The 55526-nt window shown below is 44.7% G+C and carries 65 protein-coding genes, 4 tRNA genes and 2 pseudogenes (1 of these 71 running past the window's edge); 21 read left to right on the top strand and 50 right to left on the bottom strand.

Annotated features, from left to right (window positions below; all coding sequences use genetic code 11):
- The first annotated feature begins 104 nt into the window (after positions 1–104).
- Together FTU44_RS15225 and FTU44_RS11535 are read left to right on the top strand one after the other, a co-directional pair.
- Positions 105–236, top strand: a complete 132-nt coding sequence (locus FTU44_RS15225) for a hypothetical protein (protein WP_257226493.1) — start codon at positions 105–107, stop codon at positions 234–236.
- Positions 237–522: 286 nt separating this feature from the next.
- Entirely contained in the window at positions 523–954 is a 432-nt protein-coding gene (locus tag FTU44_RS11535) for a hypothetical protein (RefSeq protein ID WP_074383567.1), read from the top strand.
- Between the two features lie 53 nt (positions 955–1007).
- On the opposite strand, the gene wrbA is transcribed toward FTU44_RS11535, so the two are convergent.
- Positions 1008–1604 carry an NAD(P)H:quinone oxidoreductase gene (gene wrbA / locus FTU44_RS11540; RefSeq protein WP_005094094.1) on the bottom strand — a complete coding sequence of 199 codons (597 nt, stop codon included), beginning with the start codon at positions 1602–1604 and terminating at the stop codon, positions 1008–1010.
- 114 nt (positions 1605–1718) lie between these two features.
- On the opposite strand from wrbA, the gene FTU44_RS11545 reads away from it, so the two are divergent.
- Positions 1719–2966 carry a YihY family inner membrane protein gene (locus FTU44_RS11545; RefSeq protein WP_005168686.1) on the top strand — a complete coding sequence of 416 codons (1248 nt, stop codon included), beginning with the start codon at positions 1719–1721 and terminating at the stop codon, positions 2964–2966.
- A 30-nt stretch (positions 2967–2996) separates the two neighbouring features.
- Here the strand turns inward: FTU44_RS11545 and yddG are convergent, their stop codons facing one another.
- From yddG to FTU44_RS11565, 4 genes are all read right to left on the bottom strand, one after another.
- Entirely contained in the window at positions 2997–3884 is an 888-nt protein-coding gene (gene yddG / locus FTU44_RS11550) for an aromatic amino acid DMT transporter YddG (RefSeq protein ID WP_180050791.1), read from the bottom strand.
- Positions 3881–4819 carry a DMT family transporter gene (locus tag FTU44_RS11555; protein WP_180050794.1) on the bottom strand — a complete coding sequence of 313 codons (939 nt, stop codon included), beginning with the start codon at positions 4817–4819 and terminating at the stop codon, positions 3881–3883. The genes yddG and FTU44_RS11555 overlap by 4 nt, the downstream gene beginning before the upstream one ends.
- Positions 4820–4973: 154 nt before the next feature.
- The gene (locus FTU44_RS11560) at positions 4974–5615 is read right to left on the bottom strand and encodes a fumarylacetoacetate hydrolase family protein (protein ID WP_180050797.1); all 642 of its coding nucleotides are present in this window, start codon (positions 5613–5615) and stop codon (positions 4974–4976) included.
- 42 nt (positions 5616–5657) lie between these two features.
- A complete protein-coding gene (locus tag FTU44_RS11565; RefSeq protein ID WP_005168696.1) occupies positions 5658–6155 on the bottom strand; it encodes a YcxB family protein in 498 nt (165 codons plus the stop codon).
- Positions 6156–6315: 160 nt separating this feature from the next.
- On the opposite strand from FTU44_RS11565, the gene FTU44_RS11570 reads away from it, so the two are divergent.
- Positions 6316–7614, top strand: coding sequence for an SRPBCC family protein (locus FTU44_RS11570; protein WP_180050800.1), 1299 nt, complete (start codon positions 6316–6318; stop codon positions 7612–7614).
- Between the two features lie 105 nt (positions 7615–7719).
- Here the strand turns inward: FTU44_RS11570 and FTU44_RS11575 are convergent.
- From FTU44_RS11575 to FTU44_RS11590, 4 genes are all read right to left on the bottom strand, one after another.
- A tRNA-Arg gene (locus FTU44_RS11575) sits at positions 7720–7796 on the bottom strand.
- Between the two features lie 295 nt (positions 7797–8091).
- Positions 8092–8168, bottom strand: a tRNA-Arg gene (locus tag FTU44_RS11580).
- Positions 8169–8216: 48 nt separating this feature from the next.
- A tRNA-Arg gene (locus FTU44_RS11585) sits at positions 8217–8293 on the bottom strand.
- Positions 8294–8309: 16 nt separating this feature from the next.
- Positions 8310–8399: transfer RNA gene (locus FTU44_RS11590), tRNA-Ser, on the bottom strand.
- A 263-nt stretch (positions 8400–8662) separates the two neighbouring features.
- Here FTU44_RS11590 and rnr point away from each other — a divergent pair.
- From rnr to FTU44_RS11620, 6 genes and pseudogenes are all read left to right on the top strand, one after another.
- Positions 8663–11110 carry a ribonuclease R gene (gene rnr / locus FTU44_RS11595; RefSeq protein WP_005168700.1) on the top strand — a complete coding sequence of 816 codons (2448 nt, stop codon included), beginning with the start codon at positions 8663–8665 and terminating at the stop codon, positions 11108–11110.
- Positions 11111–11189: 79 nt separating this feature from the next.
- Positions 11190–11690, top strand: coding sequence for a hypothetical protein (locus tag FTU44_RS11600; RefSeq protein WP_180050804.1), 501 nt, complete (start codon positions 11190–11192; stop codon positions 11688–11690).
- Between the two features lie 109 nt (positions 11691–11799).
- Positions 11800–13854, top strand: a complete 2055-nt coding sequence (locus FTU44_RS11605) for a M3 family metallopeptidase (RefSeq protein ID WP_180050848.1) — start codon at positions 11800–11802, stop codon at positions 13852–13854.
- A 40-nt stretch (positions 13855–13894) separates the two neighbouring features.
- Entirely contained in the window at positions 13895–14104 is a 210-nt protein-coding gene (locus FTU44_RS11610; RefSeq protein WP_171063315.1) for a YheV family putative zinc ribbon protein, read from the top strand.
- 18 nt (positions 14105–14122) lie between these two features.
- Positions 14123–14557 (top strand): hypothetical protein, encoded by a 435-nt coding sequence (locus FTU44_RS11615; protein WP_159138624.1) that lies wholly within the window; start codon positions 14123–14125, stop codon positions 14555–14557.
- Positions 14558–14610: 53 nt separating this feature from the next.
- Positions 14611–15257 (top strand): annotated as a pseudogene (locus FTU44_RS11620) (DMT family transporter).
- Between the two features lie 59 nt (positions 15258–15316).
- Here the strand turns inward: FTU44_RS11620 and FTU44_RS11625 are convergent.
- The 5 genes from FTU44_RS11625 to FTU44_RS11645 all read right to left on the bottom strand — a co-directional run bounded on the left by FTU44_RS11625 (position 15317) and on the right by FTU44_RS11645 (position 20650).
- Positions 15317–17599: a TRAP transporter large permease subunit gene (locus FTU44_RS11625; protein ID WP_180050807.1), complete on the bottom strand. Its 2283-nt coding sequence runs from the start codon at positions 17597–17599 to the stop codon at positions 15317–15319.
- 197 nt (positions 17600–17796) lie between these two features.
- Positions 17797–18369, bottom strand: coding sequence for a rhombosortase (rrtA, locus tag FTU44_RS11630; RefSeq protein WP_005094122.1), 573 nt, complete (start codon positions 18367–18369; stop codon positions 17797–17799).
- Between the two features lie 67 nt (positions 18370–18436).
- Positions 18437–19477 (bottom strand): hypothetical protein, encoded by a 1041-nt coding sequence (locus FTU44_RS11635; RefSeq protein ID WP_180050811.1) that lies wholly within the window; start codon positions 19475–19477, stop codon positions 18437–18439.
- A 536-nt stretch (positions 19478–20013) separates the two neighbouring features.
- Positions 20014–20400 carry a hypothetical protein gene (locus FTU44_RS11640; RefSeq protein ID WP_179999145.1) on the bottom strand — a complete coding sequence of 129 codons (387 nt, stop codon included), beginning with the start codon at positions 20398–20400 and terminating at the stop codon, positions 20014–20016.
- On the bottom strand, positions 20393–20650 hold the full coding sequence (locus FTU44_RS11645) for a succinate dehydrogenase assembly factor 2 (protein WP_005094125.1): 258 nt from the start codon (positions 20648–20650) through the stop codon (positions 20393–20395). The genes FTU44_RS11640 and FTU44_RS11645 overlap by 8 nt, the downstream gene beginning before the upstream one ends.
- A 183-nt stretch (positions 20651–20833) precedes the next feature.
- Here FTU44_RS11645 and FTU44_RS11650 point away from each other — a divergent pair, with 183 nt between their 5' ends.
- The gene (locus FTU44_RS11650; protein ID WP_180050814.1) at positions 20834–22006 is read left to right on the top strand and encodes an acyl-CoA dehydrogenase family protein; all 1173 of its coding nucleotides are present in this window, start codon (positions 20834–20836) and stop codon (positions 22004–22006) included.
- Positions 22007–22414: 408 nt separating this feature from the next.
- Here FTU44_RS11650 and FTU44_RS11655 read toward each other — a convergent pair whose 3' ends face one another.
- The 30 genes from FTU44_RS11655 to FTU44_RS11800 form a co-directional block, all read right to left on the bottom strand.
- On the bottom strand, positions 22415–23905 hold the full coding sequence (locus FTU44_RS11655; RefSeq protein ID WP_180001115.1) for an NAD(P)/FAD-dependent oxidoreductase: 1491 nt from the start codon (positions 23903–23905) through the stop codon (positions 22415–22417).
- 221 nt (positions 23906–24126) lie between these two features.
- On the bottom strand, positions 24127–24492 hold the full coding sequence (gene rplQ / locus FTU44_RS11660; protein ID WP_004281488.1) for a 50S ribosomal protein L17: 366 nt from the start codon (positions 24490–24492) through the stop codon (positions 24127–24129).
- Between the two features lie 18 nt (positions 24493–24510).
- Entirely contained in the window at positions 24511–25518 is a 1008-nt protein-coding gene (locus FTU44_RS11665; protein WP_005094131.1) for a DNA-directed RNA polymerase subunit alpha, read from the bottom strand.
- A gap of 16 nt (positions 25519–25534) precedes the next feature.
- Entirely contained in the window at positions 25535–26161 is a 627-nt protein-coding gene (rpsD, locus tag FTU44_RS11670; protein WP_005094132.1) for a 30S ribosomal protein S4, read from the bottom strand.
- Positions 26162–26173: 12 nt separating this feature from the next.
- The gene (gene rpsK, locus FTU44_RS11675) at positions 26174–26560 is read right to left on the bottom strand and encodes a 30S ribosomal protein S11 (RefSeq protein ID WP_004281491.1); all 387 of its coding nucleotides are present in this window, start codon (positions 26558–26560) and stop codon (positions 26174–26176) included.
- Between the two features lie 19 nt (positions 26561–26579).
- Positions 26580–26936 (bottom strand): 30S ribosomal protein S13, encoded by a 357-nt coding sequence (gene rpsM, locus FTU44_RS11680; protein WP_004281492.1) that lies wholly within the window; start codon positions 26934–26936, stop codon positions 26580–26582.
- Between the two features lie 105 nt (positions 26937–27041).
- The gene (rpmJ, locus tag FTU44_RS11685; protein ID WP_000867907.1) at positions 27042–27158 is read right to left on the bottom strand and encodes a 50S ribosomal protein L36; all 117 of its coding nucleotides are present in this window, start codon (positions 27156–27158) and stop codon (positions 27042–27044) included.
- A 20-nt stretch (positions 27159–27178) separates the two neighbouring features.
- Positions 27179–28498, bottom strand: coding sequence for a preprotein translocase subunit SecY (secY, locus tag FTU44_RS11690; protein ID WP_171063316.1), 1320 nt, complete (start codon positions 28496–28498; stop codon positions 27179–27181).
- Positions 28499–28543: 45 nt separating this feature from the next.
- Complete coding sequence (gene rplO / locus FTU44_RS11695) at positions 28544–28984, bottom strand: 50S ribosomal protein L15 (RefSeq protein ID WP_005094137.1); 441 nt, start codon at positions 28982–28984, stop codon at positions 28544–28546.
- Positions 28985–28987: 3 nt separating this feature from the next.
- Positions 28988–29164 carry a 50S ribosomal protein L30 gene (gene rpmD / locus FTU44_RS11700; protein WP_005094139.1) on the bottom strand — a complete coding sequence of 59 codons (177 nt, stop codon included), beginning with the start codon at positions 29162–29164 and terminating at the stop codon, positions 28988–28990.
- Positions 29165–29170: 6 nt separating this feature from the next.
- Positions 29171–29668 (bottom strand): 30S ribosomal protein S5, encoded by a 498-nt coding sequence (rpsE, locus tag FTU44_RS11705; RefSeq protein ID WP_004281496.1) that lies wholly within the window; start codon positions 29666–29668, stop codon positions 29171–29173.
- A gap of 2 nt (positions 29669–29670) precedes the next feature.
- Positions 29671–30021 (bottom strand): 50S ribosomal protein L18, encoded by a 351-nt coding sequence (gene rplR / locus FTU44_RS11710; protein ID WP_004281497.1) that lies wholly within the window; start codon positions 30019–30021, stop codon positions 29671–29673.
- Positions 30022–30035: 14 nt separating this feature from the next.
- The gene (rplF, locus tag FTU44_RS11715; protein ID WP_005094142.1) at positions 30036–30569 is read right to left on the bottom strand and encodes a 50S ribosomal protein L6; all 534 of its coding nucleotides are present in this window, start codon (positions 30567–30569) and stop codon (positions 30036–30038) included.
- A gap of 13 nt (positions 30570–30582) precedes the next feature.
- Positions 30583–30978 (bottom strand): 30S ribosomal protein S8, encoded by a 396-nt coding sequence (rpsH, locus tag FTU44_RS11720; RefSeq protein ID WP_005094144.1) that lies wholly within the window; start codon positions 30976–30978, stop codon positions 30583–30585.
- A 12-nt stretch (positions 30979–30990) separates the two neighbouring features.
- Complete coding sequence (gene rpsN / locus FTU44_RS11725) at positions 30991–31296, bottom strand: 30S ribosomal protein S14 (RefSeq protein WP_004732275.1); 306 nt, start codon at positions 31294–31296, stop codon at positions 30991–30993.
- A 9-nt stretch (positions 31297–31305) separates the two neighbouring features.
- A complete protein-coding gene (gene rplE, locus FTU44_RS11730; RefSeq protein WP_005094146.1) occupies positions 31306–31842 on the bottom strand; it encodes a 50S ribosomal protein L5 in 537 nt (178 codons plus the stop codon).
- A 16-nt stretch (positions 31843–31858) separates the two neighbouring features.
- Positions 31859–32176, bottom strand: a complete 318-nt coding sequence (gene rplX, locus FTU44_RS11735; protein ID WP_004281502.1) for a 50S ribosomal protein L24 — start codon at positions 32174–32176, stop codon at positions 31859–31861.
- Between the two features lie 9 nt (positions 32177–32185).
- Positions 32186–32554 carry a 50S ribosomal protein L14 gene (gene rplN, locus FTU44_RS11740; RefSeq protein WP_005094147.1) on the bottom strand — a complete coding sequence of 123 codons (369 nt, stop codon included), beginning with the start codon at positions 32552–32554 and terminating at the stop codon, positions 32186–32188.
- A 91-nt stretch (positions 32555–32645) separates the two neighbouring features.
- Positions 32646–32903: a 30S ribosomal protein S17 gene (gene rpsQ, locus FTU44_RS11745; protein WP_004281504.1), complete on the bottom strand. Its 258-nt coding sequence runs from the start codon at positions 32901–32903 to the stop codon at positions 32646–32648.
- Entirely contained in the window at positions 32900–33097 is a 198-nt protein-coding gene (gene rpmC / locus FTU44_RS11750) for a 50S ribosomal protein L29 (RefSeq protein WP_004281505.1), read from the bottom strand. The genes rpsQ and rpmC overlap by 4 nt, the downstream gene beginning before the upstream one ends.
- Positions 33097–33510, bottom strand: coding sequence for a 50S ribosomal protein L16 (gene rplP / locus FTU44_RS11755; protein ID WP_004281506.1), 414 nt, complete (start codon positions 33508–33510; stop codon positions 33097–33099). Before rplP ends, rpmC begins: the two co-directional genes overlap by 1 nt.
- Before the next feature lie 3 nt (positions 33511–33513).
- Positions 33514–34266 carry a 30S ribosomal protein S3 gene (gene rpsC / locus FTU44_RS11760; protein ID WP_004281507.1) on the bottom strand — a complete coding sequence of 251 codons (753 nt, stop codon included), beginning with the start codon at positions 34264–34266 and terminating at the stop codon, positions 33514–33516.
- Between the two features lies 1 nt (position 34267).
- A complete protein-coding gene (rplV, locus tag FTU44_RS11765; protein WP_001982638.1) occupies positions 34268–34597 on the bottom strand; it encodes a 50S ribosomal protein L22 in 330 nt (109 codons plus the stop codon).
- A gap of 11 nt (positions 34598–34608) precedes the next feature.
- Positions 34609–34884 carry a 30S ribosomal protein S19 gene (gene rpsS / locus FTU44_RS11770; RefSeq protein ID WP_004281508.1) on the bottom strand — a complete coding sequence of 92 codons (276 nt, stop codon included), beginning with the start codon at positions 34882–34884 and terminating at the stop codon, positions 34609–34611.
- Between the two features lie 19 nt (positions 34885–34903).
- The gene (rplB, locus tag FTU44_RS11775) at positions 34904–35728 is read right to left on the bottom strand and encodes a 50S ribosomal protein L2 (protein WP_005094148.1); all 825 of its coding nucleotides are present in this window, start codon (positions 35726–35728) and stop codon (positions 34904–34906) included.
- 11 nt (positions 35729–35739) lie between these two features.
- The gene (gene rplW / locus FTU44_RS11780; protein WP_005094149.1) at positions 35740–36060 is read right to left on the bottom strand and encodes a 50S ribosomal protein L23; all 321 of its coding nucleotides are present in this window, start codon (positions 36058–36060) and stop codon (positions 35740–35742) included.
- Entirely contained in the window at positions 36057–36659 is a 603-nt protein-coding gene (rplD, locus tag FTU44_RS11785; RefSeq protein WP_005094150.1) for a 50S ribosomal protein L4, read from the bottom strand. The genes rplW and rplD overlap by 4 nt, the downstream gene beginning before the upstream one ends.
- A gap of 11 nt (positions 36660–36670) precedes the next feature.
- Positions 36671–37309: a 50S ribosomal protein L3 gene (rplC, locus tag FTU44_RS11790; RefSeq protein ID WP_005094152.1), complete on the bottom strand. Its 639-nt coding sequence runs from the start codon at positions 37307–37309 to the stop codon at positions 36671–36673.
- A gap of 60 nt (positions 37310–37369) precedes the next feature.
- Positions 37370–37681: a 30S ribosomal protein S10 gene (rpsJ, locus tag FTU44_RS11795; RefSeq protein WP_000070912.1), complete on the bottom strand. Its 312-nt coding sequence runs from the start codon at positions 37679–37681 to the stop codon at positions 37370–37372.
- Between the two features lie 246 nt (positions 37682–37927).
- Positions 37928–38689, bottom strand: a complete 762-nt coding sequence (locus tag FTU44_RS11800; RefSeq protein ID WP_180050817.1) for a type 1 glutamine amidotransferase — start codon at positions 38687–38689, stop codon at positions 37928–37930.
- 161 nt (positions 38690–38850) lie between these two features.
- Between FTU44_RS11800 and FTU44_RS11805 the strand changes: the two genes are divergently transcribed.
- The 6 genes and pseudogenes from FTU44_RS11805 to FTU44_RS11825 all read left to right on the top strand — a co-directional run bounded on the left by FTU44_RS11805 (position 38851) and on the right by FTU44_RS11825 (position 44074).
- Positions 38851–40053, top strand: coding sequence for a PLP-dependent transferase (locus tag FTU44_RS11805; protein WP_159138630.1), 1203 nt, complete (start codon positions 38851–38853; stop codon positions 40051–40053).
- Positions 40054–40112: 59 nt separating this feature from the next.
- A pseudogene (locus tag FTU44_RS15325) lies at positions 40113–40200 on the top strand (hypothetical protein); the annotation flags it as partial.
- A 436-nt stretch (positions 40201–40636) separates the two neighbouring features.
- Positions 40637–41848, top strand: a complete 1212-nt coding sequence (gene hmpA, locus FTU44_RS11810) for an NO-inducible flavohemoprotein (RefSeq protein WP_180050820.1) — start codon at positions 40637–40639, stop codon at positions 41846–41848.
- An 89-nt stretch (positions 41849–41937) separates the two neighbouring features.
- The gene (locus tag FTU44_RS11815; protein WP_100357821.1) at positions 41938–42390 is read left to right on the top strand and encodes an Rrf2 family transcriptional regulator; all 453 of its coding nucleotides are present in this window, start codon (positions 41938–41940) and stop codon (positions 42388–42390) included.
- A gap of 88 nt (positions 42391–42478) precedes the next feature.
- Entirely contained in the window at positions 42479–43423 is a 945-nt protein-coding gene (gene yihA, locus FTU44_RS11820) for a ribosome biogenesis GTP-binding protein YihA/YsxC (RefSeq protein WP_005168732.1), read from the top strand.
- A 231-nt stretch (positions 43424–43654) separates the two neighbouring features.
- Positions 43655–44074 (top strand): VOC family protein, encoded by a 420-nt coding sequence (locus FTU44_RS11825; protein WP_180050822.1) that lies wholly within the window; start codon positions 43655–43657, stop codon positions 44072–44074.
- On the opposite strand, the gene FTU44_RS11830 is transcribed toward FTU44_RS11825, so the two are convergent.
- Both FTU44_RS11830 and FTU44_RS11835 read right to left on the bottom strand, forming a co-directional pair.
- Complete coding sequence (locus FTU44_RS11830; protein ID WP_034608350.1) at positions 44071–45309, bottom strand: dicarboxylate/amino acid:cation symporter; 1239 nt, start codon at positions 45307–45309, stop codon at positions 44071–44073. The two genes, FTU44_RS11825 and FTU44_RS11830, sit on opposite strands and share 4 nt — an antisense overlap.
- 176 nt (positions 45310–45485) lie before the next feature.
- Positions 45486–46358, bottom strand: a complete 873-nt coding sequence (locus tag FTU44_RS11835; RefSeq protein ID WP_005094170.1) for an acyl-CoA thioesterase II — start codon at positions 46356–46358, stop codon at positions 45486–45488.
- A gap of 285 nt (positions 46359–46643) precedes the next feature.
- Between FTU44_RS11835 and plsB the strand changes: the two genes are divergently transcribed.
- Positions 46644–49211 carry a glycerol-3-phosphate 1-O-acyltransferase PlsB gene (plsB, locus tag FTU44_RS11840; protein WP_180050825.1) on the top strand — a complete coding sequence of 856 codons (2568 nt, stop codon included), beginning with the start codon at positions 46644–46646 and terminating at the stop codon, positions 49209–49211.
- Between the two features lie 112 nt (positions 49212–49323).
- Here the strand turns inward: plsB and FTU44_RS11845 are convergent, their stop codons facing one another.
- The gene (locus FTU44_RS11845; protein ID WP_180050828.1) at positions 49324–50175 is read right to left on the bottom strand and encodes an NAD-dependent epimerase/dehydratase family protein; all 852 of its coding nucleotides are present in this window, start codon (positions 50173–50175) and stop codon (positions 49324–49326) included.
- A gap of 33 nt (positions 50176–50208) precedes the next feature.
- Here FTU44_RS11845 and recG point away from each other — a divergent pair, with 33 nt between their 5' ends.
- Positions 50209–52254: an ATP-dependent DNA helicase RecG gene (gene recG / locus FTU44_RS11850; protein WP_180050831.1), complete on the top strand. Its 2046-nt coding sequence runs from the start codon at positions 50209–50211 to the stop codon at positions 52252–52254.
- The gene (locus FTU44_RS11855; RefSeq protein WP_180050833.1) at positions 52241–52876 is read left to right on the top strand and encodes a ComF family protein; all 636 of its coding nucleotides are present in this window, start codon (positions 52241–52243) and stop codon (positions 52874–52876) included. The genes recG and FTU44_RS11855 overlap by 14 nt, the downstream gene beginning before the upstream one ends.
- A 3-nt stretch (positions 52877–52879) precedes the next feature.
- Here FTU44_RS11855 and FTU44_RS11860 read toward each other — a convergent pair whose 3' ends face one another.
- Together FTU44_RS11860 and FTU44_RS11865 are read right to left on the bottom strand one after the other, a co-directional pair.
- Positions 52880–53281, bottom strand: a complete 402-nt coding sequence (locus FTU44_RS11860) for an NUDIX domain-containing protein (protein WP_159138636.1) — start codon at positions 53279–53281, stop codon at positions 52880–52882.
- 31 nt (positions 53282–53312) lie between these two features.
- The gene (locus FTU44_RS11865; protein ID WP_005094184.1) at positions 53313–53903 is read right to left on the bottom strand and encodes a TIGR00730 family Rossman fold protein; all 591 of its coding nucleotides are present in this window, start codon (positions 53901–53903) and stop codon (positions 53313–53315) included.
- Between the two features lie 152 nt (positions 53904–54055).
- On the opposite strand from FTU44_RS11865, the gene FTU44_RS11870 reads away from it, so the two are divergent.
- Entirely contained in the window at positions 54056–55069 is a 1014-nt protein-coding gene (locus FTU44_RS11870; protein WP_005168743.1) for a CorA family divalent cation transporter, read from the top strand.
- Positions 55070–55396: 327 nt separating this feature from the next.
- On the opposite strand, the gene FTU44_RS11875 is transcribed toward FTU44_RS11870, so the two are convergent.
- A protein-coding gene (locus FTU44_RS11875) for an STAS domain-containing protein (RefSeq protein WP_100329361.1) crosses the window boundary here: on the bottom strand, positions 55397–55526 show its final stretch. Its footprint extends 161 nt past the window's final position; only the last 130 of its 291 coding nucleotides appear in the window; its start codon lies off the right edge, out of view; the stop codon is at positions 55397–55399.

The raw sequence follows: 55526 nt of genomic DNA on the forward strand, positions 1-55526 counted from the left end.
AACCAAATGGAAATATTACCTCGGTTGATTAAAGCTCGGTTATAGGATGACCAATTGGTTGTACGGTAGATTTTAGAAGCAGGCTTATTCATTTGGAAATTATATTGCTGAATAAGCCTTCCATGCTGGCTTTATGCAACAAAGCCATTCCTTTCTGTTTGCAAGCTTTTGAGAGCAGCCAGCAAACCGTCAGCTACTTTGAATATAAAGAAATGGCCAATCAGGCCTGTGTATAGATAGAGTACTGAGAAAGAAAAACCTCCAGAATCTTGTAGTGTCCTGCATGATCGAAATAATTCAAAAATGACTCACGCAGATAAAAATAAATATATTTACAGCTGAAATACAATGTTTGAGCGTTAATTCAACTAGAATCAGGAAGGTAGGAAATGCTCCTGACCTCAGGATTCAGCATGTATATATGCTGTTGCAGCATATTATGAAGAGCTGCTGATCTAGAGAAAATTGCATCTCCTCCATAAACTTAAAACAAGTGAATACCAATCCTTGATGGAAAAACCTATGCAATGTCCTAAATGTGGTTCCACTGACATCGAACAGCGTGATCACGAACAGAATTTAAAGAAAATTGGTGGCATTCTCATGAGCTCGGCAGGTGCTACTGCGGGTACAGTCGGTGGTGCTGCTTCTGGCGCATCCGTTGGCGCAGCGATTGGTACTGTTGCTGGCCCCTTAGGTGTAATTTTAGGTGGGACAGTGGGTACTTTTGTCGGGGCAATCAGTGTTGGCATTACCGGTGGCGTAATAGGGAATTTCCTCGGCAAAAAAGCCGGGATTTCCGTCGACCGTAATTTATTCTTGGATTATCAATGTTTAAAATGCAAACATAGATTTATTCAAAAAGATCAAAAAGATCAAAAAGATCAAAAAGATCAAAAAGATCAAAAAGATCAAAAAGATCAAAAAGATCAAAAAGATCAAAAAGAAGATTAATATCATGAAGGAAATGAAGTGAGTGAGTTCTTCATTTCCTTGTGAGTTAATGCTTAAGACTGATTGAGTTTTAAAGCCACTTCAGCCAGTCGTTTGCCCTGTACTTCGCACAAAACTTTTTCATCTGGGCTTAAACCCTGATCATGCCGTGGGCCACTGACATGACTGGCACCGTACGGCGTACCGCCAGTCTTGGTATTGGACAAGGCAGCTGTAGCATTACTGAGCCCCATAATCATCATACCGTGGTGGAATAATGGTGGCAGCATAGTCAACAAGGTACTTTCCTGTCCGCCATGCATGGAGCCCGATGCGGTAAAGACACAAGCCGGCTTACCATGCAACGCGCCATTCAGCCATAGACTGGTGGTCTGATCCCAAAAGTATTTCATTTCTGAGGCCATATTGCCAAAACGGGTCGGTGAACCTAAGGCCAAGCCAGAACACTGGGCCAAATCCTCTAAACTGCAATAAATATCCCCTTCTGCCGGGATACTCGGCTCGGCTATGGTTACGACGCTAGAAATATTCGGGACAGTCCGAATTTTTACCGCCATTCCTGCCGATTCAACGCCATTGGCTATCAGATGTGCCATTTCTTTCGTTGAGCCATATTTGCTGTAATATAAAACAAGAACATAAGGTTGCATGAGGCTTCTTATTCATTACTTAAAAAAATAAAACTATACGATATTCTGTAACTTTTTTGGTTAAGCTAATGGATGAAAATTCATGATGATTAAAAAAATTGAGATTGGATGCACATGATTGTTGAGTATTTAAAAAAGTTACCCTTTTATGAGAAACACTGGTTTCAGTTTATTTTATTCGTACTTCGACGCTTTGAAGCAGACCGTTGTCGTGAGCAAGCCGGTTCCCTGACCTATACTACGCTTTTCGCAGTCGTGCCGATGTTGACGGTTTTCTTGGTCATTATTTCATCGATTAAAGCCTTAGAGCCTGCACGACAACAATTGCAACAGCTGATCTACAGTAACTTTCTACCCAAAACCACGATTGCCTTTGATAAAGCGCTGAATGCCTTTACCGATAAATCCAGTAATTTAACCGTGATTGGTATCCTGTTTTTATTCATTACGACCGTATTGATGCTCACCAGTATCGAAACGGCCTTTAACCGAATTTGGCGAGTGACTCAGACCCGAGGTGGAATTATCGGGTTTATGCGCTACTGGACTATCATTTCGCTGGGACCGATTTTACTGGGTAGTGCCTTCGTCATTTCATCAACCGTGGCTTCCATGAGTGTCCTCAGCAATAACTTTGCCGGGTATGAACTTAATGGTGCTTTTGTCCTCTGGGCCATTTCCTTTTCTCTGACCGTACTCGGATTTTTCATTCTCAACTGGACCATCCCCAATCGCAGTGTGCCACTCAAGTCTGCATTTATTGCCGGCCTGTTTAGTGCAGTGGTGTTTGAGCTGCTTAAAAACCTGTTCGGTTTTGTGATGTCAAACTTTACCAGTTATGAGATTGTCTATGGTGCATTCGCCGCTGTGCCGATCTTTCTACTGTGGATTTATTTATCCTGGAATATTGTCTTACTCGGCGTTGAGATCAGTTATGCCCTGACGGCCTTTGAATCTGGTCAGGATCATAAACGTCACCCAATCATCATGCTGCTGGATCTATTAGAGCTGTTTCATAAAAAGCAAAAAACTGGTGAGAGCATTAGTGAAGCAGAAGCATTAGATGCTTTGGGTCGTGATGAAATTGGTCGCTGGCCAAACTATGTGAGCATGTTTGAAAAACAAAATCTGATCAAACGTACCGATGACAATGAATATGTCTTGGTACGTGATCTAGATCAGGTGAGTTTTTGGGACTTTTATCTGCAACTTCCTTATCCATTGCCACGTAAGCATCACTTCACCGAGGCACATACCGAGGAAATCTGGATGCAGAAATTCTCGCCTAAGCTACAGGAAACCGATCAATATCTGGAAGAAAAGCTGAGTTTTCCACTTTCCGAATTGTTCCGGAATAAATAATCCTAAATCCTCTCGCTTGAGAGGATTTTTTTAAGTTGTTTGCGTAGACTTCCAGCAGACGATCGCACCTGCGGTCACCAAAGCAGTACCAATCCAAAAACTCAGCTCGGGTCGAATATCCAGAATCAGCATCGACATAACTGAAGACAGAATTGGCATAAAATAGGTGGCCAAAATCAGTACCTTGATATTGCCGTACTGCATGCTCTGATTCCAGTTACTATAAGCAATCCCGATCAGACTGCCTACTATGGAAATTCCCAGCCAGAGCTTCAATGAAGGCATCCTGAAAGGCTCATCCAAGCCCAGATGTAAGCCCCATAACGCAATGACGGCGACCACAAAAAAAATCGGTACGCCGTTTTGTCCACGACCATATTTTCTGGTCAGAATGCAATAACATGGCCATAACAAGGCACCGATAAAAGCAAAGCCATAAGCCCAAGGATTTTCAGCTAAAACCTGCATAAGTTTCGATAGATTAGTAATTTCAGGATTGACCACCAACATCAGACCGACTACAGCAAGCAAAAATCCTGGAATGACCCAAAGACGCGCCTGCAATTGCCGGGCAAATATCGAAAAGACAATCATCAAGGGTGGCCAGAGATAATTGATCATCGCAATCAGCATCACCTGTTCACGGTGATCCGACCAGGCAACTGCAACAAGAAATAGAATTTCATAAGCAACGAACAAAGCCCCACACCCCAATAGATAGCGCTTCGACATTTGCATGATTTTAGGAAATCCAATCAATGCCAGAATCGCCAGACTACTAAAACTGTAAATCAGGGCAATCCCCTGCACCGGACTGGTAGATTCGGTAATCAATTTGACCACAGCCACCAGACTGGCCCAGATCAGAATGGAAGACAGGCCAATCCAGGTGGCCAGTTTCATCGACCAGACGTTCATGTTTGCTCTTGAGGATTGTTCGTTGTATTCGGTTTTTTCAGCCATCCCTGCAAGCTCACCAGAATCACGCCCAGCATGACCATACAGGTTCCAACAATAAAATTCAGTTCGATCTGTTCATCCAGAATCAGCACCCCAAACAGCATGCCAAATACAGGCGTTAAAAAAGAAAATACGCCCAAACGTGAAGCCAGATAATGTTTCAGCATCCAGAACCAGATCAAATAACTGGCAAAGGAAATCAGCACGGTATGAAAGATCAGACTGGAAATAGACAGGGTCGTCCATTGAATGGTCGCTTGTCCACTAAAAAAGGCCAAGGGTAGCAATAATATGCCGCCCATCAATAATTGATAGAATAAGGTCTGGGTGGCAGGTGCTTCAGCCAGTCGGCTCAGACGTACACTGACAGTGGTGGCTGCCCAGAATATACCTCCGAGTAAGGCCAGAAAATCTCCCCACAAAGCATCGGTTTGTAAAGTAGAGCTTGTCTGTGGTCTGAGTAAAAAACTAACCACAATCCCGCTAAATGCCACGAAGATACCGCCCCATTGCACACGCGACAAACGCTCTGCCGGCAATTTCCAGTGCAGACCCAATGCGACAAAAATCGGCGCAGTATAAAGCAAAACAATGGTATGCGAAGCTGAGGTATAGCGTAGTGCTTCCCCAATCAGATAAAACTCGGTTGCGAACAGTATTCCGACCAGCAATCCTGCAGGCAAATAGCGGGTGCTCAAAAGCTGACGGCGCACGCTCTGCTGAATCAGGGGATACACCATGATCGCAGACAAGGCTGAACGCAAGGCAATTTGCATCAAGGCTGAAATATCACTGGCCGCCCATTTCAACACGACCTGTTGTAGCCCCCACAACATACATAATACAAACATGATGGCAGATGCTTTGGCATCTAGCGCCTGACGTTGCTTCACCCCCTACTCCTGTGACCGCTTTAAAGTGCCCACTATAATCTTCTCTGCGGTAAAACAATACTTTTCTATTATTTTGCCAGCGCTGTAAATATTTTAAAACTCGATAAAAAAGGACTGCACTCGCAGTCCTTTCAATCAAAAAATAACGTTCAGCTTATTTAACCCAAGTCGTACAGACATAATCCTGAGACTGGCCTTTCAGGGTCATTTTTAACTGATCGCCTGCATGCAATGCCGCCACACCTGCGGGTGTACCCGTCATCACCACATCACCTTCTTCTAAAGTGAATACCTGGCTGATATCTGCCAGTAAAGTCGCGATATCAAAAATCAATAAAGCGGTATCGCCTTCTTGACGCAGTTCTTCATTCACCTCCAAAGTGTAATGCACATCTTGCCAGTCCGCGACCACATCATTCACAGGAATCCAGTCTGACAACAGACACGAACCATCAAAGGCTTTGGCACGTTCCCAAGGCTGGCCTTTTTTCTTGAGTTCATCCTGCAAGTCACGCAGGGTCAAGTCCAGACCTAAAGTCACCGCACCCACCGCTTGCAGTGCTTTTACAGGATCATTTTCTTTGCTTAAAGTCCGGTCAATACGCAAACTGAGTTCACATTCATAGTGGCAGTTGCCCCACTCCGGATTCCATTCAATCCCTGCATCGAGCGAGCCTAAGGCACTCGGTGGCTTAATAAATAAGACCGGACGATCAGGGATCGCATTTCCGAGTTCTTTGGCATGATCGGCATAACTGCGACCAACGCAGACAATTTTGGATGGGCGTGTACTCATGATCAAAACTTTCCTTTATTTGTCTTTATATCGATCTCTGGATTATTTTTTAAATGCATTCTCAAAAATGTTTTGCTCAGTCGCATCTTTAAAGGCACGTTTTGGCACAATGATGACGGTACGGTTTTTCAGTTCCAGCATATAGGTCAGTTTGCCGGCAGCAAAATTCTGCACTTCACTATACGCTACCAGCTTGCTACGCTCATTATTAAAAATCTCCGCATAGTCCTGATACAGATCAAGGCCTTGTTCACTCTTACCAAACTGATATTTGACGAACTGGCGTTTAAACATCATCGGCAGAAACCAGTAACGCATGATGCCTTGCAGGATCAGGAAGAATGCCCCCAAAGCCACGTAATAGCGTCCTACCCCGTCAAAGCCCATCGAAAAGCCCCAAAGGATAATCCCGATACTGACCAGAGGCGTCAGAAAACGTGAAATCTGCTTTTTGCCAAAAGTCGCCAAGGCAAAACCATCCTGAGATTCTTCTAAAGTCAGAAAATAACGGGTCGATAAAGTCGGTGCTGACTCAGTCATAGCATCACATCAAAAAAATAAAATCTTGCCCAATACTATAGCAAAATATGCACAATGCTTATGGCCTGACGCATCAATTACATAACTTTGCTTTGGAAAAACGTGTATTTAGTTTTAAATAAACAGCAATTAAAACAAAAAATATGCAACAGGATGTTGAATGAAAGGATTCAAGCAATGTATTGCAATCGGTATCTGTTCGGGTCTGTCTACTCTATCACTGGCCAAGATCATTCCCTGGGATGCAGAATTACCCAGTAGCCTGAGTGCTTATCCGGGCAATGCCCAACAATTGGCAGAATTAACAGGCGAAAGGATTCTGATTTATGCGCATCCGGTGACTAAAACCCAGCTTCCTACCTTAAACAGTAAGGCCACCAGCAAGGCACAATTTTATAGTGCCGCCGTGGTTTTGCCTGTGGCTGAAACACAGGTCGAGAAATTGCTACAGCATTATCCGGATTATGTTGGCCTGTTTCCGACTTTAAAGTCGGCCAAGATTCTAGAACAGCAAGGCTCGATTCAGCAGGTCAAATATCAGGTGCATATCCCCACACCAATTCCGATATTGAACTTCAAAGAAACCGTGGTGATGCAGCATCATCTGGGCAATAACAGCATCAGCACTTTAATTATTGATGCACCCATTCCTTATGGCGCGGGAAAACTGGAATGGTTCGCGCTTGATCCGCACAGAACTCTGGTGACAGTGACCCAGTGGGGCGACCTGAACCAGCCTAAAGGTTTTCTATTTAGTAAAATTCTCAATGCCCTGCCTGAAGCCAAACTTGGCATTCCTCCCGGTACTAACGCATTTCTACTCGAAGCATTGCAACAGCGCTTTAAAACCAGTCATGCTACAACACTCACCGCCCCGACTCCACAGCTCAAATTTAATTCACAACAGCTACAGAAGATTGCCCAGCTTAGTCAAAAATCCGGCCAACCGGTCAGTTTTATTTTGCCCAGCTATCAGGTCAAAGAAGGAAAAGCGTCAGAAAATTTGAGATTTAGCAGCACCTATCAATACTTTCCGCATTCGGTAGACAAGCTACGACCGTGGTTGGCTGCACAAGCCAGTCAACAGCTTTTCCCGCGCCAGATCAAGAAAGTCGAACTTAACCCGATCAATACCCAAAGTGTAGATGCCAACTATAAAGTTTCAGTGGGCTTAGGCGTGATTCAGATTCCATTTAACTTCAAGATGCGTTTTTACCAGCCCGATCCCTTGCAGAATCAGTTCAATGCCAATGGTGGCGACTTAAAGTTTGTCAAAGGCGGCATGAAGCTATTGCCGCAATCACAAGGTAATCTGTTCCAAATCACCAGCAGCATGAAGATTCATGATCAGGCACCGTTTTTATTAAGGGCCATGCGCAGTCTGCCCTATCACGATGTATTACCTGCGGTGGGTGGCAATACCGTCTATGCACTCAAGGTGCAGCAAAAATTAAGATAATCAACGAATCGGTAGTTATTGGTTTTTTATATGAAAAAGCTTTAAATATCACAGACGTAAAAAAACCGCATCAATGTGCGGTTTTTTCAGAATTCTTATCAAGATTGGTGCGCTCAGAGAGATTCGAACTCCCGACCCCTTAGTTCGTAGCCAAGTGCTCTATCCAGCTGAGCTATGAGCGCGACGTCTTGATGGGGTGCATTATACGGTTTTTTTAAGGCTTGTTAAGTGTTTTTTAATAAAAGCACAACTGAATGTATAGTAATTAAACGATACAGCAGTATTGACAGTTTTCTGTGAGAATTTCTGCACATTTAGAGCTAAAAACAATTAATACCATCCGGACTTTGACGCTGCATTCAATGTGGCGACAAGCTCCATTTCATCCTGATGAAAAGTACACAGCAAATACCGAGAAAGATGTTCCCAAATTTCAGGCACAAAAAAACCGCTATGAAAGCGGTTGATTGTTCAAGTTGGTGCGCTCAGAGAGATTCGAACTCCCGACCCCTTAGTTCGTAGCCAAGTGCTCTATCCAGCTGAGCTATGAGCGCGTAACTTGTGTGCCTAGGTTGGCAATACGTTTTTCTGCTTAACTTACTTGGTGCGCTCAGAGAGATTCGAACTCCCGACCCCTTAGTTCGTAGCCAAGTGCTCTATCCAGCTGAGCTATGAGCGCGCGACATAAGTAAGCGTGGCGGTGAGAGAGGGATTCGAACCCTCGATACAGTTACCCGTATGCGTCCTTAGCAGGGACGTGGTTTCAGCCACTCACCCATCTCACCGTAACGTGCGGCCATAATACAAATTTCGGCATGGCACTGCAAGCGCAGCATCGAAAAAAAGTGCATATTTTTGCTCGTTTAAATACTTTTTAAGCAATTCAGCGATTTTTCGTACATTTTCCTGCTCAAAAAACCGAATAAATTTCCAGTTATCTAAAATGAACAGAAAATTGAAAACTTAAATGGATTATTGCAATCATTTACGTGCAGTCTGCGCACACATGTTTTATGCTAAACCTATCTCCTAAGATAAATTTAAAGACATGATGAAAAACTGGGTCGATCCTGAAGCAAAAGCTGAAGCCGAACGTTATGACAACCCTATCCCAAGCCGTACGCTAATTTTAGAAACCATAGAAAAAAATAATGCCCAGTCTCATGCCGACCTGGTAGAACATTTCGAAATTGCAGATCAAAAAAGTATTGATGCTCTCAGTCATCGTTTAATTGCGATGGTACGTGACGGGCAATTGATGAAAGATGGTTATAAATTCCAGATTGCCGTCGAGCAGCCTGAATCCGAAGCGACGGTTTATATCAATTCCCGCGGGATGGGAACTGCCAACATTTCTGGCCAGGACGATCTCTTACTGGCTGAGCGTGAACTACGGCTGGTCTTTAATGGCGACCGTGTCAAAGTACGTCAAACTTCAGTAGACCGTAAAGGTAAAGCCTGGGGTTATGTGACTGAAGTTGTGCAGCACCGCGTTAAGCAGATCATTGGTAAAGTTTCCCTATATGAAGGTGAATACTTTGTTCAACCTGCCAGCCCAAATGCGCATCAGCCCATTACTCTTGAAAAAGAACTGATTGAACATGCGCAAGTCAATCTGGGTGATTCGATTCGCGTGGCGATTGATACTTATCCGACCCGTGAAGAATTTGCGACCGGTCATATTGTCCAGTCCATGGCAGATAAAGCCGATACCGAAATCATCATTCCACAAACCATTTTAGAATATGGTTTACCGTATGAATTCCCGGAAGAAGTGATTCAGGATGCAGAAAGCTTTAAAGAACCAACAGAAAAAGACCGTGAAGGTCGTGTGGATCTGCGTGATTTAGCTTTGGTCACCATTGATGGTGAAGATGCACGTGACTTTGATGATGCAGTATATGCTGAAAAACGTCCGGGCGGTGGCTATCGCGTGGTCGTAGCGATTGCCGATGTCAGTCATTATGTACGTACAGGCAAACCACTGGACGATGAAGCTCAGGAACGCGGAACTTCTGTCTACTTCCCGCACTTTGTTTTACCAATGCTGCCTGAAGCCTTGTCGAATGGCTTGTGTTCTTTAAATCCGGCTGTTGATCGTCTCTGTATGGTCTGTGATTTAAAACTGTCACGTGCCGGTCGTGTTACCGGTTTTGAGTTCTATCCATCCGTGATGCACTCTAAAGCACGTTTGACTTATGATCAGGTCGCCCAATATCTGGAAGGCGACAGTCAGGCCATTACCGAAGATCGCGAAGTTCGCAAGTCGATCAACACCCTGTTCCAGCTGTACCAGGTTCTGAAAGGCTTACGTGCTGAACGCCATGCCATGGAATTTGAAACCGTTGAAACGTATATGACTTTTGATGAGCTGGGCGGAATTAAAGAGATTTTGCCGCGTAGCCGTAATGATGCGCATAAGCTGATTGAAGAATGTATGTTGCTGGCCAACGTGGCAGCCGCAGAATATGCATTGAAAAATGAAATTCCGATGTTGTACCGCGTACATGAGCCACCTGAGTTCTCGCGTATTCAAAAAGTCCGTGATTTCGTCAAGCTGCTTGGTTTGAAATTCCCGGAGCAACCGACCCAAGCAGATTATCAGGCGGTGATTGAAGCGACCAAAGACCGCATAGATGCACCAAGCATTCATGCGGTGTTATTACGCTCCATGATGCAGGCTTATTACGGCCCTAACAATGCGGGGCACTACGGTCTGGCTTATGAGGCGTACACACATTTCACTTCGCCAATTCGACGTTATCCAGACCTGTTATTGCATCGTGCCATCAAAGCGCATTTAAATAAAAAGCCCTCTCCGCTTTCAGGTGGAGCTTTAGATGAAGCAGGAACACATTTCTCTGCCACTGAACGCCGTGCCGATGAAGCCTCTCGCTCGGTGACGACCTGGTTGAAATGTCATTATATGCAGCAGCATCTGGGCGAAGAATTTGTTGGCATCATTAGTGCGACAGCAGAGTTTGGCCTGTTTGTGACGCTAAAAGACCTGTATGTGGATGGTATGGTGCATGTCAGCCAGTTGGGCGATGACTTCTTTGTCTTTGATCAAGTCAGTCAGAATCTGGTCGGCCAGAATCGTGGTCAGGTCTTTGGTCTGGGCGATGAAGTCAAGATCAAGGTGGCTGGTGTCAATCTGGAAGAGCGCAAGATCGACTTTGAACTGGTACAGCAGCTCAGTCATGCCGGCCGTGCGATCCGTGCCCGTGCGCCGCGCGTGAGCGAGAAAAAACCGGCAGTACGTCCAGCAGCAACAGAAGAGGTTTTTAGCAAGAATGAGCGCGAGTCTAAATCCAGCCTGAATGCCGATGGAGAACAGCCCATACGACGCAAAAAAGCCAAAGGAAAACCCAGCTCTTACAACAGCAAGTCTGCTAAAAAATCTGCAGCAAAGCCTGAAGCAAAGGCTAAAGATAAAGTAAAGAAAAAGACCAAAGTGAAAAAGAAAAAGTCCAATGCAAAAGCCAAGACTGAATAATTTTTGACGGTATAAAAAGAGCGCTAAGGCGCTCTTTTTTATTTATAATCAAAATATTAAAATAGGAAAAATTATAAGAATGAATACCATAACTATTTTTACTTTGATCATTTCTTTAATGGCTTTGCTTGTGACTTATGCCGTATTTAAATCTGATCAGCAACCACAAATTATAGTTTTTGCTCTTCCGCATTACGGTAAGCAATCTTTCATTCAACTACAGATAAAGAATATAGGAAAATCCATTGCCTATAATGTACAAATATCGAGTGATCAACCCATTCCTAAACGGGCCTTCGGAATTAAAAAATTAAATGCTTCAAAAGATTATTTTGATAGCCGTATTTTCAAACATGGAGTCAAAGTATTTCCACCCAATCAGAGCTATATATACCATTGGGGACAATACGGCGGCCTCAGAGAGGCTTTAGATAATAATCCTATCACCATGAAAGTCACGTATTGGTATCAGCACCCTTTAAACTTATGGAAAACTCAAATCACTGATATTTCTATCATCGATATAAATGAACTAGAAGCCTTACCTTCATCTGATGGTGGATTTATTGAACAGCTTTAAAATATTAATAAAGAATTGAAAATATTAAATACAAAGCCAGAGAAAAAACTTTAATTACCTTGATTTCCCCCACCAAAGGCCCTACATCTAGACTGAATATAGAAAATTAATTTGGCAGACCGACATGACTTTAGAAAAGGCAACTTTGCCTGTTCCACAATTTGATCAGATTACCCTGGCCGATCTCAAAGAAAAAATTGAAACAACCATTCAAGCCGGACAAAAGTTTTTAAATGAACTGACTGACACGCCAGACTCGGTTCAGGCCCAACTTGAGATTCTGGAACAGGTCGATACCCTCGAAAATAATATGAGTGAATCCTGGGGCGTGTTATCACATCTGAATGCCGTGATGAACAATGCCGAAACCCGTGACGTCTATCAAGCCTTATTACCGGGTCTGAGCGAATACTATACGCAACTAGGTCAACATACGGCGCTGTATCAAACTTATCAGCATATTCATGATGCATCAATTTTTAATGAATTACCCGCAGCCCAGCAAAGTGCCATCAAACTGGCCTTACGTGACTTCAAACTATCTGGTGTGGCCTTAGAAGGCGAAGCGAAGAAACGTTATGCAGAAATTTCTGCACGTCTCTCACAACTGTCTTCCGACTTCTCCAACCATGTGCTGGATGCGACTCAGGCTTATTTCAGACCATTAGCTGAAGATGAGTTAGCGGGTCTCTCTGAAAGTAATATTGAGCTGTTAAAACAATATGGCCAGCAACGCGAGCTGGATCAGCCGGTCGCTACGCTAGATTTCCCGTCATATCTGGCAATCATGACCCATGCGGAACATCGTGAACTGCGTGAAGAGCTGTATAAAGCCTATACCACGCGCGCTTCAGATCAGTCCGAACAGACTGAATTTGACAATACCGCCTTAATTGAAGAAATCCTCAGCTTACGTCAGGAAATGGCCAAGCTGCTCGGCTTCAACAATTATGCAGAATTGTCTCTGGCCAGCAAAATGGCGCCAAGTGTAGAGGCAGTAGATGAATTCTTGCGTGATCTGGCAGAGCATGCCCGTGCGCCGGCAACCAAGGAAATTGCAGAACTAAAAGCCATTGCCGCTGAAGATGGTATTGATGAACTGAAACCTTGGGACAGCAGCTATTATTCAGAGAAGCTGAAAATGCAGCAGTTCAATCTGTCACAGGAAGCGCTGAAACCTTATTTCCCTGCACCAAAAATCCTGCAAGGCCTGTTCAGTATTGTCAATCGCCTGTATGACATTCAGGTGATTGAACGTGAAGCGCCGGTTTGGCATCCAGAGGCGCGTTATTTCGAACTGGAAGACCAAGGTCAGGTGATTGGCGGTTTCTATTTTGACCTGTATGCACGCCAAGGCAAACGTGGTGGTGCCTGGATGAGCGGTTTCCGTTCGCGCATGCAGACACGTGATGGCCTGCAAAAACCGATCTGCTATATGGTGGGTAACTTTACTCCACCTGTTGGCAACCGACCTGCACTGCTCACGCATGATGAAGTGATTACCCTGTTCCATGAATTTGGTCACGGCCTGCATCATATGCTGACTGAAGTCGACAATATCGCGGTGGCAGGTACGCATGGCGTGGCTTGGGATGCCGTGGAGCTGCCAAGCCAGTTTATGGAATTCTGGGCCTGGGATCAGGACAGTCTGAATCTGCTCAGTGAACATATTGAAACCAAGGAATCTTTGCCGGCCGACCTGCTCAAAGCCCTGCTCGATGCACGTTTCTTCCAATCCGGCATGCAAACCCTACGTCAGCTTGAATTTGCCTTGTTTGACTTGAGTATTCACCGTGCCAATCCGGCTTCAAATGCGGAACAGGTTCAGGCCACACTGAATGAAATTCGTGAAAAATATGCAGTTCTGCCCACCACCGACTATAACCGTTTCCAGCACAGCTTTAGTCATATCTTTGCCGGTGGTTATGCAGCGGGATATTATTCCTATAAATGGGCCGAAGTTTTGGCCAGTGATGCCTTCGACCGTTTCGAAAATGAAGGGATTTTTAATACCACCACTGGAAAACAGTTTCGGGAAAATATCCTCGCAGTTGGCGGAAAAGATCAAGCACTTGACGCATTTATCAATTTCCGCGGACGCGAGCCCAAAATAGATGCATTGCTACGTCATCAAGGTTGGACGAACCGCTCTAAAAACGCTTAAACTAGCTTTTTAAGTTGATCACAAGGTGAGTATGATGACCATTAAACGTCGTTTCATTGCAGGCGCAAAATGTCCAAAATGTCAGGCGTTAGATCGCGTCGTCATGCTGACCTCTGGTGAAGATGAGTGGATTGAATGTATCGAGTGTGGTTATGAAGAAAATCGTCCCACACATGTTGACCAACCAGAAACACCAGCTGTTCCAGATGAAATTGGCGTGATTCAGTTTAAACCTCGTTCAGCAAAATAAAAAATCAAGGTTCAAGCTATGTCAGTAGAACAAAGAAATAACCCCAAACTTTTAATGGGGATTATGGGGGCTTTAGTTACTGTCGTTGTATTGGTGCTGCTCTATCAATGGTTGAATGCACCTTCGAAGGAGACACAACGCATGCAACAGGAGGAAATCGCAGCTGTTCCGGCAACCACATCTACAGCGACAACTGAAGAAGATACAGATGCAAGCAATGCGACTGAGGCACTCGAGACCAAAGCATTAATCAGCGGCAGCCTGTTAAAAGCGCCAGTGCCGGAGAATGCTACTTTGGCCAATGAAGAGATGGCCAAATTAGCCGATATTCAAGTTCAGCTCAATGAGCAAAAAGCCACGCTAGATGCGCAGCACAGCGATGCTGACCAGCTCATTCAATTGAAAGAGGAACAGATCAAGCTACTCGAAGCACAACTGGCTCAAGGCCAATAATCTTGATGCATTTCGGTTAGAAGATCTGCAGATCTTCTAGCCGAGTTGTCTCCATGTCTACCACAGCCACCTCACCACTATTCAAAGCCATTATTTTACTGACCTGCTCTGCTTTTTTATTTTCAGTGATGGGCGTATGTATCCGTTATGCCTCACAAACGGTTGATCATACTACCGTGGTTTTCTTCCGTAATGTAGTCGGGCTGTTTATTTTCCTGCCTTTCATTTTCAACCAAGGTCGCGGATTTTTTAAAACTGAAAAACTGTGGATGCACACCTGGCGTGCGGTGGTCGGTCTGATTACCATGTATGGCTTTTATTACAGTTCGAGCGCTGACCAAAACCGAATCTCCAGAAAAAATCGTATTTTATTTCTGTTTGATTGGCAGCCTGATTGCAGTGATTCCGATGTTTTGGGTGTGGCGGCCCTATACTCTGACAGAACTTCAGCTATCTGATTACTGCCGGCATTCTGGCCAATTTCAGTCAGTTATTGATGTCAAATGCTTACAAACTGGCGTCGGCAGGACAAATTGGGCCGGTGAATTATGTGGTGATTTTCTTTGCCGGTATATGGGGTTTTCTGTTCTGACAGGAGGTTCCTGATCTATATAGCCTGATCGGATTAGGGTTGATTTTCTGCGCGATTCTGCTGTGTAGCCCAATCCTGCAAAAGCGCCTGAATTCATCTAAAATCTGAGCCAAGAATTCAGATTAAATTAAAAAAGCACCCGTAGGTGCTTTTTTAGTGTCTATCTTTTATGGATACCAACCGAACAGCTTAAAGACATAAGGCACATAGGCGATGATCAGTATTGCAGGCAGCAGCACAATCACCGGTAAAATCCAGCGTTCATAACGGTAGTAAAAAGACAGATGGCGTACTTCTGCATCCGCTTCAGCCACTTCGGCATCGCCAATGGATTGTCTGGCCAACAGATGGTTCAGTGCCACCGGTGGCGTCACATAGCCCAGTTCAAAGCCAATCAGGGTGATCATCCAGAAATGCACCGGATGAATGCCGTATTGGTAAGCCACTGGAGCAACAGTCGCCGAGATCAGAATCACCGCACCAAACGGATCCATAATCATCCCGACAAAAATCATCAAGCCGACAATCAGGGAAATGACCAGAATAGTACTGCTGATATCGGTTGGAAACGCTTCCATAATTTCCATACGTTCCAGCAAGCCACCGACACTCACAGAAAGTGCCATCAGGATCACCAGCGCACCAATATGCCCCACGGTTTCACTGGTGGAGATATGCATCGACTTCCAGAAACCCACCTTACGCAAGATTTCTGTAGCATTTGAACGCTTTACACCATGATCAACAGCCAATTCTTTATCTCGCTGCCCCGCATGCTCTGCTTCACGATATTCTACATTGGCCACGCTAGCAGCTGTCGCCAGTTCAGGAGTATTTCTCGAATGTAAGGTCGCATTCAAAGTCTCATCCCAATGACCGACCGGTGGCAACGGTGCCGGTTCATGACGTAATTTATCATATAAGACAATCATCAGCAGAATGACCGGCATCATCACAGGGGCGGTAAATTCATTCAGGTCTGTCGACAAAGCATATTTGTAGAATAGCCAGATCAGAATAAAAATCACGATATAAGGAATAATCGCAAGGAAGGCACGACCGGACTGGGGAGCTGCGATGGTTGGTGCGGCAATCCGGAATTTATTTTCTGCAAAGAATAAAGAAATTACCAGGAATAAAGTCGAGCTAAGCAGGAAGACATAAATCCCATAGTGATAGAGCAAATCAGTAGTTACTTCTTTATTCAGTGATGCTACCACGACGATCAGCAAACATGGACGTAAGACCACACCCAGTGAACCGGACATTGCAGTGGCGGCCAGTGCAAACTGACGGCGTCCACCTGCATTCCAGACTTCCTTATAAATGATCGCACCTGCGGCAATCACGAAAATCCCTGATGCACCGGTATAGGCAGTCGGTAAGGCAGCGGCCAGCAGAATTAACCAGGTCAAGGTTTCGGGGGCCAGATTCCATGGACGCAGAATGTTCAGGAACATATCTACCACACGGGTCTGTTTCAGCAACATACCGGCCCAGATAAACAAGGCCAGATTCAGGAAAATACTGGAAAACTCGACCAGTTGCCCCAGATAAATCCCCTGTCCCATTGGATAATCCATAAAGAAGGTGAAGTTTATTCCGGTAATAATGGCCATATAGGCATACAGTGGCACACTCAAAAAGGCCAGACCAAAACTGCCGCCCTCACGCGTTGGTTTTGGTTGTTTAACCACCTGATATAAACTGATCAAGGTTAAGCTGCTAAACAGAATCATCCACAGCCAGTAGATGTATTTCATCTCGCCCATCGGTACGCCCGAGTTCAGTACAGACTGGTATTGACTGTAGGATGAGAATGCCAGAAAAGCATTACCCAGCAGCATGGCGACCGAATAGACTTTAAAATCGATACCTGTACTTGGACTACGCAGACCAATATGATGGGTTTTTAGGGTGGCACTGATCGCAGCGAATACCACCATGATGACCAAGAGCAAGGCCCGGTTCTCAGTGCCAAACTTGAATATTCCAAAGAAAGACGTTTCAAAGGCCCGATAAGCCCGAATACTCGGTTGTGCTTCGACATGTTGAATGGCTTTATCGTAGAACAGATAAGATTCTTCACAAACCTGCTGTGCCTGTAATACCGCAGCCCGGACATCCGCTTGCGAGCGCACGCCGAAGAAATCAGCATATTCATCGGCTGCATCGGCTTTCATCTGCTGCTGAACACGCTGATCGACATTGATATTGCGTTCACATTGTGGACGTGTCGGTTCAGCACGTAAAAATGAATATTGCATCCCGGTTGCCGGATCGCCATAGAGACGCTCCCCCATGCGCAGCAACTGGCCGTGAATCATTTCTCCAGTACCAATTATCAGTGTGAGCAAAAGCAAGACCAGCACCACGAAGGTCGAGATCCACTCTGTCCAGATATAACGCAACAGACCTAATCCTGATCTGTTTTGATCATCATTTTGCATGTATATTCCTATTTTTATTTTAGCGGCCTGTGTTTGTTCTAGGACGCTGATCTTTCCTTCTGTCCCCGAAAATTCCTTTTCAAAGGTCAGGATTTTTATTCTATGTTTTGACTCTGCATCAAAATCAGCACAATAAAAATGACAATTTATATTTTCTTTTTGTTTTTTCTGCCAAGTGCTTTATTCATTGCTTCACTTTAGCTATCCCGAAAATAGTTGCTGACAATATAGGCCAGCGCCAACATCACTCCCCAAATTACCCCGAGCAAATGTGCTTCGACCAAGACCGGACTGCCAATCAGCTGTGCAGTCCCGACATTGCCAATGGTATTTTCCCAGACCAGTTTGCCAAAGATCAAAAACAACACCAGTGCAGCAAAACTGCGTTCCCGCTTATACAGCAAATGTACACAGGCAACGGCAACATAGGCACCATGCAGCACACCCGACAAGCCAGCGTAGGCTTCAATATTGGGTAAGAAAAAATAAAAACTTAAACTGATCAAAGGTGGCAAGATCAGTAAAATGGCAGAAAAGTGCCATAGAATAGCGCGTGGAAAAATAAAAGGCAGACAGATAAAAGCGAGAATATTCAGGAAATAATGGGTCCACCCCACATGTACCCAATGTGCCGTCCACAGTCGCCAAAACTCACTGAGCAAACTCTCTTGCCAGTAGATGAAACTATCCTTGAAAATTTGCAGACATGCACAGAGAGAGACAAAAGCCGCTAGAAAAATAATTTTTCGTCGAACATGTTGATCTAGCATCAGCTTATGCTTCTCCCTAACCATCTAGTTTAATTTCATCCTTAAAATTCTATGCAGGCTATCTGGGTTACAGGTCTGAACTGAACAGGTCATCGAGTTCCGAAGAGCTGTCTGATTCATCCCAGAAACGTTGCATGCCATCATCGGCGCTGCGCACACCAGTATTTTCTGTCCAGTAACGGTCTGAAATTCCACCAACCATAATCGCTGCCATACTGTCGATCAGTTTGAATTGTGGATTTACCGGCTTTTCCTCAGTACGGGCCTGCGCAAAGGTTTTTAAAGCATCGCGGATTTTGGCATCGTCACCACTGGCCTGTGCTGCTACAGCATATAAAGCATGCGATAAACGTACACCTTTTTGCTCACCAATTTGTGTAGATTGTTTTAATGTTTGGTAAGGATCAGGTTTACCATCGCTTGCACCTGGTAATAAAGTCCAGATCACAGCACGCGTAGCATTCGGTGCTCCCCAGAATTTGGCATTATCCAGACAGGTCATACCACGTTCGACCACAGCAGCGATATCTTTGGGTACATGCACTGCGCCGCCGGAATTAATATCATTGGTCATGGCTTGTAAACCGCTGAGCATGCCCAGCAGATAAACCGTTTGCTCCATATCGCTGTTCATGCGCGGGCATTCTTCACCCAAGGCTTTTTGATATTTTTTTTCATAACGGCTCTGGAACAATTGATAACCGGTATATTGACGCTGTGCCGCTAGAGCCGCCCAGCGCTTCTGCTCAATTCGCGCATCTTGGGCTTCCGCTACCTGGTTGGATTTTGAAGCACGCAAATAGCGTAACTCAGCTTCCAGCGCCTTTTGCTCGGCACAAATGCCGGCAGCCGAATACATCAATACGGCTACTCGCGTCGGATCCGCTCCCATTTCTTTGGTTGCCATGATGGCCGGAGTTAGAGAATTGCCTGAATTACAGACCATCTCGGCATCATCCATGGCTAAAATTGGCGGGACAATATGGTTTTCGGTAAAACCCAGTGCGACATTGGCACCGGTTTTAATGACATGGGAACACCCCGTTAATACTGTTGTTGTTATTGCAATGGTCGCCATACCTTGGCATATTTTACGGACGCCTGACATTTTCCTGTCCTCTATAATTGTGATTATGTCCATCTTTCTGCTAAAGATATCAGAAGCATTTTGTGAATAAAAGAGTATTTACTCCAATCCAGACCAGACACTGTGCCATCAAACTGGCCGACTGCAATTGACTTGATCTGTTGAATTCCCAAATTTTGGGCAAAAAAAAGTAGCATTGCGACGGTTCAGCACATGCTACTTATTAACTGTACAAACAGAGAGGCGGTAATAACTCTGCTTGATTAAGATGAAAATTTATCCTTTAGCACCGTCTCGAGTCGTCCAACCACCTAGGCTGAAACAATCATTACGATCAAAAACATCCACACTAGAGATTCTATTGAGTTCTCTCGTATTTGCTTTTAGTGCGTTCAATGTACAGGCTAAAAATAAAACATAGGCGGGAAATTGTCATACAATTTATCTTACTGATAAGTCATTATTATTTTTTGTCTGACAATGAAAGCGCGTTAATGATCTAAGTATCTGTTTTATTAAAATTTCAATCAAGTGATTAAAATAGCGTTGTCTGACAACTAGATAAGTTTGGTCAGAACTTTCAGGGATTTCCATTGTTTTAGCGGCAATTGGTCACACCAGATCAATAAAGGCTGAGCCTTGGCGTGCTGAAAATACACCACAATATAAGCTTGATGATCAATCACATGACTAACACATACCCGACAGGTGGGCCGAGATTTGGCCGTCAATGACCATTCACGTCCATCCAGATATTCAAACTGTTCAATCTGGGGCGTCTTGCGATAAAACAGCTGATAAATCACCAGTCCCATCGCAGCAGACAGCAGCCAAATTGTAATTGGCAGTAGCTGATACAGCAGATACATCAACAGTGCAAAAATAAAAAGCTGAAACGCCAGTGCACAATAACTGCGTTTCAGCTTGAAACAGCGATTATCCATGAACGTAAAATTTAAGCTTCTTGATCAAATCTTTTAATTCAGGACGCGGCGGCTCAGAGACTTCCATAAACCAGTCCAGCAGATCTGGATCTTCCTGATCGACCAACTCAGCAAACATCTGCTTTTCAAACGGATCAGCAGTTAAGTAGTAGTTTTTTACGTAGGGATCAAAATACACATCCAGCTCTTTTAGGCCACGACGCGCGCGATAAATCACTTTGCGCTCTTCTAAGGTGATGTCATCAGTCATCGAATTTCCCCAATTCGTTATAAACCGGAATAGTTTACCTGAAGCCATCGCTGAATTTCGAGGGATTTCATACAAATGACCAAAAGCATCAGCATATTTAAGTTATTTGAACATTCCGCTCATTGTTGCTGATCTATGCTTGACCTACTTTAAAGCAAACAGATCAGAATAAGGAATAACAAGATGCAATCTGCAGCCATTCGCCCGCTTGCCCCGATGCTACCCCGCCAGCTTTTTACTGCCGAACATGAAGCATTTCGTCAAACCGTACGCAAGTTTTATGAAAAGGAAGTTATTCCGCATAGCGAGCGCTATGAAAAGCAACAGCATGTGGATCGAGAGCTCTGGACTAAAGCGGGTGAACTGGGACTACTCTGCGCCACCATGCCAGAGCAATATGGCGGCTCTGGGGTAGACCGGCTGTATAGCATGATTCTGATTGAAGAACAGGCTTATGCTGGTGATTCAGCCACGGGGTTTTCATTACATTCAGATATTGTCGCCAATTACCTGCTGAACTTTGGCAATGATGCTCAAAAACAACAGTGGTTACCCAAAATGGCGTCTGGAGAAGTCGTCACCGCGATTGCCATGACCGAACCGGGAACCGGCTCTGACCTGCAAGCAGTACGTACCTCTGCGGTACTGGATGGCGATGACTATGTGATTAATGGATCCAAGATCTTTATTACCAATGGCTATCTCTGTGATATGGCGATTGTGGTCTGCAAGACCGGTCATAGCGACAAAGGCTCGGCCAATCTCTCATTGATTATGGTCGAAGCCGACCGGGCCGGATTTAGCAAAGCTAAACCGCTGAATAAAATCGGCATGAAAGGCCAAGATACTTGCGAGCTGTTCTTTGACGATGTACGCGTACCACAAGAAAACTTGCTCGGTCTGGAAGGCATGGGCTTTATGATGTTGATGAAAGAACTGGCCTGGGAACGCCTGATTGTGGCAATTATGTGTCAGGCTGGCGCTGAAGCTGCTTTCGCACATATAGTGAAATACACCAAGGAACGTCAGGCCTTTGGCAAGAGTATTAGCCATTTTCAGAATACCCGCTTTAAACTGGCAGAAATGCGTACCGAAATCGAGTTTTGTCGCGCTTATCTGGATCGCTGCATGGAGCTGCAACTCAAGCAAGAATTAGGCATCGATGCCGCTGCTGCGGCCAAATATAAGATTTCAGAAATGTATAGCAAGGTGGTAGATGAATGCCTGCAATTGCATGGTGGTTATGGCTATATGCTGGAATATCCAATTGCCCGGGCCTATATCGACAACCGTGCCAACCGGATTTATGCCGGTACCAACGAAATTATGAAAGAACTGATTGCACGTTCACTGTAAACTGAACACATAAAAAAGGAGTCACTCAGGACTAATGCTGATCAGTTAAGGAGTTTAGAAATAGACTCTTTAACTTTTTAGTCGTTCACGACGGATTCTTCACCTTATAAATCAAATACTTGAAAATAATTTGTTACTTTGGTTTCGCCCAAATGAGAAGCGAAGCTTCGCAAGGAAGACATCTTGCGGAGCAACACTCCTCACCGCAAAACTCGTCAGCCACCATCGACTAGTAAATTTGTCGCAGAAACAATCATTTTTAAATCTAGTCCTGCCTCAAACAGTTGCGGATGACTTTTCTACTTGTCAAATATGATCATGAATTTAAAAAAGAAAATACTAGTCAATTTCTTAACTGACTGGCATTCGTCACTCAGGACTCCTTTTTCTTCAGTTCAATATCCGACTTTAAGAGACCAGACGCGGTTTATGCTTGAGAGCCTTGCTGTTTTTTTTAAATTTCAGCACCCTATCTTCAAACGAAGCCTGTTTAAGTTCCTTACGATCTGCAAGATAATTATTGCTGACTTTCCACGGTGCATGTTTACCTTGTTTTGGCATCACATCTGCAGCACGGGCAATATAGCCCGAACTGAGACTACCCATCACAGTATCCTCTAGCAATTCAGTCTGATCACCCTGAGCGATGACTTCAGCATAGCCCTGCTGATCCATATAGTTCAGCAAACGGCAAATGTACTCAGCGGCAATATCCACTTTTAAAGTCCAAGAGGCATTGATATAACCAATAATTAGCGCCATATTCGGCACATCACTCACCATGATGCCTCTATACAGCATATGTTGTGAGGTATCGACAGGTTGACCATCAATCGTCGCCTGAATTCCACCAAGAATCTGGATATTTAAGCCTGTGGCTGAAACGATAATATCTGCCTCCAGATGTTGACCCGATTTCAGCTGAATGCCAGTTTCAGTCAAGCTTTCGATCTGATCCGTTACAACTGATGCCTGCCCTTCACGTAAAATTTTAAACAGATCACCATCCGGCACCACGCATAGGCGCTGATCCCACGGCTCATAATTCGGGGTAAAGTGTTTCATATCCACTTTACCTTTGAGCTGAAACTGCACGGATTTAAGTAACAGCGTTTTTAACAGTTTTGGCTGTTTTTGTGCCAAGGCATAAATTCCGCGCTGCATGCCAATATTCCGGGCACGGGTAATTTTATAAGCCACATCTTCTGGTAGATACTGCCGCATCTTTGCATAAATCATATCAATGGAGGGCACTGAAGCGATATAGGTCGGGGAACGCTGTAACATGGTCACATGCCCGGCGCCGCCTTTGACCATCGCCGGAACTAAAGTAATCGCGGTGGCACCACTACCAATGATCACCACTTTTTTGCCCTGATAATCTAAATTTTCCGGCCAATGCTGCGGATGAATGAATTGACCTTTAAAAGCCTCCTGATTTGGAAACTCAGGCTGAAAACCTTGGTCATAATTGTAATAACCGGTACAACTCAGTACGAAATTCGCAATCCAGATCTGCTTCTTGCTGTGTTCATCCTCAATCTCTACTGACCATTTACAGGTCATAGAATCATAGTTGGCGGTTAACACACGGTGTTGATAATGAATTTTCGATTCCAGATTAAATTCATCTACTACTTCGGCCAGATAGCCCTTAATCGAAGCGCCATCGGCAAGTACACTGGCTTTTTTCCAGGGTTTAAAATTAAAACCAAAGGTCGACATATCCGAATCAGAACGAATTCCCGGATATTTAAATAAATCCCAAGTTCCGCCAATGCTGGCACGTCGCTCAATAATTTCAAATGAGCGCTGCGGACAATGTTTAGAAAGATGCGCTGCCAGACCAATTCCCGAGATCCCCGCACCCACAATTAAAATATCGATTTGCTTTTCCATATTGTTCTTTTACCTAAGCGATACTATCTGTTTTTATTAAATCACAAAATTGACAATACACAATGTCAAGTTTGATAAAAAGCCATTATTTTTTTATCTTTTCAGGCCAGATTCAGATTAGTTCTACATGATGCAAATACCTGAAAATAAATTTCAGACATTAAAAAAGGCCGGTTTATTCAACCGACCTTTTCGAACAACTCGCGTTATTCTTCACGAAATTAGTTAACTTCGCGATCTACTAGCTCAACGTAAGCCATCGGTGCAGCATCACCTGCACGGAAGCCCGCTTTAAGAACACGTAGATAACCGCCGTTACGCTCTTTGTAACGAGGGCCAAGAACGGTAAATAATTTACCAACAGTTGCTGCTGAACGAGTACGAGCAAACGCCAAACGACGGTTTGCTACTGTATCGTTTTTAGCTAAAGTGATTAAAGGCTCAGCTACACGACGTAACTCTTTCGCTTTAGGCACAGTTGTTTTGATCAACTCGTGCTCGAACAAAGAGTTAGCCATGTTTTGGAACATCGCTTTACGATGGCTGCTTGTACGGCCTAATTTCACACCACTATTACGATGACGCATGGTGATAGTCCTACTTAATTAACGGCTACGATAGGCGAAACGATCGTCCATACGGAGACTAGCCGGTGGCCAGTTCTCTAAACGCATGCCGAGTTGTAAGCCTTTAGAAGCCAGAACATCTTTGATCTCAGTAAGCGATTTTTTACCCAAGTTAGGAGTTTTAAGCAACTCAACTTCAGTACGCTGTACAAGATCACCAATGTAGTAAATGTTTTCTGCTTTCAAACAGTTAGCAGAACGAACAGTTAGCTCTAGATCATCTACTGGGCGAAGCAAGATTGGGTCAACTTCTTCACGCGGCTCTTGAGCCACAGGTGCTTGATCTTTCTGAAGGTCAACAAAGATTGCAATTTGTTGTTGCAAGATTGTTGCCGCTTTACGGATTGCTTCTTCAGGATCTACAGTACCATTGGTTTCAAGATCAATGACCAATTTGTCAAGGTCAGTACGTTGTTCTACACGAGCGTTTTCCACTGTATAAGACACACGTTTGATTGGGCTATAAGAAGCATCTAACTGCAAGCGACCCACTGGGCGAGTTTCGCCTTCTGGGAAGCGTGAATCAGAAGTCTCGTAGCCACGACCTTGAGCAACTTTCAGACGCATTTTCAATGAGCCTGAGGCACTTAAAGTACCGATCAAATGTTCAGGGTTAACCACTTCAACATTATGAGGTAAACGAAGGTCAGCCGCAGTTACGTCGCCTGCACCTTGTTTCTCTAATGTTAAGTATGCTTCATTTTGATCGAACAGCTTAATCGACAATCCTTTTAGGTTCAGCAAGAGCTCGACGATGTCCTGCTGCAAGCCTTCCAAAGTACTGTACTCGTGCTCGACCCCTTCAATCTCAACTTCTACCACAGCTGCGCCAGGTAGAGAAGAAAGAAGGATGCGACGTAAAGCATTACCCAGAGTATGACCAAAGCCACGCTCTAAAGGTTCTAGAATAACTTTTGCCGAGGTCCCGCTTGCCGCTTCGACCTTGATCGCTTGCGGAGTTAGAAACTCATTTGCAGTACGCGTCATATTGCTTCCTCAAGGATTATTTAGAATACAATTCTACAATCAAGCTTTCGTTGATTTCAGCAGGTAAATCAGAACGATCCGGTGCAGCTTTGAACGTACCTTCTAATTTAGAATGGTCGATTTCCATCCAAGAAGGCATGCCACGTTGAGTTGCTAATTCAATTGCGTTTTTGATACGTAATTGTTGTTTAGCGCCTTCGTGAACTGCGATCACATCACCCGCTTTAACTTGGATAGACGCAATGTTAACACGACGGCCATTCAAAGTGATGCTGCGGTGAGATACTAACTGACGAGCTTCTGCGCGAGTAGAACCGAAACCCATACGATAAACAACGTTATCAAGACGGCTTTCAAGTAGCTTCAACAAGTTTTCACCAGTTGCGCCTTTAACACGAGCAGCTTCTTTGTAGTAGTTACTAAATTGACGCTCTAAAACACCGTACATACGACGTACTTTTTGTTTTTCACGTAATTGTAGTGAGTACTCAGACTGTTTACCGCCACGAGCTCCACCATGTTGGCCAGGAGCTTTAGCGTGTTTTTTAGTTTTTACATCAAACGGTTTAACGCCTGATTTAAGTTGCAGGTCTGTCCCTTCGCGGCGAGAGAGTTTGCATTTTGGACCAATATAACGAGCCATGAATGTTTCTCCTTACACGCGACGTTTTTTAGGTGGACGGCAACCGTTGTGCGGGATTGGCGTCACATCGGTAATGCTGTTAATTTTATAACCCACTGCACCTAAAGCACGAACCGCAGATTCACGACCAGGACCAGGACCTTTTACAAGGACGTCCAAGTTTTTCAAACCGTAGTCTAAAGCAGCTTTACCAGCAACTTCAGCAGCTACCTGAGCAGCGAACGGAGTTGATTTACGTGATCCACGGAAGCCTTGTCCACCTGAAGTGGCCCAAGCCAGTGCATTACCTTGACGATCGGTAATAGTCACAATGGTGTTATTAAAAGAAGCGTGAATGTGTGCGACACCTTCAGAGACGGTACGAGTGACCTTCTTGCGTGCGCGAGTATCTTTAGCCATCTTTTAGCTTCCAGAAATCTTATTTCTTAATAGGTTTGCGCGGACCTTTACGGGTACGAGCGTTAGTTTTGGTGCGTTGACCGCGGACAGGCAAGCTGCGACGATGACGAAGACCGCGATAGCAGCCTAAATCCATTAAACGTTTAATGTTCATGGAAATTTCGCGACGTAAATCACCTTCGGTCGGAACCTTAGCAACTTCTGCACGAATCGCATCAAGCTGAGCGTCATCTAATTCACGGATCTTAGTCGTTGGAGCAATACCCGCAGCAGCTAAAATAGCTTTTGAAGTATGGCGACCAATACCAAAGATATACGTTAGAGAGATAACAGCGTGCTTGTTATCCGGAATGTTTACACCGGCAATACGAGCCATTCAATTTTCTCCAAAAAGGCAGTAGATAATCAACCGCCCCACAAAAATCTTGAGGGGCGGATAATAACCCAATTCGCCTACAGAAATCAACAGGTCTTAATCAGATTAACCTTGACGCTGCTTATGACGAGGTTCTGCGCTACAAATTACGCGGATAACCCCATTACGACGGATAACTTTACAGCTACCACAAATTTTCTTAACAGAAGCTTGTACTTTCATGATGAAACCTCTAAGTGCGCTTATCCCTTAGGATGAGCTGTCGTTTTTCTCATTAACGTTTGATTATCATACTGGTGCGAGGTGAGGTGTGACTGCAGCTGAGCCATAAAGTCCATCACTACTACCACAACAATCAGCAAAGAAGTACCACCCAAATAGAATGGAATACCAAATGAACTTTGCAACACCATCGGCATCAAACAAATGACGGTGATGTAAATCGCGCCAATAAATGTCAAACGACTGAGAATATGATCTAAGTAACGAGCAGTTTGCTCACCTGGACGTATACCAGGCACATAAGCTCCGCTGCGTTTCAAGTTCTCTGACACTTCTTTAGGACTAAATACCAGTGCTGTATAGAAGTAACAGAAAAAGATAATTAACGCACCAAAGAGCACCAAATACAACGGCTGACCAGGCGACAATACCAATGCTACATCTTGCAGGCTACGCTGAATAAATCCGGCATTCGGATCTGCACTACCCACCCACTGGCCTAAGCTCGCAGGGAACAACAGCAATGAGCTGGCAAAAATTGCCGGAATCACACCCGCCATATTAATTTTCAATGGCAAATGTGTCTGCTGTGCAGTAAATACACGACGACCTTGTTGTTTTTGAGCATAGTTGACCGGAATACGACGCTGCGCTTTCTCGATAAACACGATGGCTGCCAAAACACCCAGAGACAACAGACCAAAAATTACCAAGCCAATCAGGCTGGTCTGGCCATTATCTACAGATGACAAAGATTGCATAATTAAATTAGGCAATCCGGCAACAATACCCGCGAAGATGATCATGGAAATACCATTCCCCACCCCACGTTCGGTAATCTGCTCACCCAACCACATCAAGAACATGGTTCCCGCAACCAATGAGGTTACTGCAGGAATATAAAAAGCCAGACCAGTATTCAGGGTAATCCCCTGACTGATCAAGCCTGCACACATCCCGATCGCTTGTACAAGCGCCAGAAATAATGTGCCTTGTCGTGTGTATTGATTTATTTTACGTTTGCCTTGCTCGCCTTCTTTTTTCAAAGCTTCCAGCGAAGGAACCACTGTCGACATCAGCTGCACGATAATCGATGCAGAAATGTAGGGCATGATCCCAAGAGCAAGAATAGACATTCGTTCTAATGCACCACCGGAAAACATGTTAAACAAACCAAGGATAGTACCTTGGTTTGCATTAAACAGGTTTTCTAGGGCCGCATTATTGATGCCCGGTACTGGAATATGCGCTCCTAGCCGAAACACCAACAACGCACCAATGAGAAACATCATTCGACGAATAATTTCACGGTATTTCACATGAAATGGTTGGCCTTTCATCATGTTGACATGACCTGAAGAACTAGGAGTCATAGACACTGGGGATTACTCCTCGACTTTGCCGCCAGCAGCTTCAACAGCAGCTTTAGCGCCTTTAGTCAATGCAACACCTTGAACAGTGAATGCACGAGTAATTTCACCAGAAAGTACGATACGAGCACGGATCATGTCTTTACGTACAACGTTCGCCGCTTTTAAAGTTTCTAGAGACACGATGTCGCCTTCAACTTTAGCAAGCTCAGATAAACGTACTTCAGCAGTTTTCAAAGCCAATTGGCTAGTGAAGCCGAATTTAGGCAAACGACGATAAAGTGCTGTTTGACCGCCTTCGAAACCTGGACGAGTACCACCGCTCTTACGTGAGTTTTGACCCTTGACACCACGGCCACCGGTCTTACCAACGCCAGAACCGATACCACGGCCTACACGAAGGTTGTCACGTTTAGCACCTTCTGCAGGTGCAATTGTATTTAAACGCAGAGTCATGGCTTATTCCTCTACACTAACCATATAGTAGACTTGGTTGATCATACCACGGTTAGAAGGCGTATCTTGCACTTCTACAGTATGACCAATACGACGCAGACCTAAACCTTGCAGGCTCAGCTTATGATTTTTCAAGCGGTGCGATGCAGATTTAGTCTGGGTAACTTTAATCGTTTTCATGATTGATTACCCTTGAATTTGTTCTACTGAAAGACCACGTTTCGCAGCAACCTTCTCAGGAGTAGTCATATCACGCAAACCGTTGAAAGTTGCGTTAACTACGTTAGCAGCGTTAGTAGAACCACGGCATTTAGTCAAAACGTTACGTACACCTACAGCTTCTAGAACTGCACGCATAGCGCCACCAGCAATTACGCCTGTACCTTCAGAGGCAGGCTGCATGAATACGCGACTAGCGCCATGACGTGCATGAATTGGGTGCTGTAACGTACCATCAACAAGGTCAACAGTAATCATGTTGCGACGAGCAGCTTCAAGTGCTTTAGAGATAGCAGCTGGAACTTCACGTGCTTTACCACGACCAAAACCTACGCGACCATTACCATCACCCACAACAGTTAATGCTGTGAAAGAGAAGATACGACCACCCTTAACAACTTTGGCTACACGATCAACGGCAACCAGCTTTTCAACAAGACCTTCGTTTTGTTCAACTTTAGCCATGATTAGAACTCCAAGCCGTTTTCACGAGCAGCATCAGCCAAGGCTTTGATACGACCATGATATTTAAAACCAGAACGGTCAAATGCAACTTTAGTAACACCAGCTGCTTTAGCGCGTTCTGCGATTAAAGCACCTACTTTTTGAGCTGCTTCAACGTTACCAGTTGTACCTGCACGTAGAGTAGCGTCTAAAGTAGAAGCTTGCGCTAATACTTTGCCACCATCTGCAGAGATAACTTGAGCATAGATGTGACGCGGAGTGCGGTTTACACACAAACGAGTCGCACCCAATGCACGGATGTGCAAGCGTGTGCTTTTCGCACGACGCAAACGGGATTGTTTCTTTTCGTTCATAAGAACCTCGCGCCTTATTTCTTCTTAGCTTCTTTACGAAGTACAACTTCGTCAGAATAACGAACACCTTTGCCTTTATACGGCTCTGGTGGACGGTAACCACGGATATCTGCAGCAACCTGACCTAAAGCTGCTTTGTCAGCAGACTTAAGTACGATTTCAGTTGCAGTTGGAGTTTCAGCAGTTACACCTGCAGGAAGTGCATAATCGATCGGGTGAGAGAAACCAAGGTTAAGATGAACAACATCACCTTTAACCGCAGCTTTATAACCAACACCGATAAGCTGTAACTTACGTTCGAAACCTTCGCTAACACCTTTTACAAGGTTGTTAAGCACAGCGCGAGCAGTACCAGCTTGCATCCAAGCGTCTTTCGACTCTTGTACTGGAGCAATAGCCAGAGTACCGTCTTCCTGTTTAAGCTCGACCAGCGCATGCAGGTTGAAAGACAATGTACCTTTAGTGCCTTTCACTTCGACCTGCCGGCCGTTCTGAGTAACTGTTACACCATTCGGTACAGTTACTGGGGCTTTAGCCACACGAGACATGAGGAATCACCTATTAAGAAACAAAAGCAATAACTTCACCACCAACGCCTGCAGCACGTGCAGCGCGATCAGTCATGATGCCTTTGCTTGTAGAAACAATTGCAATACCTAAACCTTGCTTAACGCTTGGAAGTGCATCTTTACCGCGATACTGACGTAGACCTGGACGGCTTACGCGTTTCACAGTGTCAATCACTGGCTTGCCTTCAAAATATTTTAACGTAATTGTTAAAGTTGGTTTGCCTTCAGCTTCCGCAACTTCTACGTTAGAAATGTAACCTTCTTGTTGAAGTAAGTTAGCAATTGCAACTTTCAACTTAGAATTAGGCATAGAAACAGTTTGTTTCTTCGCCATTTGTGCGTTACGAACACGTGTTAGCATGTCGGCAACGGTATCTTGCATACTCATTTATAGTGCTCCTTACCAGCTTGCCTTAACAACGCCAGGTACATCACCTTGCATTACTGTTTCACGTAATTTGTTACGGCTTAAGCCGAACTTACGGAAATAGCCATGCGGACGACCAGTTAAACCACAACGGTTACGTAGACGTACTGGAGATGCATTACGTGGTAATGCCTGCAATTTCATCATCGCTTCGAAACGTTCTTCGTCTGATGCATTTACGTTTGCAATAACAGCTTTTAATTCAGCACGTTTTGCAGCGTATTTAGCAACAGTAGCTTCGCGTTTCAATTCGCGATTAATCATACCTTTCTTAGCCATATCGACCTCTTATTTGAACGGGAAGCCGAATGCACGCATAAGCGCACGGCCTTCGTCATCGGTGCGAGCAGTCGTAGTAATGGTAATATCCATACCACGAATACGATCAATCTTGTCAAAATCGATTTCAGGGAACATGATCTGTTCCTTAAGACCCATTGAGTAGTTACCACGACCGTCGAATGATTTCGCAGAGAAACCACGGAAGTCACGGATACGAGGGATCGCAATCGAGATCAAACGGTCTAAGAATTCGTACATACGTTCGCCGCGTAAAGTAACTTTACAACCGATCGGCCAACCATCACGGATTTTAAAACCAGCGATTGATTTACGAGCTAACGTAAGTACTGGTTTTTGACCAGCGATAGCTTGCATATCTGAAAGAGCACCATCAAGGAGTTTTTTGTCAGCAGCAGCTGCGCCAACACCCATGTTGATCGTGATTTTAGTGATGCGAGGAATTTCCATCACATTTTTAACGCCTAAAGTCTCTAATAACTGAGCTTTAAGTTCGTCATTGTAACGTGTTTTAAGTCTGGCCATGGCCTATATCAACCTATTACTTCGCTACCGCCACTGATTCACCATTTGATTTGAATACGCGAGTTTTCACGCCATCAATCACTTGGTAACCAACACGGTCAGCCTTTTGGGTTGTAGCATTAAAAACTGCCACGTTTGAAATATGAAGCGAAGCTTCCTGAGTTACAACGCTACCTTCAGCGCCTGTAGCACGGTTCGGCTTTTGGTGCTTCTTCACCAAGTTAAGGCCTTCAACCTTAACACGGTCATTAGAAACAGACAGAACAGTACCCTGTTTGCCTTTTTCTTTACCTGCGATCACAATTACTTGATCGCCTTTTTTAATCTTAGCCATGATCGCCTCTTATAGAACTTCAGGAGCCAATGAAATAATTTTCATGAACTGTTCAGTACGAAGTTCACGAGTCACTGGTCCGAAAATACGAGTTGCAATCGGCGCTTTGTTGGTGTTCAAAATAACAGCAGCGTTATCGTCGAAACGAATCACTGAACCGTCTGCACGACGGATACCGAATTTTGTACGAACCACAACTGCATTCATCACGTCACCTTTTTTAACACGTGCGCGTGGAATTGCTTCTTTTACAGTAACTTTAATAATGTCGCCAACAGAAGCATAACGACGATGCGAGCCACCAAGTACTTTAATACATTGTACGCGGCGTGCACCACTGTTGTCTGCTACGTCGAGCATCGTTTCGGTCTGAATCATTGCCCTACTCCAAAACCGAGCAACACCGGTCGAAATTTCGAAAGGCTCAAAGAGTACTCGAAATTGACCGATGATGCAACAAGAACGTTAATTACTCAGCAGCTGCTTCAACAACTTCAACTAGAGTCCAAGACTTAGTTTTAGAAATTGGGCGGCTTTCTTTAATGGTTACAACATCACCAGCTTTCGCTGTGTTGTTCTCATCATGAGCATGTAATTTTGTTGAACGGCGGATTAATTTGCCATACAACGGGTGTTGAACTTGGCGTTCAATAAGAACAACGATAGATTTATCCATCTTGTCGCTTACAACTTTGCCAGTTAACGTGCGGACTGTTTTATCACTCATTGTCCGTTCCCCTGTTTTTCGGTAAGGAGGGTCTTAATACGAGCAATCGTCTGACGAGTAAGTGCAACTTCATGCGATTTACCCAATTGACCAGTTGCTTTCGCCATACGAAGACGGAATTGGTTAAGCTGTTGCTCATCAAGCAAAGCTGTCAACTCTTCTACCGACTTTTCACGTAGATCTTTAGTTTTCATTACATTACCGTCCGAGTCACGATAGCGGTTTTAAACGGAAGCTTAGCTGCTGCAAGCGTAAACGCTTCGCGAGCCAATTCTTCGTTAACACCATCAATTTCGTACAAGACTTTACCTGGTTTGATTTGGCAAACCCAATATTCCACAGAACCTTTACCTTTACCCATACGCACTTCAAGCGGCTTAGAAGTAATCGGTTTGTCCGGGAATACACGGATAAAGATCTTACCACCACGCTTAATACGACGGCTAATTGTACGACGCGCTGCTTCAATTTGACGCGCAGTCATTTGACCACGTTCAACTGATTTAAGTGCAATAGTACCGAAAGATACTGTGCTACCGCGGTGTGCTAGACCAGTGTTACGGCCTTTCTGCACTTTACGGAATTTAGTACGCTTAGGTTGCAACATGGATTATTCTCCTTTTTCAGCAGAACGATCATTGCGACGACCACGACGCTCTTGACCTTCACCACGACCACGACCACGTTTAGCTGGACGTTCTTCTGCTGGAGCTGGGTTCATGACTTGTTTCATGCCGCCCAAAATCTCACCACGGAAGATCCAAACTTTAACACCAATCGTACCGTAAGTAGTCTCAGCACGCATAGTCGCATAGTCGATATCTGCACGAAGCGTATGTAGAGGTACACGACCTTCACGATACCACTCAGTACGAGCAATCTCAGCACCACCTAAACGGCCTGAAACTTCTACTTTGATACCTTTAGCACCAGCACGCATTGTGTTTTGTACTGCACGCTTCATAGCACGACGGAACATTACACGTTTTTCCAATTGAGAAGCGATTGCTTCAGCAACTAGACGCGCGTCTAAGTCTGGACGATCAATTTCATTGATACTTACTTGCGCAGGAACACCCATGATAGATGTTAATTCGCGTTGTAGTTTCTCAATATCTTCGCCTTTTTTACCGATTACGATACCAGGACGAGCAGTGCTAATAGTTACTTTAGCAGCGCCTGTAGGACGTTCGATAAGAATGTTGCTGATCATCGCGTTTTTAAGTTTTTTGATTAAAAACTCACGAACTTGAAGATCTTTAAGCAAGTATTCAGCGTATTGTTTCGGATTCGCATACCAGTTAGCGTTATGACGTTTCACAACACCTAGGCGGATACCGATTGGATGAACCTTCTGACCCATATCAAACCCCTACCTTAACGGTGATGTGACAAGTACGCTTAGTAATACGATCTGCACGGCCTTTAGCACGTGGCATAATACGTTTCAGGCTCATGCCTTCATCAACGTAGATCGTAGAAACTTTAAGGTCGTCTACATCTAAACTGTTATTGTGTTCAGCGTTTGCAATCGCAGATTCCAACGCTTTCTTAACTAGAACTGCAGCTTTTTTGTTGCTGAAGTTAAGGATGTTAAGCGCGTGCGCAACAGATTTGCCGCGGATAAGATCTGCAACCAAACGAGCTTTTTGTGCCGAGATAGCGGCACCGCGTAATTTAGCAGTTACTTCCATCATAGCACCCATTAACGTTTAGATTTCTTGTCAACACCGTGACCGCGATAGGTACGAGTTGGTGCAAATTCACCAAGCTTGTGACCAACCATGTGTTCAGAAACGATCACAGGAACGTGGTTACGGCCATTGTGTACAGAAATTGTTAAACCAACAAAATCCGGTAGGATCATCGAACGACGCGACCAAGTTTTGATCGGCTTACGGTTATTAGCCGCGATAGCCGCTTCAACCTTAGCGAACAAGTGCGCATCGACGAATGGGCCTTTTTTCAGAGAACGAGGCATTGTCAGATTCCTTTACTTGTTACTTAACGCGACGGTCGCGAATGATCATCTTAGTCGTACGCTTATTGGTACGTGTCTTGTACCCTTTAGCTTTTTGACCCCATGGGCTTACAGGTTGAATACCTTTGTTACGCCCTTCACCACCACCGTGCGGATGGTCAACTGGGTTCATTGCCATACCACGAACGGTAGGACGAACACCACGCCAGCGCGATGCACCAGCTTTACCAAGCGAACGAAGATTGCTTTCCGAGTTAGATACTTCACCTAACACAGCGCGACATTCAACGTGAATTTTACGCATCTCGCCTGAACGTAGACGAACGATAGCGTAAGAACCGTCACGACCCAACAGCTGAACTGAAGTACCAGCTGAACGAGCAATCTGCGCGCCTTTACCGATTTTAAGTTCGATGTTGTGAAGAGTAGAACCGATTGGCATGTTGCGAAGCGGCAAGCAGTTACCTGGACGAATTGGAGCATCGTTACCAGACTGTACTTTATCGCCAGCGCGAAGGCCTTTAGGAGCGATGATATAACGACGCTCACCATCAGCATACAATACAAGTGCAATGTGTGCAGTACGGTTAGGATCGTATTCGATACGCTCTACAGTTGCAGGAATACCATCTTTGTTACGTTTAAAGTCAACTAGACGGTAGTGCTGCTTATGACCGCCACCAACGTGACGAGTCGTGATGTGACCGTTATTGTTACGGCCGCCAGTACGTTTTTTAGCTTCAACCAACGGAGAGTACGGTGCGCCTTTGTGAAGGTGATCATGAACTACTTTCTCTACAAAGCGACGTCCTGGAGACGTTGGCTTACATTTTTGAATAGGCATAATTCTCGTCCTTATTCCGCTGTGCTTTCAGCGGTATCGCCCAAGTCAGCCATTTCAACATCTTGGCCAGCTTTCAGGGTGACGTATGCTTTTTTAACATCAGAACGACGTCCTAATGTTTTACCAAAGCGTTTAGACTTACCTTTAGTGATAGTCGTGTTAACTTTAACAACTTCTACACCAAAGAGTTGTTCCACTGCTTTTTTGATTTCAAGCTTGTTTGCGTTGATAGCAACTTTAAACACTTGAACACCAGCAGTTTCACCTAAAACTTGTGCTTTTTCTGAGAATACAGGTCCTTGCAGGACTTGATAGATACGTTCGTTGTTCATCCGAGTTCTACCTCAATTTTCTTAGCAGCAGCTACAGACATAACAACTTTGTCGAACGCAATCAAGCTAACCGGATCGATTGCAGCAGCATCAACCACATCTACGTGTGGAATATTGCGTGCAGCAAGATACAAGTTCTCATCAACAGCATCGGTAACGATCAATGCACGAGTTGCATTCAAGTCGTTAAGCTTTGCAAGCAATTCTTTAGTTTTTGGAGCTGCAACAGCAAACTCATCAACTAAAATTAGGCGATCTTGACGAACAAGTTCAGCCATGATGCATTGCATAGCACCGCGGTACATTTTACGGTTTACTTTTTGAGACCAGTCTTGTGGACGAGCAGCAAAAGTTTTACCACCGCCAACCCAGATTGGGCTACGAATAGAACCAGCACGAGCACGGCCAGTACCTTTTTGACGGAATGGCTTGCGGCCACCGCCAGAAACGTCTGCACGTGATTTCTGAGCTTTTGAACCTTGACGGCCACCAGCTAAATAAGCTGTAACCACTTGGTGAACAAGAGCTTCATTAAATTCACGACCGAACGCAACTTCTGATAATTCAACAGCAGAGCCGGAAACAGTATTTAAATTCACGTTATTTCCCCTCAGGCCTTGATCGTAGGACGAACGATTACGTCGCCACCAGTAGCACCAGGAACCGCGCCTTTAACAACAAGAACTGAACGTTCTGTGTCGATAGCAACGATCTCAAGACCCTGTGTAGTTACGCGTTCAGCACCTAAATGGCCAGCCATTTTTTTGCCTTTGAATACGCGACCAGGAGTCTGGTTTTGACCAGTAGAACCTAAAACACGGTGAGAAAGCGAGTTACCGTGAGTTGCATCTTGCGTACGGAAGTTCCAACGCTTAACACCACCTTGGAAACCTTTACCTTTAGATTGACCAGTTACGTCAACAACTTGACCAACCTGGAACAATTCAACGGTAAGCGTACCACCAACTTCACGACCTTCAAGATCAGCTTCTGTAGCGCGGAATTCTTGAACTAGACGACCAGCTGCAACACCTGCTTTCGCGAAGTGGCCTTTCTGAGCGTTAGTTACGCGAGATTCGCGACGTTCACCAGTAGTGATTTGAATCGCTTGATAACCATCAGTTTCAAGCGTTTTGATTTGAGTGATGCGGTTAGGATCAACCTCAATCACTGTAACAGGCACAGAAACACCAGCATCTGTAAAGATACGTGTCATACCGCACTTGCGACCGACTAAACCAATAGCCATGTGCATAAACCTCTAAAAAAGCGGCCTAATTAACTTAGAGTGTTAATTAACCCGAAAGCCTTAACCCAATGCGATCTGAACATCAACACCAGCTGCAAGATCTAACTTCATCAATGCATCTACAGTTTTGTCTGTAGGTTGAACGATGTCGATCAAACGCTTGTAAGTACGGATTTCGTACTGGTCACGCGCGTCTTTGTTTACGTGTGGTGATGTTAAAACGTTAAAACGTTCAATGCGTGTTGGCATTGGAATTGGACCACACACTTGTGCTCCAGTACGTTTTGCGGTTTCTACGATTTCTTGAGCAGATTGATCAATCAGGCGATGATCAAAAGACTTAAGACGGATACGAATTCTCTGGTTAGACATACCAGTAAACTCCAAGCCAAATATATAAAGAATCACTCCTGACGCATCTCACCCCACTTTAATACGGGTAAGTGTCAAGAGCAGTGAAATATCACTAAGGTCGTGATCGATGCCACGACTGTAACGATAGTTAACTACTTTATTCGCAGTTAACCCCCTTCCTATCGAAGGGTCGCTTATTATAGCCATTGTTTAATGCATAAGCAAATCCCTTTTATGGTTTTATCCAAGTTTTCAATTTACCCCCTAAAACAAGAGTTTATTTTCTGAATGCAGGGCAGTTTTCGCCAAGACATATTCTATAGCTCGATTTAATATCTGATTTCCTTCAACAAACTTATTTTTATGGGTCTTTTTTAATTCAGAGAGATCCTGAACATATTTTCCTGAAAATTGTGCAAGCTGCTCCTCATCTTCCAAAAATAAAGACAGGGTTTCTGGGGTACTCTCTGGATGAAACTGAAAACCGAGCACATTTTTGCCCAACTGGTACATCTGATTACGACAGGCTTGGTTTTCTGCCAGATGCACTGCCCCTTTGGGTATTTCAAAGCTTTCACTATGCCATTGCAGAATATTGAACTGTTCGGGTAAGCTAAAACATTCTTGCGGTAGATTGGCTACCTTGTGTACCGTGGCCCAGCCCAATTCCTGCTCAGGATTACGACTGACGCCCGCCCCCAATGCATTGGCAATCAATTGTCCACCCAGGCATAAACCGATTGCCGGTTTGCCATGTGACAGATAACGACGCAACCAGCGTTTCTCTATCTTTAACCAGGGGAAATTCGCCTCATCATTGACACTCATGGTTCCGCCCATGATGATCAGTAAATCGACGTCCTCAACCCTTGGCAAAGCCTCAATCTCTAAAGGACGATCCAACGGTAAAGCAAAAAACTCAGTCGCACTAATGTACGCCTGATACTGCTTTAAAAACTCATGACAACTACCATAGCCTTCACCAGCAATATGCTGAAAATAATGCACTTTTAAATGCGACTTCATGCTCCTCAACCTATTTTTTAGCTAGATAGTTTTAGGTTTTGCAAAAATGAAGCCAACTTTTTTCAAGGACCAATTTTTTTAACAATTCACAACCGAACTGGCAGTGAGTCACAGATTCTCTTAAGCTAAGGTAATATTTGATTACATTTAAGGGCATTCACGTGAAAAAAAACGCTCAAACCACCCTGATTCATGCACCACGAAAAGCCCCTCAATCCATTTCTACGGTTCAACCTCCCCTGTTTCGTGCATCGACCATTATTTTTGAGAATACTGATGCGCTATTTAATCGCCACTGGACCGATGCTTATGACTATAGCTACGGCACCCACGGCACACCCACGACATTCACCTTAGGCGATAACATCGCGCAAATTGAAGGGGGTGAATACTGCCTACTTGCGCCGAGCGGTTTATCCGCCATTAACCTGGTGAATTCTTGTTTCTTGAGCCAAGGTGATGAAGTCTGGGTTGCCGATAACATCTATGGCCCAAACATGGAACATCTGCGCAATCTGGAAACGCGTTATGGCATTGCGGTCAAAGTGTATAACCCGCTTGAGGTCGAAACCTTTACACCAAGTGAAAAAGCAAAACTGCTTTGGCTGGAAGCGGCCGGTTCAGTCACACTGGAGTTTCCAGATCTGGTCGGTTTAATCAAAAAAGCCCAGGCACATCATATTTTGACGGCGCTGGATAATACCTGGGGCGCAGGTCTGGCTTTTAATGCTTTTGATTTTGGCGAAGAGCATTTAAGTGTCGATATCACGGTTCATGCCCTGACCAAATATCCAAGCGGTGGTGGCGACATCTTGATGGGCTCAGTTGTTACACGAGATAAAACCCTGCATCACAAACTGTTCCGTACCCATGCCATTCAGGGCATTAGTGTTTCTGGTGATGATGTGGCGCAGGTACAACGCAGTCTGGCTTCGATGCAACTGCGTTATCAGCATCAGTCCGAAAGCGCACTGACTTTAATGAAGTGGCTCAAACAGCAAACTGAGCTTGTTCAAGTTTTACATCCAGCCGATCCAGATTGCGCTGGACATCAATACTGGAAAGATATTTGTAAGACAGGTCAAAGTGCCGGCCTGGTTAGCGTGATTTTTGATCATTCTTATAAGCTGCAAGATATTCGCAATTTCTGTGACAGCTTAAACCTGTTTAAGCTCGGCTTTAGCTGGGGTGGTCCTGTTAGCCTGGTCATGCTCTATAACTTAAAAGACATGCGTGTACTGAAACATTCACATTTAAAAGATGGCTTTTTGGTTCGTTTTTGTATCGGACTGGAACATCCGCAAGATTTGATTCAAGATATCCAGTACGCCCTAGAACACATGAAAAAGCCTAAAAATGAATAATAAACAATAGGAAAAGTTATGTGAGCACCCCTTGGTATTGCTAAAAAACCACAAATACCATGCAAGACATTGTCTTATGCTCACAGCTTACCAGTCGGCATGGTCTGCTTGTCGGTTTAACTGAAACTAAAAAAACAGTCACTCTTATTTATGAACAGAGTGTCGATCGGAATAGTGCTTTTGAAATGCTGCAAAACCCAAGTGGCCGAACCTCAAAAAAATGCCAAACAAGCAGAATTTGCAAAACAGCAAGCCAAGGAACAGTGACCTCTAACCGGTGAGCAACAAAAGGAATTAGAACACGCGACTTAGGCAACCTAAAAAGTTCATAAAAGATACTGATCGATTTATCAAACTGCGCACGCAGGCTCGGAGATGATACCGGGGAGAATTGTCCGCGAGTTTCATGACTGCTTTTTCAGTGAAAATAGCACGATTTATTCCTATCAAGATTTTTAAAATTATGGGATATTCAGATATCCCATAATTTTTTTATGGTTTTATTAAAAGATGTATTTACAAGGCATGCTTTAAGATGTATTTTAAATACATCTTATAAATAAACAGCCATGAGAGATCAAACATGACTCCGCAGCAAATTGACCTTGTAAAAGCAACAGTGCCTGTACTCCGCGAAAATGGTGTGGCACTCACGGGCTATTTTTATAACCGCATGTTAGGCAACAACCCTGCCCTTAAAGAAACGTTTAATATGGGTCACCAACGCAGTGGTGCACAGGCGCAAGCTCTTGCCGGCGCTGTATTGGCCTATGCCGAAAATATTGAAGACCCATCTGTACTTTTACCTGTGGTTGAGCTGATCGCGCATAAACACGTGAGCTTAAACATTCAAGCGCCAGACTATAATATTGTGGGTGAAAACCTGCTGCATTCTATTAGTGAAGTATTAAGCATCCCGATGGAAGATCCATTAATTGATGCTTGGGCTACAGCTTATGGTCAATTGGCTGACTTGTTCATCAGCACTGAAAAAACGATCTATGAGCAGCATCAGCAAACCAAAGGTAGCTGGTTAGGCTGGCGCAATTTCAAAATTGCCCGAAAAGTAGTAGAAAGTGACGAGATTACTTCAATCTATCTACAACCGGTAGATGGTGGCGATTTACCGAAATATGAAGCGGGTCAATATATTTCAGTTCGTGTATTCGTAGAAGAACTCGGCTTAAAACAGCCGCGTCAATATACGCTTTCAACCAGCCCTCAAGCAGACTATTTGCGTATTTCAGTTAAACGTGAACCGGGCAATGGCGCAGATCAAGTTGCAGGTTGGGTGTCTAACACTCTACATGGTTTGCCGGAAGGTTCAGAAATTGAAGTATCTGCACCAACAGGTAACTTCTACCTGATCGATCCAGCTAAACGTAATGTGTTTATCAGTGGTGGTGTTGGCCTGACGCCAATGATCGCGATGCTGAACCAGCTGGTGACTCTGGATATGCCACAACCTGTGACCTTTATCCATGCTTGCCGTAGCAAACAGGTTCATGCGATGCACCAGCATATTCATGACCTGAAAGCAAAATATCCGCACTTAAGCACCCTTACTGCTTATGAATTTCCACATCAAGCTGACAAACTGGGTGAGGATTATGATGTAGCAGGTCGTCTGGATCTGAGTACAGTTGATGCAGCGCTGTTACCAGTCAATGCCGATTACTACCTTTGCGGCCCAATGCCATTTATGGCAGAACAGCAAAAAGCACTCGTTGCCCGCGGTATTCCTGCTGAAAATATTCATAGTGAAGCATTTGGTACAGGTGGGGTTCACCACTAAGCCCTCGCTTCAAGCTGAATAGGTGGGGCTAGTCTGGTTATGCTAGACTAGCCCTTATCTATTTAATTCTTAAAGATATTAGTGCGATCATGCAATTAAACAAATTTACCGACTATGCTTTGCGTATTTTAATGTACATCTCCCAGCCGCGAGATACGCTGTATACGATTGCGGAAATTGCGCGAGATTTGTATGTGTCACAAAATCATTTAATGAAGATTGTGCATTTCATGTCGAAACAAGACTGGATTATTGCCACACGCGGTAAAGGCGGCGGCATCCGCTTAAATCCTACTACACTAAATCTAAAACTCGGTGAGATCGTGCGTAGCTTGCAGGGTGAAAATCATGTGATTGTCGAATGTAATACCCCACCCTGCGTACTGCGTAGCAATTGTGGTTTAAAAGGTATTCTCGACCATGCGCTGGAACAGTTTTACCAAAGCCTGAACCAATATACCCTGGCCGATGTGCTCACCCCATCTAACCAATCTCATTTTAGTACTGTTTCTCCAATCGGTTTAATTAACCTGATGGATTAAGTTGCAATAGCATTGCAAAGCAAAGTTCGCTTGCCTGTGCGACTTCCTTTATAATGTTTCTTTGTAGATCATTTATTGAAGTTGAGTTATGCACCACAGCAGAGGAAAATCCAAAAACAGTAAGACAGCCCATGCACCCAAGCAAAAGATCAGCTACGAGAAAAAAGTTGATTCTGCTATTACTGAATATTCTGTGCGCTCACTCAACTGGCTACGCAAAGCCGAATTTTTAATGAGTGCACCAAAACTCAGTCTTTGTGTAGAAGATACAGGCTATGAAATTGCTTTTGCCGGTCGCTCCAATGCCGGTAAATCCAGTGCGATTAATGCCCTGACCAACCAGAAACAGTTGGCACGTGCATCAAAAAGACCCGGCCGCACCCAGATGATTAACTTTTTTAGCTTGGGTAATCCAGATCAGCGTCTGGTCGATTTACCAGGCTATGGCTATGCTGCCGTACCAGAGGCGATGAAAATTGTTTGGCAAAAAGAACTGGAAAATTATCTGATTCATCGCAAAAGCTTACAGGGCTTGGTGCTGTTGATGGATATTCGTCATCCGCTACAACACTTTGATGTGATGATGCTGGAATGGGCTTATTCACGTCATTTGTTTGTGCATGTTCTTTTAACCAAATCAGATAAGCTGAATCGTGGCCCTGCCTCTAAAGCGCTTCAGGAAGTCAAAGCCGCATTAAAAAAAATGAAACTGGACTTCTCGATTCAATTGTTCTCCTCTATGAACAAAGAGGGACTTGAAGAACTGGCCAGCGTCATGGGCGGCCGTCTGAATTTCACTTTAGATCAATCAACTCAATTTGATTTGGACAGTATTCCGGAAGTATCGGCTCATGATCTAAATCAATTCGATGAACCAGTTGAACTCGACTCTGGGTCTGATGCAACTGCTATTGGTGAGGTTTCACCGCATGACTTAAATGAAGCTGAAGAACCGCTTGAATTACTTGAGCAGGATCAGTCAGAACTTAAAGCAGCAGATGAGCTAAACCAGAATAAACGCTCAGCTGAATAATCAAATGACAAAATATTTGATTGATTAATTTAAATTAAAAACCTCCGTTATGCCGCATAACGGAGGTTTTTTTCTAAGGTGATTTTCACCATATCAAGCTGGTCAAGTGATAGCAGCGCCGGATTGATCAGATTTACCTGTTTTTACATGAAGACTGCATTGTTTACTTAGTGATTAAATCCTGATTCATATTAGAATAAATCTTGATCAGCCTTAGATCAGGAACCCATTATGAAACCATCTATCTCTGTGATTACGCTGGCTGTTCAGGACATAGAACAGCCATTGCAATTTTATTGTGAGGGTTTAGGCTTTAAAAGTGACGGAATTATGGGGCAGGAATTTGAATATGGTGCGGTGGCGTTTATTCAACTGCAATCCGGTCTTAAGCTTGCCTTATGGCCGCAGCGCAGCCTTCAGCAAGATACCGGTCTTGAATTGAGCCCGATCTGCCCAACCCAAATGGCGCTGGGACATAATGTCTATAGTCCATTAGAGGTTGACCAGATCATGGTACTGGCTGAACGTGCGGGCGCTAAAATTATCAAAGCTGCACACACCACCTTTTATGGCGGATATGCTGGTTATTTTCAGGATCCCAATGGTCATCTCTGGGAAATTGTCTGGAATCCGGACTTAGATAAAGATTAAACCGGCGCTTCAGGTTCACGGGTATGCCGGTCTACCACCACACTGATCATCATATCGCCCTGCACATTCACCACGGTACGTACCGTATCCAGTAAACGGTCGATCGGCAATAAAATCGCAATCGCCTCGGCAGGCAATCCCACAGATTGCAACACCATAATCATGGTGACCATGCCAGCGCTTGGAATCCCAGGTGCGCCTAAGGATGCAATCATTGCCGTGGCACAGACCACCAGCTGTTGCCCCAGACTCAGATCCAGCCCCATTAAATTGGCAATAAACAAGGCGGCGGCTGCTTCATAGAGTGCTGTGCCATCCATATTCAGCTGTGTTCCCAGTGGAATCACAAAACCTGCCGTATGCGGACGTACGCCCAGATTTTCCTGCGCACATTTCATTGACAGTGGCATGGTGGCCGAACTGGAACTGGTGGCAAATGCGGTAATTAAAGCAGCGCGTGTGCCTTTAAAGAACGTGATCGGATCCATCTTGCCAAAAATCCACAGCAATAAAGGCAATACCACGATGCCATGGAAAATGGTGGTTCCGGTGACCACGGCCGCAAATTCAGCCAGACGACTGAGTACCGAAATATCCTCAGTCGCGATCAGCTTGGCCAATAAAGCAAAAATACCGAAAGGTGCCAGTTTCATCACCCAGCCAATCATCAACATCATGATTTCAAAAAACTGGTGACTCAACTTGCGCACGGTACGGAATTTATCTCCGCCTGCGACCAGTGCCACACCGACAAACAAGGCAAAGACCACCACTGCCAGGACATTGCCATCTGAAAATGCCTTAAACGGATTGATCAGAGTATTTTGGATAAAATTGGTAAAGAAAGAAGATGGCGTTAAGGTGTCCGGAGTCTGATGCTGCGCCATGGCATCCTGGAACATCAGTACATCGACACCCTTGCCGACATCAAACAGATGTGCACAGGCCAGACCTAAAATGAGTGCCAAAGTCGTTGTGGTCACACAGCACATCAGGGTGATTTTCCAGGTGCGATTCAGTTGTCCGCCTGCCTGTAGATTAGATACCCCGACCACAATCGACGTAAAAATTAGCGGAACCAACAGCATTTTTAATAAGCCGATAAAAACACTGCTGACGATGCCGATGCCGTATAAACTGACATCAAAAAATGAGGTCTGCGGAAATATTGTGAGTAAAAATCCAAACAGCACCCCCAATACGGCGGCAATTAAAATTTGCGTATTTAAGCTCATCTTTTCATGCATTTTAATATAGATCTTAAGCGGCACTATGCCATGCCGATTCTACAGAATCGAGTAATATTTTATAAACGCGTGCCTAGAACAAGATCTCAAATAATGATTGTTCTGCGGATTAAAAACAAAAAAACCGAATCTGGGATTCGGCTTTTTGAGCAAAAATATAAAAATTATTGGGTTTCGATTTCACGTAAGCGGATCAGCCCTTCCTGCGTGGTACTACAGACCAGTTCGCCATTCTGCCACATCCGTCCAAAATTCAGACCACGCGAACTGGCACTCTGGGTGGCATCCATGTCATATAGCATCCATTCATCGGCACGAAATGGCTTATGGAAGTACATGGCATGGTCAATACTGGCACATTGCAGGCTTGGCGAAATATAGCTCAGACCATGTGGACGCAGTGCCGTGGTCATCAAGGTAAAGTCTGAATAGAAAGCGGCAATGGCCTGATGCAAAGAAATCTGATCCACTTCTGCAGCAATTCGGTCATGCGTGCGGATATAGTGCGCATAAGACGGCGCTTCCGGTTGCGGCTGAAACGGATTTTGCGGATTGATCGGGCGAATCTCGACATGACGATCACGGGTGAAAGACGCACGGACATTTTCCGGAATAAACTCAATCATTTGTTTGATCAGTTCTGCTTCATTTTTCAGGCTTTCTGCTGGCGGATATTCCGGCTCTGAAATCTGGTAATTGAGACCTTCTTCCTGATGCGCAAAAGACACCATACACATAAAAATAGTGCGACCATGCTGAATCGCACGTACTTGACGGCTGACAAAGCTCTTGCCGTCACGGATACGATCCACTTCATAAATAATCGGTGCATTGACATCTCCACCAAACAGAAAATAGGCATGTAACGAGTGTGCCGGACGGTCTGTGGTATAAGACGCAGCGCGGAGTGCCTGCCCTAAAACCTGCCCACCAAACACGCGCTTGCCCACCAGATTACGGCTGATTCCCCGAAAAATGTTTTCTTCTAACTTTTCCAAGCTGAGCAGCTCGACCAGTTCCTGTGTTAAGGCATTCATAAGCAACCTACGTAATATTGGAGATATCCCAAAAATGGAAAAACAGATCTAAATAATTAATCTGGAATATTCTGCCACAAAATCAGACCGAAACTCTAAAGATTGCATGACTGTTCTGTCATACTGATGTCATAAGTGACTAGGAAAAGCATCTGCTTTCACGCTAAAATTAGAGCACTTCTGTTGAAGTTGTTAAAAAAAGATATATGGTTTCGCTTTGGAAACCCGCAAAAATAAACCCCCTCAGAAGTCCTGTGGTTTTGGTCAGTAAAATTAGGAGCAGCTATGTCCAAGAATGGCTTTGGTCAAATGTATCGCAAGCTTTCAAGTAAGCTACTTGATCTTGTGGTTACCCCTCATGTTCTTGGGGAAGTACCAAGTGAAGTGACAGCACCTGAACCTGATCAGACTGCAACAGAATCGCGAAAGCTGGTCTGCTACGTTTTACAGAACCATTCGCGTAGTAATGCGCTGGTCGTCGATGCAGAAACCCGCCGTTTAAAGTTGCCAGCTGCGCTCGATCCAATGCAACTGGGCAATAGTAAGGAAAAAGCTTCGCTGCTGTTTTTACAGCATCATGATGAAAATAACCTGCTCAGCTCACCGCCGCATGCGTTTCCGCCGCGCCTGTTACGCCTGATTGAAATCCTGGAACAACATCCTGGACTAGATGTGGAATTGGTACCAGTCACGGTGCTTTGGGGACGTGAACCTGAAAAAGAAGATTCCTGGTTCAAACTGCTATTTACCGATACCTGGTCTACGCCAAGCCGGGTCAAGCAACTGGTCAATATCGGTCTGCATGGCCGTCAGTCTTATTTAGAGTTTCACGAACCCCAGTCTTTACGTGCCATGATTGAGCATGCCAAAGAAACGCATCCAAATTCAGCGCCAGCGACTTATATTGTTAGCACTTTAAATGATTATCTGGATGGTCAGCGCGAAGTGATTCTCGGGCCGGATCTGTCCGATCGCCGTAACGTCATGCACGGCCTCATCAAATCGCCAGATGTACAGGCTGCGATTCGCAATGACAGTATTCGCAGTAAAATCTCGATGCTGGAGTCTGAACGTCGTGCCATTGGTTATCTGAACGAAATTGTTTCCGATTATTCTCATTCGACTGTACGCTTTGCCGATAAAGCCCTGACCCGCTTATGGACGCAGCTCTATGACGGCGTGGAAGTGCATAATTTCAGTACCGTGCGTGAACTGGCCAAAGATTATGAGATTGTCTATACCCCATGTCACCGCAGTCACATCGACTATTTATTATTGTCTTATGTGATCTATCGTCGTGGCTTGATGGTGCCGTATATCGCTGCGGGCGATAACCTGAATATGCCTTTTGTGGGTCAGATTTTACGTGGTGGCGGTGCGTTCTTTATCCGCCGTACTTTCCGTGGCAATGCGCTCTATACCACAGTCTTTAAAGAATATTTATATAGCGTTCTGTCACGCAATACCCCACTGGAATACTTTATCGAAGGTGGTCGTTCACGTACTGGTCGTTTGCTACCACCTAAAACTGGGATGCTGGCGATGACCGTACATGGTCATTTACGCGGCAAAGCCAAACCAATTGTCTTTGTACCGACCTATATCGGTTATGAACGCCTGATGGAAGGCGGCACTTATGTCGGTGAGATGAGCGGCAAGCCGAAAGAAGCCGAATCTATTTTTGGTATTGTCAAAACCCTGCGCAAAATTGAACGCATTTTCGGTAAAGTGCATCTGAATTTTGGTGAGCCGGTATTTCTGGATAACATCCTGAAACAGCATGGCGCAGAAAATATTAAAATTGAAAAGAACGATGATCCAATTCCACAAGCAGTTTCTGATGCAGTAAACAGCTCTGCGCAAGCGATTCTGGAAAATATCAACCGTGCAGTGGTGATCAATCCGGTATCGCTATTATCATTGATCCTGTTGGCCACGCCAAAACATACGCTGGATGAAGAAATCTGTATCAAGCAGCTTGATACTTATCGTACCCTGCTGGCGGCATTACCTTATGATGAACGGATGGAAGTTACACCGCTTTCAGGCAAAGAAATTATTGCCTATGCAATGAAGCTAAAACTGATCAAACGGGTAAAACATGTGCTGGGCGATATCATTGCCATTGAAGATAATCAGGCAGTTTTGCTGACTTATTTCCGTAACAATATCGTGCACTCCTTTGTGCTTCCGTCATTGATTGCAGCACTGGCTGAACACAATGGAACGATTCGCCGTGATGATGTCGTCAACATCAGCAGCACCCTGTATCCATTCCTAAAAGCAGAGCTGTTTTTAAAATGGCGTGAAGATGAGATTCAGGATCAGGTCAATGCACATATTGACAACTTGATTTCTGCCAAACTGATCACGCAAGATGGTGAAAATCTGCTTGCTCCGGCACCCAATACTGAAGTCCATCATCAGCTCGAAGTTCTGGCTGCACCAGTGACTCAAAGTCTGGAACGTTATTATATGACTTTGGCACTGATTACCCAACGTGGTTCAGGCAACATTTCGACCCGTCAGGTTGAAGAATTGAGCTATCTGGTTGGTCAGCGTTTATCAGTTCTATACGAATTCAACTCGCCAGAATTCTTCGACAAAGCCCTGTTCCAGAGCTTTATTAAAGTCTTAACCCAAAAAGGTTATCTGTGTACCAATGACGACAATGCCATTGTTTTTGATGAGCAGCTGACCAACGTAGCGCAATATGCAGATCTGGTACTGGATGAAGTGAAATTACAGATGCTGCATCACATCACCGCCTTTACGGATGAAGAACTGAAAGAAGCTTTGGATGCAGTTGCGGCTGAACAAGCCAAGAAACGTGCGAAGCGGAAAAAGAAGTAAGGCTTTTTTATTCCCTCTCCTTTCAGGAGATGGGAAGCAGTGCTTCATAAGGGGATGAGGGAGAATTTAATCCTCCCCTAACCCCTCCTTTTCCAAAGGAGGGGAATTTTCTTTAATTTAAAAAAGGATGAAGATAGCTCTTCTGTAAGGGAGAAGTTTCAAATTTATTCATCAACCCCAAATAATCCTCAAAACAATCTGTATGCTTTAATTCAAATCCTGTTTTTTGCATCCGAGTTGTATAGAGCTTTTTACCGGTGACCTGCTTGTTCTCAACTTCGAGTAAAGGCAGCCCCATCTGCTGCTGAAACCATTGCAAGACTTTATGTAAAAGCTGTGGCTGGTTATTGCTCACAATATAAGAAGACTCAGGATGTTCCACGTGAATCATCTGTGACAAGAAATGTGATAAATCTTCGATATGAATCCGGTTTGACCAGTGCAGATTTGGATAGCTGGTCATAGATACTGCCATTTTTTGTAAGCGCTCTACCGATGTTCCATAAATTCCACTTGGGCGAATAATTGTACATTGCTCAGGATAAGCCGCTAAATAGGCCTGCTCCATCCGATACAGGATTTTTCCTTGCACATCGTTGGGCTGTAGAGGCGTTTCATCATTGATATTTTCTCCAGCATTTTGCCCATAGACCCGTGTCGATGACACCACCACAATCCGCTGCACTGGATGCTGTTTCAAGGCAGTGACAATCGGCTGAACTGAATCCAGATAGGTCTGTTGATAACCATCGACAGCACTTTGTTTTGGACTAAGCAATACATAGACCCAATCAATCGGTGTGACTGTCGTTAAATTCAGTTTATGCACATCTTGAATCAGATGAGTTGCAAAGGAATCTGTTTTGGGACTTGAGCTAATTGTGCTAATTTGATGACCTTGCTCAAATAGTTGTTTAGCAACACGCCGGGATGTTTTACCATAACCGATAAATAGAATATGCATTGAGCACCGAATCACGAATCTGGTTGAGGGGACATGGCTGCAGTCCATCAGTTACAAGGCGTTGGCAATGCCGCCGCTGCATTACTTGAAAAATTAAATATCTTCAATACTGATGATTTGCTTTTTCATCTACCACGTGACTATGAAGACCGTAGCACGATCATTCCCATGAATCAATTGAGCGTGGGGCGTAGCTATTTGCTCGAAGGTATCGTCAAAGGTGTGGATTTCCCGCCGGGTAAACGCAAGTCCATGGCTGTATTACTGGATGATGATTACGGTAAAGTCACTTTGCGTTTTTATCATATTTATAAAGGCATCACCGATCGCTGCAAGCTCGGTCACCGTTTAAGAATTTTTGGTGAAGTCCGGGTCGGTGCGCGCGGTCTGGAAATGTATCATCCCGAGCTGCAAGTCATTACTGAAGATACCCCGCTACCGCAAACCCAACTTACCGCGATTTACCCGGCCACTGAAGGTCTGACCCAGCCAAAAATACGCGATTATATTCAGCAGGCTTTGGCTCAGTATAGCGATCATCTGCCTGAACTGCTGCCAGCAAAATTTAGCAATGGTTATGCGTTAAAACAGGCACTGGAATATATCCATCATCCGCCAGTCAATGCCAATATGTTACAACTGGCACAAGGCTCGCATCCCGCACAGCAACGCCTGATCTTTGAAGAACTGGTGGCGCATCAGATCAGTTTATTGACCCGGCGTGCCTTTATTCAGCAGGTTGAAGCCCCTTCATTTTCACCGAGTAAAACCTATGCCAAACAGCTTCTGGCCAGTCTGGCTTTTGAAATGACCGGTGCGCAAAAACGTGTATCCAAAGAAATCGCACAAGATTTAAAAGCCAATAAACCGATGTTACGTCTGGTACAAGGCGATGTCGGTGCCGGCAAAACATTGGTGGCCGGTGTCGCAGCCTGTCATGCCCTGGAAGAAAGCTGGCAAGTGGCGTTGATGGCCCCTACCGAAATTCTGGCCGAGCAGCATTATCTCAACTTTAAACGCTGGTTTGAGCCACTAGGTCTTAATATCGCTTGGCTGTCCGGCAAGCAAAAAGGCAAAGCCCGCGCCGCAGCGGAACAGCTGATTCGGGACGGGAGCGCCCATCTGGTGATTGGCACCCACGCCCTGTTTCAGGAGAATGTCGAGTTTGCCAAACTCGGTCTGGTGATTATTGATGAGCAACACCGCTTTGGAGTCGATCAACGTCTTGCACTCAGAAATAAAGGCCTGGATGGCATGTCCCCGCATCAGCTGGTGATGACCGCAACCCCGATTCCCCGCACCTTGGCCATGTCGGCTTATGGTGATCTGGATACCTCGGTGATTGACGAGCTGCCACCGGGTCGTACCCCGATTCAAACGGTGACCATTCCACTGGATCGGCGTGAACAAGTTCTGCAACGTATTGCGACGAATTGCGCTGAAGGCAAACAGGCCTATTGGGTCTGTACCTTGGTGGAGCAATCCGAAACTTTAGATGCCCAAGCCGCGGAGGCCACTTTTGCCGAAATTCGGGAACGCTTTCCTGCGCTGAATATCGGTCTGGTACATGGCAAAATGAAAGCCGATGAAAAACAGGCGGTGATGCAGCAATTTAAGAATAATGAATTACAGCTACTCATTGCCACCACCGTAATTGAGGTCGGGGTCGATGTACCCAACGCTTCCATTATGGTGATTGAAAATGCCGAACGTTTAGGCCTGTCACAGCTACATCAGCTACGTGGCCGGGTCGGCCGTGGTGCCAAAGCCAGTTTTTGCGCCCTGCTATACAAGCATCCGCTGTCGCAAAACGGTCAGGAACGCTTAAGAATCATGCGTGAAACCAATGATGGTTTTATGATTGCCGAGAAAGATCTGGAATTGCGTGGGCCAGGTGAATTACTGGGGACTAAACAAACCGGCGATATGAATTTCCGCGTGGCCAAACTTGAACGCGATGATCACCTGCTCAATCAGGCACATTATGTGGCGCAGCAAATTTTAAAAGATTATCCAGATCAGGCTGAGGCGTTATTACAACGCTGGCTACCGGAAGCACCGCGTTATGCCTATGTTTAAATTACTGGCACAGGGAATCTCCAAGCTGAATACGCTTCAGCCCTGCCAGTTGTGTCAGACTGATTATCAGAGCATTTATTCAGTCTGTCAGGATTGCTGGCAGCAGTTGCCGTGGATACATCAAACCATTCAGCGTCAAGAAATGCAGTTTCAGATTGCCTGCGATTATGCCTACCCAATGGATCGGTTGATTCAGCTGTTTAAATATGAACAGAAGCTGCATTTGCAAAATTTACTGGCCGGTACGCTGTTGAGTTTAGAATTACCCAAAGTCAGTGCAATAGTCCCGATGCCGATCTCGACTGAACGCCTGGCCGAACGCGGTTATAATCAATCTCTGGTGCTGACCAAGCATGTGGCGAAAAAATTGAATGTTCCCATCTGGCAACCTGTTAGCCGGCTGAAACAGCATTCACAAAAAGGCTTAAGCCGTCTGGAAAGAATCGAAGATATCCAGTCGCAATTTCAGATCAGTACACCGTCTAATATTCGTTACCGACGCGTACTGATTATTGATGATGTGGTGACAACCGGCAGTTCGATTCTAGCGCTCACTCGAAAACTTGAAGAGCTAGGCTGTCAGAAAATTTATGCAGCCTGTCTGGCAGGTGCACAAATCTAAAATTTAAGCTTGGGCGAGTAAATGTGACTTCACCCAAGGAATCACAATTTCAGTGGTCAAGGGTGCCAGTAGCACCTCGTTTTCATCCAGATCAACCCATTTCATTTCAGCGATTTCTGCTTCAATTTTAGGTGCTTGATCGAGACTTACCCAATAGACATAACTCACCAGTTGATGATCAGGTTCATTGGCAGTCTGGGTTTCAAAACGGCCAATGAATTGCTGAATCTGGGCTTGCGTGCCAATTTCTTCCTGAATTTCACGCAACATGGTGGCTTCTGGGGTTTCATTTGGCTCCAGCTTGCCACCGACCTGCATAAAGCAGGATGTTCCTTGCTTGCGAACCACCAGCAGTTGCTGCGCTTCATTTAAAATAATGGCTGCAGCCACCGTAATCACTTTCATTTATTTTCTACAATTGCGTATTCTGGATAACTTATTTTACAAGGTCGGTCTGATCAACCATACCCCATTTGGCTTCAGGCGGCTGATAACTTTCGAATTGGCGCAAAATATCGTCCAGATCATCACTGATAATCAAAGCCTCAGTGAAACGTGATTTAGTAAAACCCTTCTCCGTGGTCATACGGATGAATTTAATCAGGTCATCATAAAAACCATCGGTATTGAGAAAAGCACAAGGCTTCTGATGAATCCCCAATTGTGCCCAGGTCCATTGTTCAGAAATCTCTTCCAGTGTTCCTGCACCACCGGGAATGGCAATAAATCCCTGAGCCAGTTCCGACATCCGGGTTTTACGCTCATGCATATTATCCACCACATACAGCTCGGTAATATGTGGATGTGCCAGCTCACGATTGACCAGCTGCCTTGGAATTACGCCTATCACCTTACCGCCCGCCGCCAATGCACTATCAGCCACAATACCCATTAAGCCAGAACGACCTCCTCCATAAACCAGCGTTTGCTGTCGTGCCGCCAGAGTCTGACCGACTTTTTCGGCAACCTGCGTATAAAGAGGATCCGAGCCAAGCGCTGAACCACAAAAAATTGCGATAGAATTCATCATTTCATCCTCTAATTGACGCCATATTGTACGAAATCGCGGCAAGTGCGCTTTTTACCAAAATAACTGCTTAATATCAGTGTTTTTATTCAATTCCTTGTCTAAAATACACCCATTCCAATTCACATACTGCGCCCGGGAGAAAAGACAGCATGCTTGAAGCCTTTTACGCCACAGAGCGCGGTAGCTTAGAAGATATCACGATTAATGGTGATTTCGACCTGCATCCAGATTTAGTCTGGCTTGATCTGATTGCGCCTTCACAGGAAGAGCAGCAATGGATTTTAGATGCCTACGAGCAAAATTTACCGACCTTAAAATCGCTGGAAGATATTTCCTCGAGTGCCCGATTTTACCGTGATGATGACGGTATTTTGCATATCAGCACCTATTTTTTAACCAAGAATAAAAACTATCAGGTCGAAAACGAACACGAAGATGAATCCAGCATGCTGGCAACAGTACAAACTGTTGCATTCATTCTGCACAAGGATCGTCTGTTTACTTTGCGTGGTGAAAAACTGGTGGCTTTTCGTGCCTTTCGTGCCCGCGCGCGCCGCAATGATTATGAAATCGATTATAAAGATCCAACCTGGATTTTATTGGGCTTACTCGAAGCCAAGCTGGATGAGCTGGCCGATATTCTGGAAGATGTGCATAAAGATTTAGAGAAATATTCAACTGAAGTGTTGAATAACCGCCATCGTGAACAGATTCTGGATCTGGATGACATGATTACCCGCTTGGCGCAACTTGAAGATATGTTGGGTAAAGCGCAACTGTGTTTAATCGATTTACGCCGCGTCCTGACCTTCCTGTCGCGTCCACGCGCCTTGGGCAGTCATATTTATGATGCGGATATTCGAGAACTGAGTGAAGATGTGCGCTCGCTGGTCGAGCATGATGCTTTCTTGTTCCAGAAAGTGCGTTTCCTGCTCGATACCACGTCCGGATTCATTAACACTGAGCAGAACGATACCATTCGTCGATTCTCGATTCTGCCAAGTATGCTTGCGCCCCCAATGCTGATTGCCAGTATTTACGGTATGAACACCGAAGTGCTGCCCTTTGCACAAGGCACCATGAGTTTCATCATGGTCAGTATTATTTTAATTGGCTTCCTGATTGGCCCATTAATTTACTTTAGATGGAAGAAGTGGATCTAGAATCCCTCCTAACCTCCCTTTTGAAAAGGGAGAGATGTTTCCTGTCAGGGAGAGGTTTTTTTATTAGATATCCCTTTCTAAGTCTCACTTGCTCTTTAGATTTAAAGCGAAGTGCAAGAAATGCCTGTATTTAATTCATATTTATTTAATCCCTATTCAACTTCTCTTTAAAAAGTGAAGAAAATGGTTAGGGAGGATTTTTACACCCCTCTCTCTAACTCTCTCCCTGAGGCAGAGAGGACGTGCAATCCATATTTAGATCTATTTGATTTTAATGATTTCTTAAAATTTGATCACAATAAAAAAGCACCTTTCGGTGCTTTTCTTTTACTGAACGATGTTTAAATCATCCTGCAAATGGCTGGCCTGAATGATATTCATCATTTTAGCAGGAACAGCTTTAAACTGTAGCCCTTGAGCCTGAGGAGTCTGGCGCAACCAGCGCACCAACACTGCC

The organism is Acinetobacter sp. YH12105, from assembly GCF_013419095.1.
Classification (GTDB): Bacteria; Pseudomonadota; Gammaproteobacteria; order Pseudomonadales; family Moraxellaceae; genus Acinetobacter; species Acinetobacter pseudolwoffii.

What these genes read in the sequence shown, in the direction of transcription:
- FTU44_RS11650 (WP_180050814.1), top strand. Translation starts at nt 20,834, where the DNA reads ATGCAATCTGCAGCCATTCGCCCGCTTGCCCCGATGCTACCCCGCCAG.
- rplV (WP_001982638.1), bottom strand. Translation starts at nt 34,597, where the DNA reads ATGGAAGTAACTGCTAAATTACGCGGTGCCGCTATCTCGGCACAAAAA.
- yddG (WP_180050791.1), bottom strand. Translation starts at nt 3,884, where the DNA reads ATGAACGTCTGGTCGATGAAACTGGCCACCTGGATTGGCCTGTCTTCC.
- FTU44_RS11600 (WP_180050804.1), top strand. Translation starts at nt 11,190, where the DNA reads ATGAATACCATAACTATTTTTACTTTGATCATTTCTTTAATGGCTTTG.
- rplB (WP_005094148.1), bottom strand. Translation starts at nt 35,728, where the DNA reads ATGCCTATTCAAAAATGTAAGCCAACGTCTCCAGGACGTCGCTTTGTA.
- rpsM (WP_004281492.1), bottom strand. Translation starts at nt 26,936, where the DNA reads ATGGCTCGTATTGCCGGTGTAAACATTCCGGATAACAAGCACGCTGTT.
- recG (WP_180050831.1), top strand. Translation starts at nt 50,209, where the DNA reads ATGGCTGCAGTCCATCAGTTACAAGGCGTTGGCAATGCCGCCGCTGCA.
- hmpA (WP_180050820.1), top strand. Translation starts at nt 40,637, where the DNA reads ATGACTCCGCAGCAAATTGACCTTGTAAAAGCAACAGTGCCTGTACTC.
- secY (WP_171063316.1), bottom strand. Translation starts at nt 28,498, where the DNA reads ATGAAAGGCCAACCATTTCATGTGAAATACCGTGAAATTATTCGTCGA.
- yihA (WP_005168732.1), top strand. Translation starts at nt 42,479, where the DNA reads ATGCACCACAGCAGAGGAAAATCCAAAAACAGTAAGACAGCCCATGCA.
- FTU44_RS11860 (WP_159138636.1), bottom strand. Translation starts at nt 53,281, where the DNA reads ATGAAAGTGATTACGGTGGCTGCAGCCATTATTTTAAATGAAGCGCAG.
- rplF (WP_005094142.1), bottom strand. Translation starts at nt 30,569, where the DNA reads ATGTCTCGTGTGGCTAAAGCCCCAGTAACTGTACCGAATGGTGTAACA.
- rpsC (WP_004281507.1), bottom strand. Translation starts at nt 34,266, where the DNA reads ATGGGTCAGAAGGTTCATCCAATCGGTATCCGCCTAGGTGTTGTGAAA.
- FTU44_RS11865 (WP_005094184.1), bottom strand. Translation starts at nt 53,903, where the DNA reads ATGAATTCTATCGCAATTTTTTGTGGTTCAGCGCTTGGCTCGGATCCT.
- wrbA (WP_005094094.1), bottom strand. Translation starts at nt 1,604, where the DNA reads ATGCAACCTTATGTTCTTGTTTTATATTACAGCAAATATGGCTCAACG.
- rpmJ (WP_000867907.1), bottom strand. Translation starts at nt 27,158, where the DNA reads ATGAAAGTACAAGCTTCTGTTAAGAAAATTTGTGGTAGCTGTAAAGTT.
- FTU44_RS11635 (WP_180050811.1), bottom strand. Translation starts at nt 19,477, where the DNA reads ATGTCAGGCGTCCGTAAAATATGCCAAGGTATGGCGACCATTGCAATA.
- FTU44_RS11645 (WP_005094125.1), bottom strand. Translation starts at nt 20,650, where the DNA reads ATGACTGATGACATCACCTTAGAAGAGCGCAAAGTGATTTATCGCGCG.
- rpsH (WP_005094144.1), bottom strand. Translation starts at nt 30,978, where the DNA reads ATGAGTATGCAAGATACCGTTGCCGACATGCTAACACGTGTTCGTAAC.
- FTU44_RS11665 (WP_005094131.1), bottom strand. Translation starts at nt 25,518, where the DNA reads ATGACGCGTACTGCAAATGAGTTTCTAACTCCGCAAGCGATCAAGGTC.
- rplN (WP_005094147.1), bottom strand. Translation starts at nt 32,554, where the DNA reads ATGATTCAGACCGAAACGATGCTCGACGTAGCAGACAACAGTGGTGCA.
- FTU44_RS11800 (WP_180050817.1), bottom strand. Translation starts at nt 38,689, where the DNA reads ATGAAGTCGCATTTAAAAGTGCATTATTTTCAGCATATTGCTGGTGAA.
- plsB (WP_180050825.1), top strand. Translation starts at nt 46,644, where the DNA reads ATGTCCAAGAATGGCTTTGGTCAAATGTATCGCAAGCTTTCAAGTAAG.
- FTU44_RS11835 (WP_005094170.1), bottom strand. Translation starts at nt 46,358, where the DNA reads ATGAATGCCTTAACACAGGAACTGGTCGAGCTGCTCAGCTTGGAAAAG.
- rpmC (WP_004281505.1), bottom strand. Translation starts at nt 33,097, where the DNA reads ATGAAAACTAAAGATCTACGTGAAAAGTCGGTAGAAGAGTTGACAGCT.
- rpmD (WP_005094139.1), bottom strand. Translation starts at nt 29,164, where the DNA reads ATGAAAACGATTAAAGTTACCCAGACTAAATCTGCATCGCACCGCTTG.
- FTU44_RS11625 (WP_180050807.1), bottom strand. Translation starts at nt 17,599, where the DNA reads ATGCAAAATGATGATCAAAACAGATCAGGATTAGGTCTGTTGCGTTAT.
- FTU44_RS11545 (WP_005168686.1), top strand. Translation starts at nt 1,719, where the DNA reads ATGATTGTTGAGTATTTAAAAAAGTTACCCTTTTATGAGAAACACTGG.
- rplX (WP_004281502.1), bottom strand. Translation starts at nt 32,176, where the DNA reads ATGGCTAAGATTAAAAAAGGCGATCAAGTAATTGTGATCGCAGGTAAA.
- FTU44_RS11815 (WP_100357821.1), top strand. Translation starts at nt 41,938, where the DNA reads ATGCAATTAAACAAATTTACCGACTATGCTTTGCGTATTTTAATGTAC.
- rpsK (WP_004281491.1), bottom strand. Translation starts at nt 26,560, where the DNA reads ATGGCTAAAGATACTCGCGCACGCAAGAAGGTCACTCGTACCGTCTCT.
- FTU44_RS11565 (WP_005168696.1), bottom strand. Translation starts at nt 6,155, where the DNA reads ATGACTGAGTCAGCACCGACTTTATCGACCCGTTATTTTCTGACTTTA.
- FTU44_RS11560 (WP_180050797.1), bottom strand. Translation starts at nt 5,615, where the DNA reads ATGAGTACACGCCCATCCAAAATTGTCTGCGTTGGTCGCAGTTATGCC.
- rplC (WP_005094152.1), bottom strand. Translation starts at nt 37,309, where the DNA reads ATGGCTATTGGTTTAGTCGGTCGCAAGTGCGGTATGACACGTATCTTT.
- FTU44_RS11855 (WP_180050833.1), top strand. Translation starts at nt 52,241, where the DNA reads ATGCCTATGTTTAAATTACTGGCACAGGGAATCTCCAAGCTGAATACG.
- FTU44_RS11845 (WP_180050828.1), bottom strand. Translation starts at nt 50,175, where the DNA reads ATGCATATTCTATTTATCGGTTATGGTAAAACATCCCGGCGTGTTGCT.
- rplO (WP_005094137.1), bottom strand. Translation starts at nt 28,984, where the DNA reads ATGACTCTGCGTTTAAATACAATTGCACCTGCAGAAGGTGCTAAACGT.
- rplR (WP_004281497.1), bottom strand. Translation starts at nt 30,021, where the DNA reads ATGAACGAAAAGAAACAATCCCGTTTGCGTCGTGCGAAAAGCACACGC.
- rrtA (WP_005094122.1), bottom strand. Translation starts at nt 18,369, where the DNA reads ATGCTAGATCAACATGTTCGACGAAAAATTATTTTTCTAGCGGCTTTT.
- FTU44_RS11870 (WP_005168743.1), top strand. Translation starts at nt 54,056, where the DNA reads ATGCTTGAAGCCTTTTACGCCACAGAGCGCGGTAGCTTAGAAGATATC.
- rpsE (WP_004281496.1), bottom strand. Translation starts at nt 29,668, where the DNA reads ATGGCTAAAGTTGAACAAAACGAAGGTCTTGTTGAAAAGCTGGTTGCC.
- rnr (WP_005168700.1), top strand. Translation starts at nt 8,663, where the DNA reads ATGATGAAAAACTGGGTCGATCCTGAAGCAAAAGCTGAAGCCGAACGT.
- rpsJ (WP_000070912.1), bottom strand. Translation starts at nt 37,681, where the DNA reads ATGTCTAACCAGAGAATTCGTATCCGTCTTAAGTCTTTTGATCATCGC.
- rpsN (WP_004732275.1), bottom strand. Translation starts at nt 31,296, where the DNA reads ATGGCTAAGAAAGGTATGATTAATCGCGAATTGAAACGCGAAGCTACT.
- rplP (WP_004281506.1), bottom strand. Translation starts at nt 33,510, where the DNA reads ATGTTGCAACCTAAGCGTACTAAATTCCGTAAAGTGCAGAAAGGCCGT.
- FTU44_RS11640 (WP_179999145.1), bottom strand. Translation starts at nt 20,400, where the DNA reads ATGGATAATCGCTGTTTCAAGCTGAAACGCAGTTATTGTGCACTGGCG.
- FTU44_RS11825 (WP_180050822.1), top strand. Translation starts at nt 43,655, where the DNA reads ATGAAACCATCTATCTCTGTGATTACGCTGGCTGTTCAGGACATAGAA.
- rpsD (WP_005094132.1), bottom strand. Translation starts at nt 26,161, where the DNA reads ATGGCTCGTTATATTGGTCCAAAATGCAAACTCTCTCGCCGCGAAGGG.
- rplQ (WP_004281488.1), bottom strand. Translation starts at nt 24,492, where the DNA reads ATGCGTCATCGTAATAGTGGTGTGAAATTAGGCCGTACAAGCAGCCAT.
- rpsS (WP_004281508.1), bottom strand. Translation starts at nt 34,884, where the DNA reads ATGCCTCGTTCTCTGAAAAAAGGCCCATTCGTCGATGCGCACTTGTTC.
- FTU44_RS11655 (WP_180001115.1), bottom strand. Translation starts at nt 23,905, where the DNA reads ATGGAAAAGCAAATCGATATTTTAATTGTGGGTGCGGGGATCTCGGGA.
- FTU44_RS11615 (WP_159138624.1), top strand. Translation starts at nt 14,123, where the DNA reads ATGTCAGTAGAACAAAGAAATAACCCCAAACTTTTAATGGGGATTATG.
- FTU44_RS11570 (WP_180050800.1), top strand. Translation starts at nt 6,316, where the DNA reads ATGAAAGGATTCAAGCAATGTATTGCAATCGGTATCTGTTCGGGTCTG.
- rplW (WP_005094149.1), bottom strand. Translation starts at nt 36,060, where the DNA reads ATGAACAACGAACGTATCTATCAAGTCCTGCAAGGACCTGTATTCTCA.
- rpsQ (WP_004281504.1), bottom strand. Translation starts at nt 32,903, where the DNA reads ATGAGTGATAAAACAGTCCGCACGTTAACTGGCAAAGTTGTAAGCGAC.
- FTU44_RS11535 (WP_074383567.1), top strand. Translation starts at nt 523, where the DNA reads ATGCAATGTCCTAAATGTGGTTCCACTGACATCGAACAGCGTGATCAC.
- rplE (WP_005094146.1), bottom strand. Translation starts at nt 31,842, where the DNA reads ATGGCCAGACTTAAAACACGTTACAATGACGAACTTAAAGCTCAGTTA.
- FTU44_RS11830 (WP_034608350.1), bottom strand. Translation starts at nt 45,309, where the DNA reads ATGAGCTTAAATACGCAAATTTTAATTGCCGCCGTATTGGGGGTGCTG.